The organism is Streptomyces chryseus, assembly GCF_014650755.1.
In the GTDB taxonomy this organism is placed as follows: Bacteria; Actinomycetota; Actinomycetes; order Streptomycetales; family Streptomycetaceae; genus Streptomyces; species Streptomyces chryseus.
Genome location: NZ_BMVO01000008.1, coordinates 110,189 through 166,409, shown reverse-complemented (window position 1 = coordinate 166,409; position 56,221 = coordinate 110,189). Strand labels below are relative to the sequence as shown.

Genomic DNA, 56,221 nt, shown 5'->3' with positions numbered 1-56,221 from the left:
CTCGGGAACCGACTCGTCCCAGCCTCTGCAGGAGCTGTACGCGGCGAGCACCTGACCGTATGTCACCCGCCGGCCCGAACACGCACGCGCCCCGTCACCACCGCCACCGGCGGTGGTGACGGGTCGGTGACGGTGGGGTTGCGGAACGGATGACGGGCGGTGCCGATGGCCGGGCGAAACGTTAAGCCGCGTATGGAAGCATTCGGCGACGACTCCGCCCCGGTGCATGGTGTCTCATGGCCGGGCGCGTACTGGCTGGACGTGCCGCCCCGCGCGGAAGGCGACTGTGTGTGGTGTGCCCAGCTGTGGCACGACGGCGCCCGAGATCCGCGAGGCGGCAGGGCCGATGAACCCGCCGCCTCGGGGGACGGCCATGCGCCCGGTGCCGTCATGCCGTCCATGGTGAACGCGTTGGCCCTGCAGGTGCGCCTGGTGATGCTGTCGGTGGCCGCGTGCGCGCTCGTTTCAGCGATGCTCGCGGTAGTCCTGGCGTGAGCCGGGGCCGATGAGACGCGGGGGTGAAGGCCCCGGCCATCACGGCCGGGGCCCTCGCCGGCAGGAGCCGGGCGGCGGTCGGGTGCCTAGTTCGTGAAGGTGAAGTACTTCCAGGTCCCGTGCGCCGTGCTGTTGACGTTGTCGCCGGACGAGTCGTTGAGGTACGACGAGCGCATCCGGGCGCGGATGCCGGCCTCGCCCGGCGCCTCCAGCCTGACCGCGGACTGGCCGTTCGTACCCAGCGCGAAGTACTCGGAACCGGAGGCGTGCCAGCTGCCCTGGTAGTACACCTCGAGCTCGAACCGGTGCTTACGGCCCGCGTAGTAGTTCATGGTCGTGGTGAACACCGGGTCGGTGTTCTTCCGGAAGTAGTAGTACGTGGTGGAGCCGATCTTGCCCGTCCTGTAGTGCTTGGAGACGCTGACCGACACCTTCGCCTTGGCGTACGCGGTCGACTTCACGGTTTTGGAGGCGTAGCGGGCGTCGCCGGCGAAGACGGCGGTGACGTCGGTGTCCCGCGTCATGTCCACGGTCGCCGACAGGTTGCCCTGCGAGTTGACCTTGGCCTTCTTCAGCAGCTTGTTCGGCTTGTCGGAGCCGTAGGGGTTGGCGTAGATCTCGACGACGCGGTTCTTGTACGTCGTACCGAGGTGCGCCGTGAAGGACACGTCGGCGCCGTACGCGTAGACGTTGCCGTTGCGGTTCAGTGTGAGCGAGGTGGCCTTGCGCGACACCTGCACCGTGTCGGAACCGGAGACGGGGGCGTGCGTGGCGTCGCCCGCGTACGCCACCTTGTAGGTGACCTTGCCGCCGGCGGGCGGTGTGTCGGCGAAGGAGAAGGTGCCGTCGGCCTTCGTCGTGGCGTTCGGCAGGGCCTTGCCGCTCGGGGACTCGACGTCCGTACGGGTCACCTTGACGGCCGTGCCCGCGGGGAACGCCGTCTTCGAGGTCAGCTTCCCGGTGACGGTCAGCTTCTTGGCGCGCTCGGCGCTCGCGGGAGCCGACACCTTCAGAGCGGCGAGCTCCTTCGTGGGGTCGGTCAGGGCCCGCAGGGTGAAGGTGCCGTACGTGTTCTCCGACACCGCGAACACCCGGCTGCGGTCGGGCGCCCAGGCCAGCGCGCCGGGGACCAGGACGTCGCCGCCACTGCTGTCGCCGGTGTTGGGGAACTCGTACTGCCGCGTCGGCTTCGGGTCGCCCGCCCGGTGAATGTGGACGTCGGGGGCGTACCAGGAGAAGGAGCCGCCCGCGATGGTGCCGTCGGGGGCGACAGCGATCGCGTTCGGGTACGCCTCGGTCGGGTAACTCGCCACCTCCTCCAGGTCGGTGGAGGAGTAGGCGGGGAAGCCGTAGCCGTTCCCGCTGCCGTCCCAGGAGGTGAGGACCTGCGCGCCGTCGGGCGTCAGGTCCAGCTGCTTCACGCCGGTGTCCATGGAGCCCTGGACGCGCAGCGCCGCGCCCTCGGCGGAGACGTCGTACACCGCGAGCCGGCCGCCGGCCCCCGCCACCAGGACGCCCGGCACGGCCGGGTCGGCACCGAGGAGTGGCGTGGCGCCGGAGAAATCGGCGCCCGCGTTCTGGTCGAGCTTCACGACGGGCTCGGCGCCGGATACGTCGAGGGACCCGATGCGCGACCCGTAACCGAACCACAGGCGGCCGTCCACGACCTCCAGGGTGGTCGGGGCAAGGGCGCCGGCCAGGTCGTAGCCGGCCGTCTGCGTGTACGTCACCGTGTCCACCGAGACGATCCGGCCGGTGTCCTTCACGGCCGCGTACACCTGGCCGGAGTCCGCGGACAGCGCGAGGCCGGTCACACCGGGCAGGCCGGTGAGGGTCGCCTTGACGGCGCCCGCGTAGTCGGTGACGACGATCCTGCCGCCGGTCGGGTCGGAGATGTAGACCCGCTGACGGTTCCCGTCCACGACCATGTCGCCGACCGATTTCACCGACAGGACCTTCGCCGAGTCGGCCGCCGCCGGACCCGTTGCGCCCGCGACGAGTGCCACGGAGCTGAAGAGGACCGCGAGCGCCGTCGCGGTCGAGATGCTGCGCCTGCGCACAGTGATGTGAACCCCCACAGAAGGAACCCGGCGTGCACCGGGTTGACGAGACAAGGCGGCGCCGTCCCCCCTCGCGCCGCCGATGGGCGCGTGGAGCGCTGCCGAGAGGGGTCAGCGTATGACATGCCAGTGACAGTTGAGATCTCAATTTCTTGCCCGGTCCGGCCCGGCGACGCATGTGAAGAGGCCGGGCGGGGCACTGGGTGGCTCGGTGGCCGTGCCGGAGCGACGCGCGGGGGCTGGGAGAATGGCGGGCATGGACATCGATCGCAGGAACAACGTCACGGTCATCGGCAACCCGCAAGGGCCGGCGGTGGTGCTGGCACACGGGTTCGGCTGCGATCAGAACATGTGGCGGCTGACCGTGCCCGCCCTGGTCGACGACTACCGCGTGGTGCTGTTCGACTACGTGGGTTCGGGCCGCTCCGATCTGGCCGCCTTCTCGGAGGACCGCTACGCCTCCCTGGACGGCTATGCCCGGGACGTGGTGGAGGTGTGCGAGGCGCTGGACCTGCGCGACGCGACGTTCGTGGGGCACTCGGTCAGCGCGATGATCGGGGTACTGGCCGCCGGCATGGCGCCCGAGCGGATCGGGGCGCTGGTGATGGTCGCTCCCTCGCCGCGGTACATCGACGACGACGGCTACCGGGGCGGGTTCAGCGCCGAGGACATCGACGAGCTGCTGGCCTCACTGGAGTCCAACTACCTCGGCTGGTCGGCGGCGATGGCGCCGATGATCATGGGGAACGAGGAGCGGTTCGAGCTCGGTGAGGAGCTGACGAACAGTTTCTGCGCCACCGATCCCGACATGGCCCGCGTCTTCGCCCGCACCACGTTCCTGTCCGACTCCAGGGACGATCTGAAGAGTGTGCGGGTGCCGACGCTGGTACTGGAGTGCACCCAGGACGTCATCGCCCCCCGGGAGGTCGGCGCCTTCGTCCACCGGGCGATCCCCGGCTCGACGCTGGTCACCCTCGACGCGACGGGCCACTGCCCGCACCTGTCCGCGCCCGAGGCCACCAACGAGGCCATCACCGGCTTCCTGGCGAGCCTGCGGTGATGCGCCGCGCCGGGCAGGACTCCGACCCGCACGACGCCGACGGCGAGGAGACATCCAGCGCGGCGTTCGCCGCGCTGCTGGAGGACAGCGCCGAGGAACTCTACGAGAGCGCGCCGTGCGGGTATCTGTCCACGCTCCTGGACGGCACCGTCGCGAAGATCAACACCACCCTGCGGCTGGCTCGGCCTGGAGCGGGAGGCGGTCGTCGGCCGCATGCGGTTCACCGACCTGCTGACCGTGGGCGGCAAGCTCTACCACGAGACACACTTCGCACCGCTGCTGCGCATGCAGGGCGAGATCAACGGCATAGCCCTGGAGATCAAGCAGGCAGGCGGTGACCGGCTGCCGGTGCTGATCTCCTCCGCGGTAAAGAACGGCAGCACCGGAGAACCGCTGCTGATCCGCACCACCGTCTTCGACGCCCGGGACCGCCGCGCCTACGAGGAGGAGCTCCTGCGCAGCCGGAAGGCGGCCGAGGAAGCGCGCAAAGAGGCGGAGGCCGACCGGGCGCGGCTGCAGGACGCCCTCGCCGTACTGCAGCAGTCGCTGCTGCCCGCCACCCTGCCGCCGGTACCCGGAGTGGAGACAGCCGCCCACTACCACACCGCGTCGCCCGACCGGCTCGGCGGCGACTTCTACGACGTCTTCCCCGTCGACGGCAAGCGCTTCGCCTTCTTCCTCGGCGACGTGTGCGGCAAGGGCCCCCAGGCCGCCGCGGTCACCTCGCTGACCCGCTACACCCTGCGCGCCGCCGCGCTGCACGACCCGGACCCCGTCTCCGCCCTGACCACACTGAACAAGGTCCTCCAGGAGCGCTACACCGGCGGCGACCCCCGCTACTGCACCGCCGTCTTCGGCGTCCTGGAACCCGCTTCCGCGACGGGCCAGGTCGCCGTCCGCCTCGCCGCGGGCGGCCACCCCCCGGCCCTGCGCGCCGACGGCACAGCCGACTTCCTGCCCACCCCCGGCGGCCTCCTGGTCGGCGTCCTGCCCGCACCGCACTTCGCCACCGCCACCACCACCCTCGGGGCCGGCGACACCCTGCTGCTCTACACCGACGGGCTGACCGAAGCGCGTACGGGCGAAGACCGCGCCACCCTGTACGGGGACGAGGCCCTGCGCGACTTCGTCGCCGGCCACGCCGGCAAGCCCCCACAGGCCCTCGTCCAGGCGCTGACCGGCCTGCTGGCAGACTTCGGCGACGGTCTCGACGACGACACCGCCCTGCTCGCCCTCGGCGTACCCGCCTCCGGCCCGACGACGAAGAACCCACTATGAGCCCGCTGAGAATCACCACCCGAGACACCGCGACCGGTCCCGTTCTGGAGATCACCGGCGAATTCGACTACACCAACGCCACCGAGCTGCGCGACCTGCTCGGCACGCTCACCCTCCGGCCCGGACGGCGCCTCGTCCTGGACCTGGCCGGCATGACGTTCTGCGACTCCAGCGGCATCACCGCCCTCATCGCCGCCCGCAACCATGTCCACGCCGCCCAGGCCGACATCGCGCTCGCGGCCGTACCTGCCAACACCCTGCGCATCCTGCGCATCGTCGGCCTCGACCAGATCTTCCCGCTCTACCCCGACACCGATGCCGCCACGCGTTCCTGATCCGCGCGAACGAGCTCGCGCCAGCGGGCGGGCCCAGAGCCGATCTGACCCATGAGGTGCGGCCAAGGCATGTCACTGCGTGATGACTGACATGATGGCCCCGTTACCCGGGCAGAGCCCGGGAGGCGGTTTCGTACGGGGCCGCAGAAGCCAGGGTTGTGCTGAGGAAGAGGAGTGGTGGGATGCCGGTGGAGAGGCTGGTGATCACACCGGCGGTGGTGGAGCGGGATGCCGTGCTGGCGTTGGCCGGTGAGCTGGACATGGGCTGTGAAGACCTGCTGGCCGAAGCGGTCGGGGAGATGCTCGGGGCCGGCTACCGGCGGGTGGTGCTGGACTGCGCGGAGATCTCGTTCTGTGACTCACGCGGATTCAGCGCGCTCCTCGTGACCCGGCAGACCATCCAGGACGCGGAGGGGGCTCTGGCCCTGGCCGCGGTTCCGGAGCGCCTTCAGAACCTGCTGACGCTGGTCGGCGCGGAGGAGATCTTCACCATCGCCTCCACCGTCGAGCAGGCGCGCCTGCTGCTCGCCGGTTCCCCCGACGGCCCCCGGGCCGAGCCGGCGTAACCCACCACCACCGGACCCGGCGCCGTACGGCAGCCGCGTTCGCATGCCGGAACCGTCGGGAGTGGACCATGGAGTTCGCCTCCGTCGTGCAGCCGCCCCGCACCCCACTTCGCCGGTGAGGGATACTGGAGCGGCAGACAGCACATGACCGAGGGGCGATGGCGTGGACAATCCAGGGGAGACGGATGCGTTCAGTGCGTCGTCGGCCCGGTCCACGGGCGCATTGCGCATGCACCCGTTGGCGGACCGGCCGGGCTGGCAGGCGGTGGGCGAGATCAGTCTGATCACGCGCCCTGCCTGGGAACAGACGCTGCACCAGCTTGCCCTGAGCGACGAAGAGGCGTGCCACTTGGAGCTTTCCGCGATCACCTTCGTCGACATGGCTGGTGTCTCTGCTCTGGCGGTGGCCGCCCAGGGCCTTCCGGAGGGGCGACGTATCGTGCTCGAAGAGCCGCCTGCCGCTTTGCGGCGCGTGCTGGACATGTTCTGGCCGGACCTGACCGCCGTCGAGGTGGTGGCGTGATGACTGCCGCGACCACCGAACCCTTTGTGCATCCCGCCCTGTTCTACAGAGGCGAGAAGGAGTACCTGCACGGCACGGTGCCTTTCATCCGCGACGGTCTGCGAGCCGGGGAGCCGGTGGCGGTCGCCGTGCCCGGGCCGAACCTGGGGCTCCTCAAGACGGCCCTGGGCGATGACGCCGCGGACGTGCGGTTCCTCGACATGACCGAGGTGGGGCGCAACCCGGGACGGATCATCCCCAAGGTGCTGCGCGCCTTCGCGGACGCCCACCGGGATGCGCGGGTGCGGATCATCGGTGAGCCGATCTGGGCGGGCCGCAGCAGTGTGGAGTACCCGGCGTGCGCCCAGCACGAGGCGCTGATCAACCCGGCGTTCCAGGGCCGGGAAGTCACCATTCTCTGTCCGTACGACGCCGAACGCCTCGACGAGCACGTCATCGCCGACGCCCACGCGACGCACCCCGTCGTCATCTCCGGCGGCCAGGAGGAGCGCAGTACCGCCTACGCACCCGAGCATGTCGTGGCGCGCTACAACCAGCCGTTGGCTCCCGCCGCAGCGACCGAGGAGTTCGCCTTCGACGCCGAAGGGCTGCCGAGCGCCCGGCACTTCGCGGTCGAGCGGGCCGAGCGGTTCGGCCTGTCCGGGATCGGGCTGGAGGACGTGGCCCTGATCGTGGCCGAGCTGACCACCAACAGCGTGGTGCACGGCGGAGGTTCGGGCACGATACGGGTGTGGCCCGACGGTGGCCAGGTGGTGTGCGAGGTCCGCGACCAGGGTCATCTGAGCGACCCGCTCGCCGGGCGCCGCCCGGCGACGCGGGACCAGCAGGGCGGCCGCGGACTGCTGCTGGTGCACTACCTGGCCGATCTCGTACGCATCCACACCGGCCCCGACGGTACGTCGATCCGCTGCTACATCAGCCGCTGACTCGCTGGGCGCCTCTGCCCGGTGGGCGGGGCCCAGGGCAACGGTGGGCCGCCGGACGGGCGGCCCACCGGTCGGCTCGCAGCGTGGGAGCCTGCTAGTCCCGGCGGCTCGTCGCCGCGTCGACTGCCTGCGGTTCGCGCAGGGCCCGCGGTTCGTCGGGCTTGGTACGCTCCAAGCCTTCCGTAGCGCCGCCCGGGTCGGTCGGCTTGCGCTGGCTCTCGGCGCCGGACAGGCAGAGCACCGCGCACATCAGGAGCGTCATACCGGTGACGACGACCGGATTCAGACGATCACCGAGCAGCACGACGCCGATGACCGCTGCGGTCAGCGGTTCGACGAGAGCGATGACGGAAGCGGTCGTCGCCTTCACCACGCTGAGCGCCGCGAAGAACAGGGTGTAGGCCAGCGCTGTCGGAATCAGACCGAGGTAGCCGATCGACGCCACTGTCCAGAACAGGTGCTCGGTGCTGGGCAGCCAGCCTTCCGCAAGCGCCAGGGGGAAGAGACATGCGGTGCCGATGGCGAAACCGAGCACCATCGCATCGAACGCGCTGCCCTCCTGCCTGCGGCCGGAAGCACGCCCCAGCACCGTGACACCGGCATAGCCGACAGCGGAGAGCACGGCGTATCCGAGGCCGAGCAACGGGTTGGGGCCGGTGCTCTGGTCGGTGCCGCCCACGAGCAGCCCCAACCCGAGTACGCCGCTCACCACAGCCAGCGCACCCGCCCTGCCGACGCGCTCGTCGAGCAGCAGCCTGGAGCCCACCGTCACGAGCACCGGTCCGGAGCCGAGCGTCACCATGGTGGCCACGGTCAGCCCGGCCTGCTGGACCGCGGCGAAGTAGGCCGTCTGGTACACCGCGAGTCCGAAGCCCGTGGCCACGACTCGGCCCTTGTTCCTGCGGAAGGACCGCGCGAGCGAGCCGCCCGGGGCCGAACGGCGTTGCCTCCACAGGGCCCGGAGCATCAGCAGCAGCCCCAGCCCTCCCAGGAACCGCCAGAACGACACCGCGCCGGGGCCGATGCCGCCCATGTCGTACAGCACCGCCGCCACGGCGCCACCGGTACCCCACGCGGTCGCCGCTGTCGCGACGTAGAACATGCCCTGTCGCAAGGACAGGGCGGTAGAAGATCGCACTGTTGTCTCCATCGGATCTGCGCATCACGAACAACGTCGTCGATGGGCAGCACACGCTGACCGCCCCAGGAGTGCTGAGGCGGTTCGGCGCAGTCGCCGCCGTCAGAGGACGGGCGGCGGAGGAGTCAACATCTGATGCATGCGGCCAACGTAGTCGCCGCACCCCGGTCCACGCATGTGCTTTCGGCTGAGAGCCCAGCCGTACCGTGGTGGGGGTAGTCGGGGGCCGGAACCACTCCGTCGTCTCGTACGTCCGACGTGAACAGCTGAGGGGAAGGCGCCCGCACGTCCGTACGACGGTGCGTTGTGGGTGCCGCAGAAGAACGTGGACGACGACACCGCCGAAGGGCGCGAGAGCGGGTCGGGGGCTGCCGGCCGGGCGTTGGAGTGCGAGGGCGGTATCCACACCGGCGGTGGGTCAGGGTCCTGGAGCGGGAGCGACGGCGGGGCCACACCGGAGGAAGGGCTGAAGGCATGCTTCGACATCGAACAGCCCGAAGTGCCGGAGTACGGCTACCGCGTGGAACGCCAGGAGCGGGACCGGGTGCTCTACTCGTTCGATGTGAAGGGCAGGACCAAGATCGCCGTTGTGGTGGCCAAGGACCGGCCGGGCCGCCCTGGTTGGGGACCGGAGACCAGTGCCTCCTGCGATCCGGCGGAGTTGCCGGCCGACTACACCGACACCAAGGACTACGAGGTCCGGAACGACGAGCAGGGCAACCGCGTACCTGTCTCCAAGGTGAGCAGTTCGGCGGCTCAGCCCATTGCGAGTGGCAGAAGGCCCACTTCGAGATCCCGAACTCCGCCGCCCGGGCCGTCCGCGCCGCAGGGGCTCTGGGCGCATCGATGGTGACCGTGCACAGCATGGGCGGCCGCGGGATCATGAACGCGGCGGTCACCGCGCCCGCGACTTCCCGCGACCGCGCGTGTTCGCACTGACCGTGGTCACCGGCATGACCGACACGGATCTCGCCGACATCGGCGTCACCGCCTCGACCACGGCCCAGGTCGGACGGCTGGCGCGACTGGCCATGGAATCCGGCTGCGACGGGGTGATCGCCTCGCCCCGGGAAGCAGCGCTGCTGCGGGGCCACCTCGGTCCCGATCCGTTGATCGTCACGCCGGGGGTGGTGCTTCCCGGGGAGTCGTCGGGCGAGCACGCCCGTCACGCCACGCCGCGGGCGGCTGTCGCCGGCGGCGTGTCGTACATCGTCCTGGGCCGCTCCATCACGCGAGCGGCGGACCCGGTGGCCGCGGTGCGACTCGTGCGCTCCGATGCGGCCGGCCAGAAGCGATCTCGTGAGGGATCAGCGTTCCCCGGGGGACAGCGTCCGCCCCGCCCCGGCGGCCCCCGGGGTGACGAGCGCCAGCGGGCGCCTGCGGTACTGCGGCACCGCGCCAGGGACGCGGTCGCAGCGTCCGGTGGGACGGGAGCGCCACGTAGGGATGATGACCTGGCCGGGGTTCGGCAGGTCACGTCGGAGCCGGTCGCGGCGGAGCGGCACGACAGCCCTGGCGCGTGCCGCGCGGAGCTTTCCTCGACTTGGGCTCCCCGGTGCGGCGTATTGTCCTCATATGGGCGAAACGTGCTGTGTGAGGCGCGGGGCCGGCCGCCCCGCGAGGCCGGGACGCAGCCGCAGGTACGGCGCTCCCGCGCGTCCTCAGGCCGTGAGGGCAGCGGGGCCCCGGCCGGAGGAGTGGGAGTTCCGCCGTACCGCTGCCACACGGTGTCGGTCGTCGTGGGTGACCGGCCGCGGTGCGCTTGCCGCACGCCGGGGCCTGGTCACCGACCGGTCAGGGGTGCCCGGTGCTCGGGCCCGCTGAGGAGTCGGACGGCACCGTCCTCCTGGACGAGGCGCTGGCCGACACGGTGCGCCGTACGGGAGCCTCCGCCGGGGGTGTCTACCTGCTCGACGAGGCCGAGCAGATGCTGAGCCTGGCGGTCCTGTGCGGCGTGCCGGCCGAGATCGCGTCGCCGTGGCGCCGGGTACCTGTGGCCGCCGTCGTCCCGGTCAGCGATGCCGTCCGGGAGGATCGCCTGGTGTGGGTGGGCTCCCAGGAGGACATGGCCCGCTTCTACCCGCGGGCCGCCGCCACCCTCCCGTACCGCTTCGCCCTGGCCGCCGCACCGCTGAACGGCGGAACCCGCCCCAGAGGTGCCCTGCTCCTGCTGTGGCCGGCCGGCCATCCGAGCCGCGCCACCCGCCGCCAGAGGGGCCACATCACCTCCAGCGCCCTGCGCCTCGCACGGGTGCTGGACAGCACCCGTGTCACAACCGCCCTGCCCGACCAGCCCCGCATCGTTCCCGTCGACGCCGCCACTCACCCGTACGTCACCCCGCCCGCGCAGGCCGCGGCCGACTTCGCCGAGCGGCTGCCCGGCGGCGCCCTGGCTCTGGACCTGGAGGGCCGGGTCACCTTCCTCACCGACTCGGCCGCATCCCTGCTCGGGCGCGGCGCCGACCAGCTCCTGGGCACACGGCCTTGGCAGTCACTGCCCTGGCTGGACGACCCGCTCTTCGAGGACCGCTACCGCACCGCGGTCATCAGCCGCGAGCCCGTCACCATCACCGCGGTCAACCCGCCGGGCACCTGGCTCGACTTTCGCCTCTACCCCGATTCCAGCGGCATCAGCATCCGCATCACGCCCAGCCGCACCCGGGGAGACGCCCGGCCGGAAGCCACCCCCGCGCCCGAACCGGCCGGCGCCTCCAGGCCGCCCGCACCGGCCGGCCGTCTCTACCAGCTGATCCACCTGGCGGCCGCACTCGCCGAGGCGGTCGGGGTCCGTGACGTGGTCGGACTCATCGCCGACCAGGTGCTCCCCGCCTTCGGGGCCGACGGCCTGGTGCTGTCCGCCGCCGACGCCGGCCGCCTGAAGATCACGGGCCACCACGGCTACGACCCCCGGGTCATCGAGCGCCTCGACGGACTCCCGCTGGACACCGGCCTCACTCCCGCGGGGCAGGCTCTCGCCAGCGGAGTCCCGTCCTTCTTCGCCAGCCCCGCCGCCCTGGCCGACCTCTACCCCGATGCGCCGCAGATCAGCGGCAAGCAGGCATGGGCCTTCCTGCCCCTGATCATCTCCGGCCGTCCCGTGGGGTGCTGCGTCCTCACGTACGACACCCCTCACACCTTCACCGCCGACGAGCGCGCCGTTCTCACCTCCCTGGCCGGTCTGATCGCCCAGGCCCTGGACCGCGCGCGCCTCTACGACGCCAAACACGACCTCGCGCACAGCCTCCAGCAAGCGCTCCTCCCGCACCGTCTCCCCTCCCTGGCGGGGCTGGAGGTCGCCGCGCGGTACCTGCCCGCCAGCCACGGCCTGGACGTCGGCGGTGACTTCTACGACTTGATCCGCCTCGGCGACAGCACCGCGGCGGCCGTCATCGGCGACGTGCAGGGCCACAACATCGCCGCCGCCGCCCTCATGGGGCAGGTCCGCACAGCCGTCCACTCCCACGCCACCGGCGGCGCCTCGCCCGGCGAGGTCCTCTCCCGTACCAACCGCGTCCTGGCCGACCTGGAACCCGACCTCCTCGTCTCCTGTCTCTATGCCCACCTCGATCTGGCCCGACAGCAGGTCACCCTGGCCAGCGCGGGGCACGTACCCCCTCTGCTGCACCACCCGGGACAGCGCGCCCGCGTACTGGACATCGAGCCGGGTCCGCTGCTCGGCATCGGGGTCGACCTGCCCTATCCGGTCACGCCCCTGCACCTGCCGACGGGATCAACCCTCGCCCTCTACACGGACGGTCTCGTCGAAGTCCCCGGCACCGACCTCGAAGAGACCACCGCCCAGCTCGCCCACCACCTCGCGGACGCCGGCAGCCAGAGCCTGGACCACCTCATCGACCGTCTCATCAGCCGCGCGTGGCCCACCGGCCGACACACCGACGACATCGCCGTACTCCTGCTGAAGGCCACAACCCGTCCTGCTCGATCGCCGGCCCCGCTGTGATCCACCCGCCGCCCGAACACGAGCGAGTGGTCGACAGCGGGAACGGCCCCGCAGCCGGTCTTCCTCCGGTGCGGACACTGTGCCGCTGCTCGACGACGACGTAAGCCCGGTGACCTCGGGCTCTCGGCCATCGGCAGGCTTGCGAGGGCCGAGCACGCGGCAGTGCCGACGCCTTCGAATCGTCGACATGGCCCTGGGTAGGATGGGCGCGACAGCACATCGTGAACCTCGACCAGGAGCTGACGTGAGCGAGCCGGCGTCCATCACCCTGCAGCAGGAGATTGCCCGGGAGCTGCAGGTCGCCGAGACCTTCGATGCCGAGCGGGAGATCGAACGGCGGGTGGCCTTCCTCGCCGAGCGGCTGACTTCCACCGGCCTGCGCTCCCTCGTGCTCGGCATCAGCGGCGGCGTCGACTCCACCACCGCCGGCCGCCTGTGCCAGCTCGCGGTGGAGCGCGCCAGGGCAGCCGGGCACGAAGCGCGGTTCTACGCGATGCGGCTGCCGTACGGGGTCCAGGCCGACGAGCACGACGCCCAGCTCGCGCTGTCCTTCATCCAGGCCGACCACGTCCTCACCGTGGACATCAAGCCCGCGAGCGACGCCGCGCTCGAGGCGGCACTGGTCGCCGGCGTGCGGTTCCGCGACGCCCACCACCAGGACTTCGTACAGGGCAACATCAAGGCGCGGCAGCGCATGATCGCCCAGTACGCGGTGGCCGGTGCGCACGACGGCCTGGTGGTCGGCACCGACCACGCCGCCGAGGCGGTCTCCGGCTTCTTCACCAAGTTCGGCGACGGCGCGGCCGACCTCGTTCCGCTGACCGGCCTGACCAAGCGCCGGGTGCGCGCCGTCGCGGACGTGCTCGGCGCCCCTTCCGAGTTGGTGTGGAAGGCCCCGACGGCCGACCTGGAGACTCTTGCCCCGGGCAAGACCGACGAGGACGCGCTCGGGGTCACGTACGACGACATCGACGACTTCCTCGAAGGCAAGCCGGTGGATGAGCGGGCCTTCGAAACCATCGTCAACCGCTACCGCCTCACCGACCACAAGCGCCAGCTGCCCATCGCCCCCTGAGCGTCGCTCTCAGCGCTGAGCGCGCGTGTGTTCAGCAGTCCCGGTCGGGGCTGACGCTCACTGCTCGGCGAGCGGCTTCATCCCGATGCCGGTCACCGTTGACACCGCATCAAGACGTACCCCTCGGCGGCGGAAGAGTGCAACGGACACCGGCTCCGCATGAAAGCGCGTGACACGGGAACACGTACGGCACTTGAGAGTGCCTGGGAGGGACTTGTGGTGGTGTTGAAGCCGGAGCCGCGCTATGTGAGGACCCTGCTTGCCCGGTACGCGAGCGCACGCATCGCGCTCGCGGAGAAGGCCGAGCCGGCGTGGCAACGAGAGCTGGCAGACGTTACCTACACGCTGTGTGTGGTGACCGGGACCCGCTCGATCACCGACGCGATCGCGGCTGCTGACGACATCCTGGCAGCAGCCAGGCAACCCGAGGAGCACCCTCAGTCATCGGGTGCAGCGGACACGGTCCTCGCGGCCTGACGTTCCCGCGCCGCCGCCGCCGGCTCGATCGGCGATCTGCTGCCGGCGCTGTGCGTCGACTGCACCGCAGTACCGAAGGCCCCGGCTCAACCCGGGTTCTCCTTTGGAACGGCAGTGGGTCCGGGCTCTCCCATACCCCCAGGGCACGGGAGAGCCCCTCGCTGTGCCGGTTCCGCGCCGGGCTTTACGACGCGCGGCGGCGGCGCATCGCGACGTAGAGGCTGCCGCCCGCCACCAGCGCCGCGGCCGCCGTGCCCGCGATGAGCAGGGCGCTGTCCGAGCCGGTGGCGGCCAGGTCGCCTTCGGCCGTCGAGGCGCCCGAGCCACCGCTGGACGAGGAGGAGCCGCCGACCGACGACGATTCGGAGCCGGAGCTGCCGCCGGACGAAGAGTCCGGACCGCCACCGGACGAGGAAGCGGAGCCGCCCGAGGACGCGGAGCCGGAGCCGCCGGTAGTGGAGCCGCCGGTAGTGGCGGAGCCGCCCGTGGAGGAGCCGCCCGTGGTGGAGGATCCGGAACCGCCGCTGCTGGTCCCCGACGCGGCGTTGAGAACGATCTCCGCCGTGTTGTTCGCCGGGTTGCTGTCGAAGGGCGTCTCAGCCTTGACGAACGACGCCGTGCCCGTCGCGCCGGGTACGACCTTGTCGATCTTCAAGCGGAAGCGGTAGGGCCACTTGCTCCATTCACTCACCCAGCCCATCTGGTTCACGCACGTGTACTCGCCCGCCGTCTCCTTCTCGCAGGAGCGCGGCGCCTCTGTCACCGTCGTACCGGCCGGAATCCGCACCTTGATCGTCAGTGTCGCGGTGCTCACCACCCGGTTCATGTCGACCCAGGCGGGGCCCTTGTTGGCGAACTGGAACGCGGCGCTGATCGTCTCTCCCGCCTTGCCCTTCAGCTCGCCACCGGTCAGCGAGAAGTCGGCCGTGTTGTCGGCGGTCACGAGCGCGCGCGTCGACGCACCGCTGTAATCCTCGTCGGAGCCCGGGACGGGCGTCTTCCGCTCGACCAGCTTGAGCGCCGGCCCAGTGCCCTGCACCTCATCGCCGGTTCCGTCGGGGTCCGACCAGCCCGGGTTCTCCAGGTGGACCGATACGCCCAACCTCTCGTACAGCGCCCTCTTCTGGACGTTGTACCGCGGAGCCTTCTCGGGCACGTACACCACACCGGGCTCCAGTGCCTGGTCCACGGCGCAGATGGCGTCGTACGCATCGGGCATCTCGTCGTAGCCGCCGGACTCCGCGTAGGTGCAGTTGGAGTGCTGCTTGGCGAAGTCCAGCCCCGCCGAGCCGTGGAGGTACAACCAGACACGCTCGGCCCGCTCAGTGCCCCTGTTCTTCAACGAGAGCGGTATCTCCGGGCTGCTGCCGGGCTTGACTCCAGTGATCGGAGCAAGCTTCCCTACGGCCATGTCCGGCCCGGCCGCGTCCGCTTGGGTGGGGGCGGCCGCGAGCGCGACCAGGGCAGCGGCACCGGCCGCGCCGAACCCTCCGCGCAGGGAGCGGCGACCGGCAGGGGCGAATGTCATGCGGGTCCCTCTGTGTGACATGTAGGCGAACAGCGAGAGTCCGCTTCGGAAAACAGTGCGAGAACTCAGACCGCCGACGAGACGGGAGGGTTGTACGGAAGGTCCCTCCGACTCGGCCGAGCGGGCAACTGCTGTCTGCGCGACGCCGATCCCGGGTGACCGACTTGGCGCGATGAACGCCTCATCCGGTGCCTGCGCCCGCCCGTACGGCTCGGCCGCGCCGCACTTGCGCGTCACCCCTGGCCTCTCTCCGCCGAGAGAGGCCAGGTTCGTGCGTTACTTCTGCAGGTTCTTACCAGCTTCGCCAGGGGCGTTCATGGTGCCAGAGGCGGTCGGCGCTGTTGGTGGCCCGGTACAGGCTGATCGTGCTCTCGTTGCCGCCGACCCTGTCGACTGCGGCGGCGAGCCTGGGAGCGGTGTCCGGACGCAGGGTCCACCAGCCGGTGGAGGTTCCGCCGGGCTGGCCGGTGGCGAGGTCGGTTTCCTCCTTCACGATGCGCCAGGACTGTGCGGGGTTGCCCTCCTCGCAGGTGCGCAGGACGACCGACACGCCGACGGCGGGGGCGCCGGCGGGTTGCAGGCAGAGGCTGCCGGCTTTCTCATTGCGGATCTGCCATGCGTCTTCCCCCTCTTGTTCTTGGAAGTGCCACTGGTTGGTCTCGCGTTGCTCGTACGCGGCATGGCGGGCGGTGGCGGCCAAGGCGCCCGTGGTCGTGCGGTCGTCCCAGGTCACCATGCGGGAGCCGTCGGCCCGGTTGACGATTTCCTGGTGAACGAACTCGGCGGGCTCAGCGGCTCTCGCAACCGTAGAGGTGGGGCCCGGGGTGGAGGCGTGTCCCGGGCTCAGGCCGGCACACAGAGTCATGAGTGCTGCGGCCGAGAGTGCGCCGTACAGCAGGCGTCGGGATCGAAACCCAGAGCGGATCTGCATCAGTGGTTCCCTTCCGTGGGGGTAAGCCGCGCTCAGCCACGAGCAGACGCGACGGCATCCAGCCGTCGATGTCGCTCTGCTCCCACACGGTCGTGGATCCCTCCCCGCCCGTGTGCCAACTCCATTGCCTGGCTGCGCTTCTGGAAACGGCTTGGGCCTAACAAACCATGACGAAACGGGAGCAAGGAAGCCTCAAAGCGCCAAACCACTCACACAGGTCCCCCGGAGGCACAAACATCGGCGACGCACTCCAGAGGGCGGGGGCGCGCACCGGCGCACTCGCCGGAGGACTCAGCAGCGCTCGCGGAGGTACGCGTCCAACTCGGCGGCACCGGTCAGCATCGCCCGCCCGCGGGCGGACAGCCGGCCGCGCCAGTCGCGCAGTGCGGCCTCCAGTGGTTCCAGCCCGCCGGCCGCACGCACCTGGGTGATCAGCGGGGCGATCTGCTCCAGCAGGTAACCGCCCCGCCTGAGCTGGTGGGCCAGCCGGGCGTCCCGTACGTCGGCCTCGTCGTAGACGCGGTACCCCGTCAGCGGGTCGCGGTGCGGACGCACGAGCCCGGCGCGTTCCCACTTGCGCAACGTGGCGGGCCGTACTCCGAGCTCCAGCGCCAGCGTCCCGACGAACATGCCGCCGGGCCGGGACACCGCCGCGTCGGGCCGGGGCGCCGGGGTGGGCGGCAGGTCGAGGAGGGCCCGCTCCACGGCCCGGAGTGTCCGCCGGTCGTCGAGCAGTTGGGCATGGCTCTCGTCGATGAGGCCGAACGCCTCGTCGACCGCACTCTGGTTCACCGCTCGCATGATCGACATCGCCGTCTGGTGGCCGTGGCCGGGCACCAGGGCGAGGAACGCACCCAGGGCCCGCGCGTGCAGCGGCGTGTAGGTCCGGTAGCCGTGCGGTGTGCGAGCGGCGGCCGGAAGGATGCCGGCCTCCTCGTAGTTCCTGACGGCCTGCGTGGACAGACCGTGCCCACGCGCGAGATCAATCGGCCGGAGGTGGTCGCGAGTTTGAAGGTTTCGTGCCACTCGTCGAGCATACACAGGGCTTTGCAGCTGCAAGTTTCAACCGAAGGTTCAACGATACCGTTGAAGGCATGGCTACTGACATCAAGGACACCGCCGATGCCGTCGACGCCGCCGCCGTGATGAAGCTCCTTCCGCACCAGCCGCGCCTGCTGGCCCTGGGAGAGCCCACCCACGGCGAGGACGCACTGCTCGACCTGCGCAACGACCTCTTCCGGCAGCTCGTCGAGCAGCAGGGCTACCGGACGATCGCGATCGAGAGCGACTGCATGATGGCCCTGGTCGTGGACGGCTACGTCACCTCGGGCAAGGGCACCCTCGACGAAGTCATGGAGCGCGGTTTCAGCCACGGGTTCGGCGCGTCCGCGGCCAACCGCGAACTCGTGCGCTGGACAAGGGCGTACAACGACGGAAGGCCCGCCTCCGAGCAGGTGCGCTTCGCCGGGTTCGACGGCCCGCTGGAGATCACCGGAGCCGCGAGCCCCCGGCAGGCCCTCACCGCACTCCACGACTACCTCGCGGCTCGGGTGAACGCGGACCTGCTTCCCTGCGCCGCGCAAACACTCGACCACCTGCTCGGCGCCGACGACCAGTGGACCGATCCCGCCGCGATGACGGACCCGTCCCGGTCCGCGGGGCAGTCGGCCGAGGCCAAGGAACTGAGGCTGCTCGCCGACGATCTGGTGACGCTGCTCGACGCGCAGACGCCCCACCTGATCACGGCGACCTCGCGGGACGCGTGGGACCGGGCGCGCCTGTACGGGCGCACCGCCACCGGCCTGCTGCGCTACCACTTCTGGATGGCCGACACGTCACCGGCCCGCATGGAGCGGCTGATCGGGCTGCGGGACTCCATGATGGCCGACAACCTCCTCGCCGTCGCCGAACGGAACCCGACCCTGGTGTACGCCCACAACAGCCATCTCCAGCGCGACAAGAGCACGATGCGGATGTGGGACCAGCCACCGCTGGAGTGGTGGAGCGCCGGCGCCCTCGTGAACGCCCGGATGGGGAAGGAGTACGCCTTCCTGGCCACGGCCCTCGGCACCATGCGGCACCAGGGAGTCGACACTCCGCCACGGGACACCGTCGAAGGACTGCTGTACGCGCTACCGGAGGGCCATTACGTCGTCGACGCCACCCGGCTCGCCACCGCCCTCGGCGACACACCACCCGCCGCGCGCGTGTCGCCCTGGTTCGGGTACTCCCCACTTGACCCGGCGCATCTGGCCGGAAGCGACGGCATCGTGTTCGTCAAAGACGTTCCGGGGAGCCCGGGGAGTTGAGGCCCGTCTTTCGGATGTCCTGCAGCCGGCGTTGGATGCTGGTCGTTGCTGTCCCCGTAGGGTGTCCGTTGTGGGCAGGCGCGCGGTCGGGGTGACGGCGATGCAGACATGGGAGGCGGCGCCGGAGGGATTGTGTGCTGTGCACGTCCCGGAGGACGAGTCCGCTGAACCACCGGACGACTGGGTGCGTCGGACGGACCCGATGAAGCTGGTGCCCGCAATGGGGAGCCCAGCGCGGTGGACGCGCATGGTGCATAAGGAGAATCCTGGTGTGCGCCGACTCGGTCATGTCTGCTCCTCGACCTCGCTCACGTCTGGTCCTCGACGCGTATCGCCTCCTGCAGATCCCGCTGCGCCGGGCCCGGCTCACCTTCCTGCAGTTCGATCAGAGCGGCGGCGATCGCGTCGAGCTTCCGCTGAATGGCGTGCTCGGCCCGTCGTTCGCTGTTCTTGAGGAGGGCCAGGAGCAGCAACGTCACCGCGGTCATCGACTCACCGGCGAGCATCATCCAGGCCATCGGAACCTTGGCCACATGTGCGCCGATGACGATGCCGACAAGGAGCAGGCACAGCCCGAAGAACGTGGGGCTGCTCGTGAAGTTCGAAGACTTCTCCGCGAGATGCGCGAAGCGCCCGCGCTTGTTTCCACCGCGCTCAGCGGGATGCTCAAGTGTCATGCCCTGGCCACTACCCCCGTTTCGAATCGGAGCACGTGCCAGATCGGCGGGAAACGGTGGGCGGCTGATTCACCGGACGGGAAGACATCACTCGCACCACCACCTGATGTGGAAGGCGGGCCGCACCACCCGGCACCATGCCGCAGTCGGAGCGCGGGGATACTGGGCGATCATGAAGATGATTCCTCGCGGGGGAAGGAGCCGGCCTCACCGGCGAAGCAGCTGCCCTCGCAGGCCCTCCTTCCTGACGCGGCTCACCCGGCGTCGGCGTTGCACGCACGGTGTGGGCACCCCCTGCGACCCGTCGCCATACCTATCTCGGCCACCACAGTTTTCCTTTGGTCTCTCGGGAAGCTAATCTATCTCCCCGAATGTCGGCCAGGCGCTGTGCCTGGCGTGCAGACGAGCCCGGCCGGCACGAGCGCCGGGGTCAAGTTCCCGGGTGATGAGGGTGGAAACGTGAGCGAGGTAACGAGGACTGCGGCTCGCGTGGAGGTCCTGCCCGACAGAAACGGCACGCGCGTCATCGTTTGTGCGGGAGAGTTCGACATCGACTCCGAGGGCCTGGCGCGCGCAGCACTGGACACCGCGCATCGTGACGGCATCGCGACGACCGTCGTCGATCTGGCCGGAGTTTCCTTCGCCGACTCGTCCATGCTCAACACGCTGATCATGGCCCACAACCGCCAGCACCTGGTCCTCGCCGGCCCACTTCATCCACAGGTGCTCAGGCTGCTGGAGATCAGCGGCACCGACCTCTTCTTCAACATCGCCGCCGACGTGACCGGCCCCGACGGCACCGGGCCCGCCGTCGAGCCGCAGTAGGCCGGGACCACGGCTCCGTCGTCGATGGGGTGGTGCTGCGGCTTCCCCGAGGAGTCCGGCCTCTGCCATCGAGCGAGGTTGACAGCGACGGACATCTGGCGCTTGCCGTCCGCCCGGGTCAGGGACAATGTTCCGGCCCTTCTACGCGGTCGCCGGCGAAGTCGGCCAGGAAGCCGCCGCGCGGATACTCGCACGCCGCATGCTGGCCGGCGAGCTGACGCCCCGGGGCTTCACCGGCCGCATCCATCAGCGCTACGGGCACGACCTGGCGCTGACCGAGAGAATCGCCGAGCTCGACGACGTGTCCTGCCCGGCGTGGCACCCCGGGACGCGAGCCATGGTCCGCTCGGCAGCCGCACCGGGTGCCGGCGCGCGATGGCTCATGGCCGCGAGAGTCGTCCCGTAAGACGATGGGACATGCAGGCGAGACGGAAGGCTATTCTGCGGCTCATTCGATCTCCCTAGAGTCGAGAGCACACAGCAGGACGGGCCGGACAGCGGCCCGACGACTCTCAGGGAGAAACCCCGTGCGCGCAGTAATCCAGAAGTCCTTCGGCGGCCCCGAGGTCCTCGAAACCGTGGACGCCGAGCGGCCGGTGCCGCTGACTGGCGAGGTCCTCGTCAAGGTCCACGCCGCTGCGGTCAACCCGGTCGATGTGGCCGTCCGGTCCGGAGCGCTGCCGCTGCTCGGCGAGCCGCCGTTCGGCGTGGGCTGGGACATATCCGGAGTCGTCGAGGAAGCCGGCCCCGGCGCCGGGTTCGAGGTGGGCGACGAGGTGTACGGCATGCCGCTCTTCCCGCGTGCCGCCAACGGCTACGCCGAGTACATCACCGCCCCGTCGAGCCACCTGGCCCGCAAGCCCGCCTCGCTCGACCACGTGCACGCCGCCGCCGTCCCCCTCGCGGCGCTCACCGCCTGGCAGGGGCTCGTGCGAGCGGCGAACGTCACGAAGGGTGACCGGGTGCTCATCCAGCGCGCCGCCGGCGGTGTCGGTCACTTCGCGGTGCAGATCGCGAAGGCGCGCGGCGCCCATGTGATCGCCGTCGCCGGCCCGGACCGTCGCGAGTTCCTCACCGGCCTGGGCGCCGACGAGATCATCGACTACCGGACCACCGACTTCACCACGGCCGTCAAGGACGCGGACGTGGTACTCGACTCCCTGGCCCAGGGAGACCTCTCGCTCGGCGTGGTGCGCCCGGGCGGTGTGCTCATCAGCATCCTGGAACACCATGACGCGGAGCTCGCCGCCCGGGTCGAGGCGGCCGGCCGGCGTTTCGCCGGCATCCTGGTCGAACCGGACGCGGAGGCGCTCGAAGCGATCGCCGAGCTGATCGACGCGGGCCGCGTCCGGCCGTACGTCGAGGAGACCTTCCCGCTGGAGGAGGCCGGAAAGGCGCACGAGCTGGTCGCCGCGGGACACGTACAGGGGAAGATTGTCCTGACGGTCTGACCACGACGGGCCGCACCAGGAAGGGCGAGGCCGGATGGACATTCTCACCGAGGCACTGGCCTCGATGCGCACCGGGCACCCGGCGTCCGTACGGACCAACGGCCGCGCCCCCTGGGGCCTGCGCCTGCCACCGGTCGCGGGCGCCGGGTTCCATGTGGTGCTGTACGGAACGTGCTGGCTCGTTCCTCTCGCCGACGCCTCACCGCACCTGAAGCCCATCCCGCTGAACCCCGGCGATGTGATCTTCCTGCGCGACGGGCGGGGCCACATCCTCGCCGACCACCCCTCCACACCCGCGGAGGAGTTCGAGGCCGAGCACTATCAAGGCGGTTCGCCGATCGGTGCGGTCACGATCGGCGGCCAGGGCGCCGAGACCAGCCTGCTGTGCGGCAACTACCACCTCGACCAGGGGCATCCGCACCCCCTCGTGCGTCAGTTGCCCGAGGTGATCCATCTGCCGACCCGGCACGGCCGGCACCCGGAGCTCAGCGCCGCGGTCCAGCTGCTGGGCACCGAGCTGGAGAATCCCCGCATCGGCTCGGACGGCATCGTGCCGACCTTGATCGACTCGCTGCTCCTCTACATCCTGCGCGCCTGGCTGGACGACCAGCCGCCGGCCGCCGCGCAGGGCTGGGCCGCGGCCCTGGGCGACTCGGCGGTGGCGCCCGCCCTGTCGGCCATCCACGCGGCCCCCTCGGCGCAGTGGACCGTCGAGTCGCTGGCCGGGCGGGCCGGGCTGTCGCGAGCCGCCTTCGCACGGCGCTTCGCCGCGCTGGTGGGCGAGCCGCCGATGGCGTACCTGACCCGCTGGCGCATGACGACCGCCGCCCGCCTGCTGCGCGAGACCGACGCGCCCCTGACGACGGTCGCGGCCCGCACGGGGTACGGCTCGGAGTTCGCCTTCGCCAAGGCCTTCAAGCGCGAGTACGGCCGGGCCCCGGGCGTCTACCGCCGGGAGGCCAGGGCGGCCTAGTTTCTGCCGTCAGATGTCAGGCCTACGCCCGTGGCAGCGGACAGCGACACACTTCACGGTCGAGGCATCGGGCATCGGGCATCGGGCATCGGGCGTCGAGCGAGTCGAGCAAGCGGGCGAGAACGGGAGTGTGGTGTGAGCCGGGCTGGTGGGGCAGGACGGGTCGTCCGTGTCCGAAGAGGAGTGGGAACGGTTCTTCCGTGAATCGGTGACGGGCACGGACGGGGCCCTCGTGGAGCCGACGGCGCCCGCTCGCGAGACCGACCCGCTGCTGATGTTCAGCTGCTTCCGGCCGGAGCACGCCCGGCCGGCCGGTGACGTGGTCAAGACGCGCGGTCGGCTCACGTACCGGGAAGGGAAACGAGGGGTGGTCGAGGTGACGGCGGACGTCACCTTCGTCTACCCGCTCGCCCCGGCGGGCGACGGCGGGCGGGACGCCGAAGTCGTCCGTACGATCGTGCGGCGCGAGGTGGTGACGAGCTGGGACGACCCGGCCGAGGTCATCACCGAACCGGGCACGATGTCCCTCGTCTCGTACGCGCTCGACATGACCAACGGCGGCTGCTCCGCCCCGACTGGCTACTTCGCGCCGCCCTTCGGCACGGCCGACAAGCAGCCCGCCGACGAGGGCCACCAGGTCGATCCGTACGACAGAAGCAAGCCGATCGACCCGAGCAACGGCACGACGCCCACGGGCAACGACTGCGCGACCGCCGCCCGCTCCTGAAAGCCGCTCAGGACGTGGCTCCCAGGCACTTCCTCGCCACCTGCTGAGCACTGGCGTGTCAACTGGCACCTGCACTGCGCCGAGTAGAGCGCGGCCGCTCGTCACCCGGAGGTGGCGACCGCGTTCGTCAGTGCTCTTCCGGCGTGAGAGCCTGCACGTGCGACAGGGTGATCCGACGCCGAGGAGGGTCGACGCTCGCGATCTTCACGGCGTGGGTGTCCCCGACCTGGACCACGTCCTCGGGGCGGTCCACGTGTCCTTCGGCCAGCTCTGTGAGGTGCGCGAAATCTTCGAAGCCGTCCTCTCGGTCTTCGATTCGGACGATGGCGCCGAACGGTACGAGCTTGGTCACGACGCCGTGCGTGATCTGGCCGACCTGTCGCAGGAGCTGCGGCACGGGGTCCTGTCGCATCGCTTTCAGTGACAGCGCAACGCGCTCCCTCACCAGGTCGACGTCGAGGACTGCCACCGAAACGCTCTCGCCGACATGGACGACGTCGGAGGCCGTCTGGTGGGCAACCCAGTGGCCCTTACGGACGATGATGTGCTTGCTCGTGCTCCTTTCGCGAACGGGCGGATGCGGCGGTGCCGGGGGCGGCAGTCCGGCGAGCCATCCCGTGGCGGCGGCCTGCGGAAATCCGGTTGGGCACTCGGTCAGGGAATGGCAGGGTGAGGCTCATGCCGTCGCCCAGAGTCGAACAACTACTCCGAGAACTGCACGCCTCGCTCACACTGCGCAAGCGGCCGGAGGATGTAGCCGGGCTTGTCCAGGAGCTGTACGCGGCTCAGGGCACCGATCTCGACTCAGCCACTGAGACGGCACTCGCCAAGGCCGCCGAGCACTCGCTGCGCAACCTGTGGCACGGCTACACCTCCATGCGGGAGGATTTCGCCCGCCCGGTCGGCGCGCAGCGCCAACTCGCCCGAGCGTCACGCCTGTTCGCGGACGTGCCGGAACTCCCGGACAGCGCGGGAGACGATCCGGACCAGATCGAGGCCGTGATCCGGCGTGCGGGTGAGTCCATAGGCCGCGCGTACGGGCAGAACGACTTCGGCACGGACCGTCTCGACCGGGCCGAGCGAGCCGCTGCCGGCCTCGGCGAGGTCTCCAAGCGCCAGTACAACAAGCGCTTCCGTCTTCTGCGCCGCATGGAGGCCAAACTGGCGCGGCTGATCCACGAGCAGCGCCGCCGCGAGGTGACCATGACGGGTAAGGGCGCCCTCGCCCACGCGTTGCCGTACGGTCTGTTCGCCGCCGACCCGGACACGGCCGCGTTCATCGCGTACGTCACGGCGCGGGGCTACATGCGCAGTGTCTTCACCAACGGGCGCCAGCGCCAGGTCTACGACGAGGTCGCCGAGGCACTGTTCGAGCGCCTGCGGGCGCGGCCCGAGCGAACCTGCTGGTACGCGGTCGCGCATGTGCATCCCACGTCGGAGGTGCTGGTCGCGGTGTCCGACGAGGACCTCACCCGACTGCTGGTCCGCTGGAACGGCTTCCTGCGCGAGGTGGCGGAACTGCTGGAGGCCGCCTGGAATCGGCACCCGCTGGAGCGCGACACGATGATCGTGCGCCGCGGCGACGACTCGTCGACGTGGAACCAGGCCGCCCAGGCGTGGAACGCGGCCCGAGCGCACTGGTTCGCGATCCTGTCCGAACTGGGCCAGGAGCACATACTGGACCGGGTCTGCCCGGGTAAGGTGCCCCGCCTGATGGCTGCCGATGTGGCGTACTGGCACCGCATGAGTGGCGGTGGATTGCACCCTGACACCTACATCTGGGCGGAGCTGCCGCTGCCCTGGGAAGTGCTCCGGGGAGAGAAGGAGTGCCCACGCTCGCTGGTCGAGGCGGTGTGCGCCCGGTACCGGGTGGACCCGGTCGCCGGCGCCTGGACCGCCCCCAGGCCGGCGGCTGAGGCTGTCGCCTTCCGCCGGACGCCCGAACTCGTACACGGTGTCGCCGTTGCGGACCCTCTCGTGGCCAGCGCCCTCCGGTCGGCAGGGGTCTTCTCCGGCCAGGGCAAACGTGCGGCGGCGAGCGAGTGGCTGTGACCGGGGCCCGGGGTCCCGGGTAACTCGGTTGCCCGGAACGACGGCTCCAGCCATGATCGACGTGGCGACGAGGAAGCTCTGCGGAGGAGCGCCCGGCTCTGATCCCGGGTGGACGTAGGTTCGAATCCTGCCCTCGTCGCCGCTCCACCTGCCGTCCACGGCCGACGCACGCCGCGCCCGGGGCCGACCCTGGACGACCGCGACGGCGACTGCGCGAGCTGGGGCCCGTACCTCAAGTGCGGGCCCCAGGTGTGTCACGTCATGTCGAACGTCGCGGTACGGCCCCCGAGCACCTCGTGGAAGCCCTCAGTGGTGAGGGCCGGAACCTGATTCAGAGTCCGAACTCCTGCGGAGACACGCCGAGCGCCGCGCACGCCTCCCGCAGGACCTGCTCCTCGGCCGGGGCGATGTAGCCGTCCGCGCCGGCGACGACGAAGCCGGTCTGCACGACGGCCTTGGCCTCCGTCGGCTTCTTCGCCGCCTTGGCGATCTCCTGCATGGCCTCGGTCTTGCCCTGCTGGAAGTTGTACGTCAACTGGTCGACGTGCTTGTTGAACCGCTGCCGCAGCTGGTCGGGCGGGAAGTTCTTCAGGACGTCGTTCTGCAGGATCAGCGACTCCACGTGCTGTCGCTCGGCGGGGTCCACCGACCCGTCGGCGGCCGCGACCAGGGCGCACATGGCCATGCTGGCGTCCCGGTAGGCGCCGCTCTTGAGCTCCGTCTTCAGGGAGGCGAGCTGGGACTTGAGCACGCCCACGAGCTGAGCCTTCGACCCCCCTCCGGACGCTGCACCGGGCCGTCCGTGGCCGCCGGAGCCTCGTGCGCCCTGCGACTGCTGCTGCAGACCCTTGGCCTGGTCCTTGATCCGGTCCCACATCGCCATCCGTGCCACCTCGGCTACCCGTTCGCTCGTCCGCGTGCGTTCCGCGCGTCTCCCTGTCAACGTCCCCCCGCCCCGCGAAGTTCCATGGTCGCCCGGTCCGGCCGGGCCAGAGCCGATGCGGGCCGGCCGCCGGGCGCGGGGGAGGGGCCGGCGGGGTGGTGGGGCGCGGGCAGCCGGCCCTGCGGCGAGGCCGGCGGCCTCGCCGACTCGTGTCGACGAGGGCCGTCGGGCGGTGCGGGGCGGTGGGTGCCGGTCACCACCGACAGTGCGCGGGCATGCTTATCGACAGCCCGATCAATGCCCGCGGCAACGATCACGAAGGGCCCCTCAGGGCCACGGCACCCGCGCAGCCGTCGGCCCTCCCGTGGGGAGGGGCGGGAGGGACGGCGTGGCCCCGCCCGCGTGGCAGCACGCGGGCGGGGCCAGGGTGGGGATCCCTGCCCGGGGGAGGAAGAGGATCACCGCGGTCACAGCATGGCACTGGTTTCAGCCAGAGGACAGAGGCGTGACTGAAAATGCATTGAGGGAAAACCGGCCGGAGCGATCGGCCCCTACCGGCGGCCGCGCATGAGCAGATGGAGGAAGTACGGCGTACCGATCACCGCGGTCATCAGTCCGGCGCCCAGCTGAGCCGGCGCGATCACGGTGCGGCCCACCAGGTCCGCGGTGCAGACGAGCACGGCGCCCAGGAGCATCGCGACGGGCACGACCCGGACGTGCTGACGGCCCACCAGGGCCCGCGCCGCGTGCGGTGCCACCAGACCCACGAAGCCGATCGTGCCCGCGGCGGCCACGGCGGTGGCGCTGAGCAGGACGCTCAGTACGAGGAAGCCCAGGCGTCCTCGTGACAGAGCGAGCCCCAGGAGCCTCGGGGTGTCCTCGTCGAGCGATACGAGGTCCAGCTCGGTGCGGCGCATTACCGCGACGAGCACGCCCACGGTGAGCACGGCCGCGAGCGGCGCCACGTCCGGCAGGGTCCTGCCGTACGTGGAACCCGACAGCCACGTGAGGGCCTTCGTCGCGTTGAACGGGTCGGTGAGGACGATGAGCAGGCTGATCAGTGCGGCGGCGCCGGTGGCGAAGCCGAACCCGACGAGGACGAGCCGGTTCTGCTGGAACCCGCCCCGCGCGGCCAGCCCGAAGACGACGACGGAGCTGATGCCGGCGCCCGCGAACGCGGCACCGGCCACGCTCCACGAGCCGGCCGCAGGCACCGACGTCACGAGGAGCACGGCGCCGAGCGCCGCCCCGCCGGAGACGCCCAGGACACCGGGCTCCGCGAGCGGGTTACGGGTCACGGCCTGCACGAGCGTCCCGGCCAGAGCGAGCGCCACGCCCGCGAGCAGCGCCGCCAGGACCCGGGGGACCCGGGTGTCGAGGACGAAGCCGACGGTCCGGCCCGCCCTGCCCTGGGCCCAGTTCACCACGTCCCCCAGCAGCAGCTTGCTGTCGCCCAGGAGCACGGCGGCGACGGTGACGCCGACGAGCACGGCGACCAGGACGGCCGTGGTGGTGAGGAAGACGGCTCTGCTCCTGACCGAAGCCGGTCGGACGCGGGGGCCTGCGAGTTGTCCCGTACCCGGGTGGCCATCACGACCAGGAACACGGCGCCGACGAGGCTGGTGGCCACGCCCGTCGGTACGGCGACCGCGATGTCCGCCGGCACGACGGCGCGCAGGAGCACGTCCGAGCCGAGTACCAGCCCGGCGCCGACCAGACCCGCGACCGGAAGGCCCGCGCGCGCCCGGGTGAACGCGCGGACCCTGCGGGCGAGGGGGCGCACGAGGGCGGGGGCGCACAGGCCGGTAGCCCGAGGTGACCGAGCGCAAGGCGATATCTCGCCACCTTCAGGAAGGCGAGATCCTTCGTGCCGTGGGTGACGTGACCTGAACCAGCTGCGCGACAGCGGCCGGCTATGCCAGTGGTTCGCTCAGTTCGACGGAGCGCAGCGCTGCCGCCAGGGCTGGTGCGTCACCGATGTCGAGGGCTGTGTCGGTCAGCTTGATGACGTGTTCGTCGCCGTGCGCCAGCGCTCGTTCGAAGACCTCTTCGGGGATGAGCGTGCTCGGTGGGGCGCAGGCGACCGGGGCGTCCGGAGCGTACATCGCGGTCACCGCCGCCGAAGCCGTCCAGGCGGCCCGCAGGCTGGGGACCCACAAGGCGTGCGGGAGCGCGGGCAGGGTGCGCAGGACCGCGTTGGGAGCAGTGGCCGCGTGGACCAGCATCGTCTCCTCGCCGTGGCCGTGGGTGGCGTACCGGTGGGTGGCCGCCCGCACGAGTTCGGTGAGGCGTCGGCGCGCCTCGTGCGGGTCGGTGACCGTGTCCGCCCACACCGGCAGGCGCCTGACGCGGCCGAGCCGGGCGGGGAAGCCGCCGTCCCGTGCGGCGATGGGCCTCACCGCGTCCAGGGCGGCCGCGGCGCTTTCCGCCCCGGGCAGGGGGGAGAGGTCCGCGACGGGGTGGTGCCGGGCGGCCCAGTAACCGAGGCCGTGGGCGAGTTCGGTCAGGCGTGGCCCGGTGTCCTCGCCGGTGAGAAGAGTGCGTACGGCATGGCCCACGCGGATCGCCGGGTGCGTCGATCCGCCGTACATGCCGGGCAGCAGACGGGGCCACCACTGCGCCAGTACGTCACGCCAGGGACGCTCGGCCGTCTCGCGGCGGAAGTAGTCGATCCAGTCGGCGGCTCGGCGCGGATCTCCCAGCGCGAGACGCCAGTTGGCAGCCGTGACGGGTTCGACGCCGGGCGGGAACTCCTCGAGCTTGCGTGTGTACAGATCGAGCCAGCGATGCACCGCCTGTGCCTGTCCGTGCCGGGCCAGGGCCTCGACCGCCATCGGCGCGTGATTGGTGAGCCGCCCGAGCCGCTCGGGCCCTGAGCCGTGCAGTCGGTGTAGCGCCTCGTCGAGGGTGCCCGTCGTATCCATGACGAGTGACCCTAGGCAGGACGCCGCGGCGACCGTAACCGGCTGAGGGCCTACGACCCGGCCTAGGTCCTGCCCTACGGGCCGAGCTCTAGCGCAGGTCCAGCTCCCCGACTGTCTGGTCCCCGCTGGTCTCACCCGTCGGACGGAACCCGAGCCCGAGGTAGAAGCCCTCGGGGCCGTCCGTGCCCGGGTGCCAGGTGGTGGTCAGGCGGGTACCGCCGCGACGGCGGATCTCGGCGGCGACGGACTCGACCGCGAAGCGACCGTATCCCCGGCCCTGTTCGCCCTCTGCGATGTTGAGCCGCCAGAGACCGGAACGGGTGTCGGTGCCTGTGCCGTCGCCCTTCCAGTCGATGTCGAAGAAGGCCATGAGGAATCCGACGGGACGGTCCTCGTCAAGGATGAGGCGGGGCCAAGCCGTGCCGGGGTAGACATATGCCTCGGCGAGAGACTTCACGACGGGCGCGACCAAGTGCTCCTGATCCGGACGAACCCGCAGACCGATCGCGGCGTCGAAGTTGGCCGGGGTGATCTCCCGCAGAGAGCGTGTGGTCGTCATGCAGGAACCCTAAGCCGCTGCTCAGGCTGCTACGCACCCGGCCCCAGCACGCGGCGGGAGCGCGTCGGCTCACTCCGGCGGCGGTGTCGGAGCCGCCGACGTGATGTGGCTGAGCACGCAGAGCCAGCGACTTCCCTCGTGTACGAAGACATCCGTCGTCCACTCGTCGGCGTCGAATCTCCGGCCCCCGTAATGGGCCGTGTTCGTCGCACGCGCGGTGAACACGGCCGTGTCACCGTGCACCCGGATCCTGGGCCGGCTGGTGAATTCCATGGCGGAGTGGGTCAGATCCCCGGACCGGACGAGTGAGAGGAACTGTTCCTTGGTGGTGATGCCCGACTCGGAGACGATGACCCACTCGTCAGCCATGAAGCGTGCGATCAGCGCGGCATCGTTGGAGACGATCGCAGCCGCCCACTCCTTCGCGGCATTGAGGAGCTGAGCGTGCACCACATTGTCTTCGGGGTACTTCGGGGAGGCGGAGCTGTCACCCATGCCCCGATCGTAGCCGGGCCCATAGGCGGTGGCCTGTTGTGCGGCACGGTGCCGAGACATCCCGGCGGGCGGTCGACGGGCTGTGTCGGACGGGGTTACCCGCCCAGCGGCGGGGGTGCGGAAGCGGACGCCTCCGAGGCCGTGTCGATCACTTCGTCGAGGACGTCGCGGGAGCGGATCAGGTCGGTGATCATTCGGTCGATGCGGTCCCGTTCCGTGGTGAGGTCGGCGACCAGCCGGTCGGTGGCGATCGCGGACGGGCCGCCGTCCGCGTCCCGCATGCAGGGGAGGAGCCGGGCGATCCTCCTGCTGTGCAGCCCGGCCGCGTAGAGCGCCTGGACGCGTACGACCCGGTCCACCGCCCATTCGCCGTAGTCGCGCCAGCCGCCCGGGGTGCGCTCGGCCGTCAGCAGACCCTGGGTCTCGTAGTAGCGCAGCGACCGTTCGCTCACGCCCGTGCGCCGGGCGAGTTCACCGATACGCACCTCGCACCTCACCGCCCGCCCTGAGGACTTGAACCTGACATTGATGTCAACTTCTACCGTACCGTCATGACGAACACACCGGAGAAGTCCCTCCTCTTCGAGCCCACCCGGCTCGGCGCACTGAGTCTGCCCCATCGCCTGGTCATGGCCCCGTTGACCCGCAACCGCGCCGACGCCGACGGTGTCCCGCAGCCGATCATGGCCACGTACTACGCACAACGGGCCTCCGCCGGGCTGATCATCGCCGAGGCGGCGACGCCCAACGCCGTCGGGCAGACCTACCCCGGCATCCCCGGCATCCACAACGACGCCCAGGTGGCCGGATGGCGGCTGGTCACCGACGCGGTGCGCGCCGCGGGCGGCCGGATGTTCCTGCAGCTCCAGCACGGTGGCAGGGTCGGCCACCCCGCCACCAGCGGACTGATGCCGGTCGCGCCGTCGCCGGTGCCGCTGCCGGAGACCATCCACACCCCGGGCGGGCGCAAGGACGCCGTCGTGCCGCAGGAGCTGTCCCTCGACGGCATCCGGTCCACCGTGGCCGATTTCGCCACCGCCGCACGCAACGCCGTCGACGCGGGTTTCGCCGGAGTGGAGGTGCATGGCGCCAACGGCCATCTCCTGCACCAGTTCATGGCGCAGGGAAGCAACCACCGCACCGACGCCTACGGCGGCCCGGTCGCCGGACGTATCCGGTTCGTCGTCGAGGTGGTCCAGGCGGTCGCCGCGGCCATCGGCCCCGAGCGGGTCGGCCTGCGCGTCTCTCCCGGGAACACCGTCAACGGCATCGACGAGGGCGACACCGAGGAGATCTACCCGGCGCTCCTCGAAGCCCTCGCGGACACCGGCCCGGCCTATCTGCACCTCGTACGGGCCGACCCCGGCACGCCCCTGTTCCAGGAGATCCGCCGCGGCTGGCGGGGAACCCTCATGGCCAACCCGGCGCTGAACTGGGCAGGGCCGCTGCCCGCCGACGGCGGCCGGCGGGCCGGTGAACGCCTGCTGGCCGAGGGTGCCGACCTGATCTCCCTGGGCCGCGCGTTCCTGGCCAACCCCGACCTGATCGAACGGCTGCGGACCGGAGCGCCGCTCAATCAGGTGCGCGACGAGCACATGATGTACGTGGGCGGCGAGACCGGGTACACCGACTACCCCACCCTCGCCGATGCGGCGAAGGCGGCCGAGCGGGTCGCGGCTTGACAGGGCTCGCCCCGGCGGCGTGCGAAGGCCGCCCGCGCCGTACACCGTGGCCGGAGGGAGCCGGGTACCGCGGCCCCGGCGCGAGCCCGTCAGCCGGCGTGTGTACGCACCTGTTCCCCCTCCGGCCGGCGGCTCAGGGCTCCGGGCCACCATGCCGCCGACCCGATGTCCCTGACCAGCGCCGGTACGAGCAGCGACCTGACGACGAGCGTGTCGAGGAGCACCCCGAAAGCGACGATGAACGCGATCTGGACGAGGAACGCCAGCGGGATGACACCGAGGGCCGCGAACGTGGCGGCGAGCACGACGCCGGCAGAGGTGATGACTCCGCCGGTCGCGGTGAGGCCGCGGAGCACCCCCTGGCGCGTGCCGTGCTTGAGGGACTCCTCGCGGACTCGTGAGATGAGGAAGATGTTGTAGTCGACGCCCAGGGCCACGAGGAAGACGAATCCGTAGAGCGGCACGGAGGCGTCGGTGCCGGAGAACCCGAGGACGTTCTGGAAGACGAGCGAGGAAACGCCCAGCGTGGCGAGGAAGTTCAGGGCCACGGTCGCCACGAGGAGAACCGGCATCAGCAGCGAGCGGAGCAGCCCGACGAGGATGACCAGGATGATCGCGAGTACGACGGGCACGATGAGCGTGCGGTCGCGACCGGCGGTCTGCTGGGTGTCGTACTGCTGGGCCGTGTAGCCCCCGACCAGGGCGTCCGAGCCGGGTACGGCGTGTACGGCCGCACGGAGCCGCGCGACGGTCTCCTTGGCGGCATCGCTGTCCGACGCGTCCTCGAGCGTCGCGTCGATCCGCACCTTGCCGTCGACCACCAGAGGTGCCTCGCCCCCCGGCCGCCCGGACGCGGTGACGGGCAGAGCCCGGGCGACCCCGTCGAGGCCGCCGGCCGCCGCGGTCACCTGCTCCGTCCGGTCGGCGTCGGCGATGATGACGGCAGGACTGCCCGAGCCTGCCGGGAAGTGCTCGCTCAGCGTCTGCTGCGCCGCCACGGACGGTGCGTCGTTGACGAAGAGTTCGTCGAGCGGCACACCCTTTGATGTGAGGGTCGGGGCGAACGCCGCGCACGCGATCAGGCCGGCCAGGGTGAGGGCCCAGACCTTGCGCGGCGCCCGGTCGACGAGGGCGGCGATCCGGGACCAGATGCCGCGGCTCCCGCTGCTGTCGCCGGCGGCGCCCGCCTGCTTCGGACGGGCCGGCCAGAACGCGCCGCGGCCGAGCAGCACCAGTACGGCCGGGAGGAAGGTGAGAGAGCTGAGCACGGCGCAGACGATGCCGATGGCGCCCACCGGCCCGAGAGCACGGTTGTTGGTGAGATCGCTGAGCAGCAGGGCGACGAGTCCCAGGGCCACGGTCGCGGCGCTGGCGACGACGGGGCCGGCCGACTCGCGCACCGCGGCCCGCATGGCGGCCGTTCGGTCGTCGTGACGCGCCAGTTCCTCGCGGAAGCGCGCGGTGAGAAGCAGGGCGTAGTCGGTCGCGGCGCCGATGACGAGGATGGACAGAATGCCCTGCACCTGCCCGTCGACGCGCACGACGTCGCGGTCCGCCAGCGCGTACACCACGCCGCACGCGAGGCCGAGCGCGAAGACCGCGCCGGTGATGATGACGAGCGGAAGCAGGACGCTGCGGTAGACCAGCAGCAGAATGACCAGAACCGTGATCAGGGCCACGCCGAGGAGCAGCCCGTCGATGCCCGCGAACGCGTCGCCCAAGTCGGCCTGCCGCGCCGCCGGCCCCGCGAGCTGAACGTTCGTACCCGGTACGCGCGCCGCCGCCCTGTCGACCTCCTCCATCGTTTCGGCGAGCCGCTCGCCCAGGTCCGGGCGCAGCTGGACGACGCCCTGCAGAGCCTGCCCGTCCTGCGACGCGACAGCCGGCGACGACCCCAGCACGCCGGCCGTGCCGTCGAGCGAGGCCAGCGCCCCCGTGGCCGCCGTCCGCTGTCCGTCGTTCACGTCGCCGCCGCCGGTCGCGGTCCAGACGACGATGGCCGGCAGCGTCTCCTCCTGCCGGAAGGCTTTCTGCGCGTCGATGACCTTGGTGGACTCGGCGTTCTGCGGCAGGAAGGCCGCCTGGTCGTTGGTCGCGACCTCGCCGAGCTTGCCGGCGTAGGGGCCGAGGGCGCCACCGACGCCCAGCCAGGCGACGAGGACGACTACGGGCACGAGCCATCGCGCCAGTCGTGCGGAGCTGGACATTGCACTCCTGAGTGAAGGGAAAAGCCTCTCAATGGCAAAGTATCTCAATTATCGAAGTACTTTGCGGCCGGGGTGTGGAACGGTCTTCAGTCGCTACTTCGTCCGACTCCCCCGATCCGGATGCGCGGGAGGAGAGGTGAGCTCAGCGTTCGGGGCGCAGGTGATCCAGTTCGTCGTTCAGCACGGCGAGGAAGCGCAGCGCCGTCGCCAGCTCGTCGCTGTCGAACTGCTGCTGGGCGCGGGCGGTCGCGGTGGCCAGCGGCATGAAATGACCGCGCGCCGCCGACCTGGCTTCGGGGAGGTAATGCAGGTGTACGACCCGGCGGTCGGCGCTCTCGCGTGCCCTGCGGACGTGCCCCGCCCGTTCCAGACGGTCCAGGCACGCGGTGACCGCCCCCGAGGTGAGGCCGAGGTGTTCCCGCAGACGCCCCGGGGTGAGCGGTGTCTCCGAATCCAGGATCGCGGCGAGCGCCTGGACATCGGTGGCGTGCAGGCCCTGGTCGGCCGCGAAGGCGTGCGAGAGCCGGTTGATCTGGCCGTTCATGCGGCGCAACTGCACCGCGAACGCGTGCAACGCGCGCCCGTCGGCCCGCTCGGGGGTGTCCGCCGCTTGCTCGTTCTCTGTGCTCGCCACCCGTCAAGCCTATAGAGACAGCCGTCCGGCAGGACCGCTCGGCGTCCCGGGGCGGCTCGTCGCGTCCGCCGAGCGGGGTTCGCCGCCGCATGTCCTCTCTCGCCTCGTCCAGGGCCAGGGCCGCGTAGCGGAAGACGTCCGCCTCCTCGGTGAAGCCCAGGCCGTACAACGCCCCCACGGACAGCGAGGCGTCACGGATCCAGGTGTACCGGTAGTCCCAGTTCCGCTCGCCGCCGATCTGCTCGGGCAGGCCCACCGTGGCGGCGGCGACCGGGGCGCCGGTCGGGGCGTACGTCAGCAGCTTGAGGGTGACGGCCGAACGGTTGACGGCCCCCTGCCAGCGGCCCCGGTACCGGGAACGCCCGATCCAGCGGTGCCAGAACTCCCACACGGCGGTGAACTCCGCCCGCGCGCCTCCCGCGGTGAAGGGCCGCGGCGCTTCCCCACCGGCCGCGCACACGGTGAGCGCCGTCGCCGCCAGCTCACCCTTTCTCAGCACGACCTCGGCGCGCACGTCGTCACCGTCGCGCCGCAGCGAGAGGGGTCCGGCGGTCTGCAGATGGACGTCGACGCCAGGGCCGTGGAAGCGGGCGGCGCCGTCGTCGAGCGTCGGCCGGTGGGGCGCGCGCCCGTGGTCGAACCGCGGCCGGCACTCCACGCCGAACCGCACGGTGCCGCGCACCACCCGCATCGCCCGTACGAGACGGTGCCGGTCGGTGGCTCGCTCCGGCTGGTCGACGGGCATGAAGTCGACGACCTCCCCGACGCCGTCGGGTGTCATGAACCGGGTGATCAGTACGGCCGTGTCCGCCAGGTACAGCTGCCGTACGGTCGTCCCCGGCACGTCCACCGTGATCGAGAAGTGACCGCCGCGATCGTGGTCGAGCAGCGAGGCGAAGATGCTGGGCGAGTCGAACCGTGGAGCGCGGAACCAGTCGACCACACCGTCGGACGACACCAGCGCGCAGGTCTGCAGATCGCCGATGAGCCCATGGTCCGCGATCGGCGGATAACGACGCATGGCGGCGGGTCCTTTCGCCGGAGCTACGGCCGGGGTGCGGAGAGGACCAGTCGAGGGGCGTCGTGCAGCCGGCGCGCGCCGGTCGCGGCAGACGGGCGACGCCGTCCGCGCACCGGGCCGGCCCGCGGGCGACACTCGGCGAGACCCGGATCCGCACCCCGCACCCCCCTTCAACCTGCGGAAATGCGCCTACCCGAAGGGCGATACCGGCCGTGGGCGCGCTGCTCGTAAGCTGACCCGCTATGAACACCAAGGAGGCCGGCAGACGGCTGATCGACGGCCGGTTCGAACTGCTCGCCAGACTGGGCAGCGGCGGCATGGGCACCGTGTGGCGGGCCCGGGACGTAGTGCTCCACCGCGAAGTGGCACTGAAGGAAGTACGGTCGCCCGACCCCGCGGCGGCGGAGGCGGACCCCGCCCGGGCGCGCGTGCTCAGTGAGCGCGTACTGCGGGAGGCACGGGCCCTCGCCCGGCTCGCCCATCCCCATGTGGTCACCATCCATCACATCGTGGACTCGTCCGACGGCCCCCACCCGTGGATCGTCATGGAACTGGTCCCGGGGCAGTCCCTGCACGAGCGCCTGGCCCAGGGCCCGTTGAGCGTCACGGAGGCACTGGTCGTGGGACGCGGGGTGCTGTCCGCCCTCCGCGCCGCCCACGGCGCGGGCATCCACCACCGGGACGTGAAGCCGGCCAACGTCCTTCTGCGGCCCGACGGCAGCCCCGTCCTCACCGACTTCGGCATCGCCGTACTGCGCGAGTCGACCAGCCTGACCGCCACCGGCGACCTCATCGGCTCGCCCGAGTACATCGCACCCGAGCGCATCCGCGGCGAGGAGGGCAACCCGGCCTCCGACCTGTGGTCCCTCGGCATGCTGCTCTACACCGCTGTGGAGGGATGGCACCCGCTGCGGCGCGAGACGAGCCTGTCGACCCTCGTCGCGGTCCTCGACGAGCCGGTCCCCGCGCCCGTGCGGTCCGGACCGCTCACCCCGGTGCTCACGGCCCTGCTCACACGGGACACCGCCGCACGGCCGGACGCGGCGCGGCTGGAGCGGATGTTCACCGACGCCGGACGCGGCGCGGACGCCTGCCACCCGACGGCCGCACCGCGGCCCCCACAGCCCGCCGTGCCCCAGGCCGACACCGTGCACGACGCCCCGGCGGCACACCCCGCACCACCGTGGCCGTCGAGCCCTCCGCCCTCGACCGCCCCGCCGTCCGGTTTCGGCCCTCCGCCGGTTCCGGGGACCGTCCCCGACCTGTCGTCGCACCACGGCTCGTCCCGGCCGCGACGCAACCGGTGGGCGGTACCGGCGCTGACCGCCGCGGTGCTGGTGGCGGCGCTGGCGACTCTGGTGAGCGCCCTGCCTCTCGACAGCGGTCTGTTCCGCGCGGACCGGAAGGAGAATCCCGCCTCGACGACGGGTGCCACCGGCGGCAAGGACACCGCGAAGACGACAGATCCGAAGGCCACCGAACAGCCGGCGCAGGCGTCATTGCCGCCGTCCAAGCAGACGAAGAACCTCCTGACGCCCAAGAGAGTGCGGGAGGCGATCACCGCACTCAAGGCCGAGACACGGACGACGAAGTTCTTCGAGTTCACGGTCTACGAGGAGTACGCGATCGCCAACGTCCCGGTCCCGGGCAGCCGGACGAAGTACGACCGCTTCGTGTACCGGAACGGATACGCGGCCAAGGAAGGCCCCGGCGGTACCGTCATCGGCGGGGACGAAGCCCCGATCGACATCAGCGAGGTCGACTGGGACAAGCTGCCGGCGCTCTTCCGGAAGGCCGACCAGGAACTCGGCATCCCCGAACCGACCATGCGTTACGTCGTCCTCCGCCGCCCCGTCTTCGAGAGCGTGCCCACGGTCAACATCTACTTCACCGACGAGTACAGCTCATCCGGCTACCTCGCCGCTGACTTCGACGGCGCGGTGCTGAACATCCACGCCGCCGACGGCTGACCCCCTCGGGGCAGTGCGAAGACCGGCGGAGCGGCACCAGCGGCACCAGGGGACGACCGCGGCGGCTCTGCCGCCCGCCACGATCGACGATCGCCCGCGCGGGAGGCACGGCACGCCGCCGGGCGCACCCCGCGCAGGTGCCGGTCCACCGGCGTGCTCCGCCCCGCAGAGCCCACATCCCGCTCTAAGCTGCGCGTACACCGGGAAAGGTGCCCAGCCGGAAAGCGCAGGATGCCATGCTTGCCGTCACTGTCATCGCGGGCATTCTGTTCGTCTGGGCCGTCCTCTCGCACCGGCTGGCGCGATGGAGTGTCACCGCCCCGATCGCCATGATGGCGGCCGGTATCGCCATGACCGGCGGTTCGGACCCCCCGCTGCGCTTCGAGTTCGACACGGCCGGCTTCGAACACGCGGTGGAAGTCGTACTGGCGCTGCTCCTCTTCGTCGACGCCACCGAAGTCCCCGGGGGCGTCATCCGCAGGGAGAGGGGGATCGTCGCGCGCCTGCTCGGCGGTGCGCTGCCCCTGACCCTGTGCCTCGCCTTCCTGACCGCGTACGCCTTCTTCCCCGAGCAGCCCGGGTGGGTCCTGGCCGTCCTGGCGACCGTCGTCGTCCCCCTGGACCTGGCCCCCACGGCGGCCGTCGTACGGGACAGGAGAATCCCGGCCCGGCTGCGCGACGTGCTCAACGTCGAAGGGGGCCTGAACGACGGGATCGTCTCGCCGGTGTTCCTCCTGTGCCTGGCCGCCGCGGTCGAGTCACGCACCAGGAGCGCTGATTACACGGAAGCACTGCTGAACGCGGTCGCGTCGGCGGGCTGGGCCGTCGCTGTCGGTTCCGTCGTCGGATACGTGGCCGGGTGGCTGCTGCGCAGGTCCTGGGCGAGCGGCTGGACGCAGCACGCGGCGACGAGGCTCGGCGTACTGACCGTCCCCGTGGCCGCCTACACGCTTTCCTCGGCACTCGGCGGCAACGGCTTCGTGGCGTCCTTCGTCGCGGGCGTCTGCATCGCGCCCGCCATGCGCCACCTTCCGGCGGACGCGGTGCGGATGACGGACGACCTGGTCGCTCTGATGTCCCTCGCGCTGTGGTTCGTGTTCGGGCAGATCGTGAACGAGGTGTTCTGGGACGGGTTCCACCTCTCCGTGATCCTGTACGCGCTCGTCTCCGTCGCCCTGGTGCGCGCGATCCCCGTGCTGCTCGTGCTCACGGGCACGGGGCTGCCCCCGCGCGACAAGCTGTTCCTGGGCTGGCTGGGCCCGAGAGGCGTGACATCGATCGTCTTCGGGCTCCTCGCGGCCGTCGAACTGCCCGCACGCAGCGCCGACTTCATCGCCCGGGTGATGGTGATGACCGTCATGCTCAGCATCCTGCTGCACGGGCTGAGCGCCGAACCGATCGGCCGCGCCTACGCCCGCCTCCCGGGCGTCCGGACGGACGATCCCGCCCGGCCCGGAACCTGACCGACAGCACCACCGCCCGGCCCCGCGCACGTCGGTGGCGAGTGCGGCCCGGTCTTCCTCGCTCGGGAGGGGCCCGAAGACCGCCGGTCGCTCACGGCCGCTCCCGGTCGCGGCGCCGAGCGGCGGGCAGGAACACCGGCGCGGCACCCGCCACCACGGTGTTGGAGACGGCGCCGATGCCCTCGACGGTGAGGGTGACGGTGTCCCCGGGCTTCAGCGGCGGCGGGTTCCGCTCGCCGCGCAGGCCCCACAGTTCGGCCAGGCAGCCGCCGTTGCCGCAGGTGCCGGAGCCGAGGACGTCGCCGGGCACGACGCGGGTGCCCCGGGAGGCGTAAGCGGTCATTTCTTCGAAGGTCCAGCTCATGTGGGACAGCAGGTCCTCGCCGACCGTCTCGCCGTTGACCTCGGCGGTCAGGGCGAGGCGCAGGAAACCGTCGGTGTCCCGGTACGGCTCCAGCTCGTCGGCGGTGACCAGACAGGGGCCGAGGGTCGTGGCGGTGTCCTTGCCCTTGCAGGGGCCGAGGCCGACCCTCATCTCCGCCGCCTGCAGGTCGCGCGCGGACCAGTCGTTGAAGACGGTGTAGCCGACGATGTGGTCGCGGGCCTGCTCGGGGGTGAGGTCGCGGCCCTCGCGGCCGACGACCGCACCGACCTCCAGCTCGAAGTCCAGGGCGGTGGAGCCGGGTGGCACGGGAATGTCGTCGTGGGGGCCGAAGACGGCGTGCGGGTTGGTGAAGTAGAAGGTCGGCGCCGCGTACCACTGCTCGGGGACACCGCCGGCGCCGTCCACCGACCGTCGTACGCCTTCCACGTGTTCCTCGAAGGTGACGAAGTCCCGCACCGAGGTCGGCTGGAGCGGGGGAGACAGTCGTACCTGTGAGACGTGGGGGCCGGGCGGCACGTCGAGCGCCGCCGCTCCGGCGGCGAGCAGGCCCGGCAGGCCGTCGGCCTCCGTGAGCAGAGCGGTGAGCGAGGTGACGCCGGGCAGGGGGAAGAGGGTGCCGTCCTCTTCCACGACGGCCACGCGCGGGCGGTGCCGGTGTTCGTAAGCGGCGAAACGCATGATGTGACTCCTGTGGGCGGGAGGCCGGCGGGCCGGGGGCGCGGTGGGCGGCCAGGGCGGTGACACCACTGCCGCGCCCCCGGGGTTCGGGATGCGGGACGGTCACACCGGCGGGGCGACGAAGACGCCGCGGTCGGGGTCGTTGAACGACTCCTTGGCGATGAGCTCGTTCATCGGGTTCGCCGTGCCCCACTGGTCGGTGACCTCGGGCTGCGAGAAGTCGTAGACGTGCGGGTGCCAGGTGTCCTCGTCCAGCTCCTCCAGTTCGGTGGTGTATTCGACGGTGTTGCCGTGCGGATCGAGGAAGTACGTGAAGGTGTTGTCGCCGGCCAGGTGGCGGCCCGGTCCCCAGATCTTGCGGTGGCCGGCGCGGATGACCCGGCCGGAGCCGCGCAGGTACTCGTCGAGGCCGCGCATCTCGAAGGAGATGTGGTGCAGGGCGGTGTGCGGGCCCTGCGCGATCGCCATGGAGTGGTGCTGGTTGCTGATGCGCATGAAGTGCATGACCTCGCCCATGTGCGGGGAGGACAGCGTGTCGGAGAGCCGGAAGCCGAGGTGCCGCTCGTACCAGGCGCGCGTGCGGTTGAGGTCGGGGGAGTTGAGGACCACGTGCGACAGCTTCACCGGGATGGCCTCCTTCTCCTCGACCTTGCGGTGCCGGCGCACCCCGACGTCCGCGGAGACCTCGATGGTGCGGCCGTCGACGTCGAAGAAACGGAAGCCGTAGCCGCCGCCCGGGGTGTCGACCTTGCCCGGCCGGGAGATCAACCGGACGCCGCCTGCGAGGAGTTCCTCCGCCAGGGTGTCGACGTCGGCGGGGGTGGCGGCGCCGTACGAGACGAGGTCGAGGCGCTTCTCGTCGGCCTTGCGGAGCCGTACGACGTACTGCTCCGGGGAGCCCTCGGCGGCGAGGAAGGAGATGCCGGAGTCCTCGGCGACCTGGGTGAGGCCCCAGACGCCCGCGTAGAAGTCGAGCTGTGTGTCGTAGTCGGGCACGGCGAGGTCGACGTGCCGCAGGTGGGTGAGCAGACGTGCGCTCATGGCGGGTTCCTCCTCAGACGAGGGCGAGGTTGAGCAGGGTGGAAGCGTTGCCGCCGCGTACGGCGTCGAAGTCGGCAGCGGAAAGACGCGCGGCGCGCAGGGCGGCCACCGGGTCCTCGGCGCCCATGTCGAACGGGAAGTCCGAGCCGAGCAGCACGCGGTCCGCCCCGGCGGCCCGGACCAGCTCCCGCAGGACGTGCGGGGCGTGCACCAGGGAGTCGAAGTACAGCCGCTTCAGGTAGCTGCTCGGTGGATGCGCGCAGCCGGCGCCCGCGTCGGAGCGGGCCGACCACGCGTGGTCGGAGCGGCCGATGTGGGTGGGCAGGTAGCCGCCGCCGTGCGCCGCGATCAGCCGCAGACCGGGGTGCCGGTCCAGCACCCCGGAGAAGATCAGGTGCGAGAGCGCGACGGCGTTCTCGGTGGGCTGGCCCACGGTGTTGGACAGGTACCACTGGTCCAGACGCTCGTCGAGCGTGCAGCCGAAGGGGTGCAGGAAGACGATCGCGCCCGTCTCCTCGGCCCGTGCCCAGAACGGCGCGTAGGCGGGGTCGGAGAGCTCGCGTCCCGGAGCGTGACTGGAGATCTCCACTCCGGAAAGACCCTGCGCCAGGGCGTGGTCGAGTGCGCGCACGGCCAGGTCCGGGTGCTGGAGGGGTACGATCCCCAGCCCGCGCAACCGGCCGGGTGCGGCCGAGCAGTGCGCGGCCGTCGCCTCGTTGGCGAGCCGGCACACCTTCTCGGCCGTCCCCTCGTCGGCCCAGTAGTGGTAGTGCGAGGGGGAGGGGCTGACCAGCTGGACGTCGACGCCCTGGGCGTCCATCGCGGCCAGACGCACGGCGGTGTCGGTCAGCGCGGGGAGGCGTTCGCGCACCATGGGGCCGCTGACGGCGAGGGCGGCGGGACCGTTGCGGCGGGCGTCCAGCGCCCTCGCCCCGGCGAGTCCCGGCAGGTCCGCCACCAGCGCGTCGACCTCGGGCAGCAGGACGTGTGCGTGCACGTCGACGGTCGGGGGCGTCACGGCAGTTCCCGCAGCATCGTCATCGTGCGGGCCATCAGGCCGGGCACGTCGGCGTCGCGGACGCCGTCGAGCTGCCACTGCCCGATCTGCACGGACGCCTCCACGACCGGACGGACGCGCGCGATCCGCCGCTCGTAGTACGCCTGGAGCAGCGCGTCGTCCCACGGCCCGGCCCCGGACAGCATCTGCGCGAGCACCCACGCGTCCTCCAGCGACAGGGCGGCGCCCTGGGCGAGGGTCGGCGGGCAGCAGTGGGCGGCGTCGCCGACGAGCACCACCCGGCCGCGGTGCCAGGAGCCCTCCACCAGCATGCGGTCGAACCAGGTGTAGTTGACCTCGGCCGGGTCGGTGATGTGCGCGGTGATCTCCGGCCAGAAGCCGCCGTACGCGCGGGCCAGGCGGCGCATCTCGTCCGCGTACGACGCCGGTGGGAGGCAGGCGCGGTCGCGGTTGGCCTCGACGACGTACGCGTAGAGGGTCGTGTCACTGGTCGGGCAGTAACCGGCGATGTAGGCGGGGCCGCCGTAGGCGAGGTCGGTGCGCACGACACCGGCCGGGCGTGGGACGGCGACGCGCCAGATCGCCATGCCGGTCGGTTCCGGCTTGTCGGTGATGCCGATCGCGGCGCGGGTGGCGGAGCCGAGGCCGTCGGCGGCGACGACGAGGTCGTAGCGGCCCCCGGTCCCGTCGCTGAACCGCACGCTCACGCCGTCGGAGTCCTGCTCCAGTGACTCGGCTCGGGTGCCCAGGCGCACGGTGGCGCCCGAGGCACGGACGGCGTCGATCAGTACGCGCTGGAGCCGGGGACGCCGCATCCCGACGGTGGCGGGCAGGTCCCCGCCGCCGGTGCGGATGTCGCGCTGCTCGTGCAGGACGGTGCCGTCGGGCGCCGTGATGCCCACCGACCCGAAAGCGAAGCCGGATTCCCTCACCCGGTCCCACACGCCGAGCTCGCGCAGGACGCGCAGGGCGTTGCCCTGGAGGGTGATGCCGGAACCGGCGGTGGCGTTCCAGTCGTCCTCGGCCTCGATCAGGTCCACGGCGACACCGGCCCGGCGCAGCAGGACCGCCACGGCGTTGCCGGCCGCGCCGCCACCGATCACCAGGACCGTACGGGGTGTGCTCATCGGGAACTCCTTCGTTCCGCTGGTTACTTGACGGCGATCGGGTTGACGGGTGAGCCGACGGCGCCGGTGATGGGCAGGGGTGCGGCGGTGAGCCAGAACGCGTGCACGCCGTCGGCCGCGCAGTCCCCGGCGAGCGCGTCGAGATCCCACATCTCACCGATCAGCAGGCCGATGTTCGGGATGGCGACCTGGTGCAGCGGCTGGAAGGCGCCCTCGAACTCGTTGGGCCGGACCTCGAAGCCCCAGGTGTCGGTGGCGATCGCGGCGATCTCGGTACGGTGCAGCCAGCCGGCCGTGGTGAACGACAGGCCGGGCGCCGGGCCGCCGGCGTAGTCGCCCCACCCCTGCCTGCGGGTCCGGGCGAGCTGCCCGGTGCGCACCAGCACGATGTCGCCCCGCCCCACGGTCACCCCGTGCGCCTCGGCGGTCCGCTCCAGGTGCTCCTCGGTGATCGCGAAACCGTCGGGCAGTTCGCCGTCGTCGCCGGTCACCCGGCCCACGTCGAGCAGGACGCCGCGTCCGGCGACGTACGGCGCCATGTGCTCGATGCCGGTCACCAGGTCGCCCTCGGACGTGACGACCTTCTCCGCCGCCCGCCCGTTCCACGCCCTGCCGTGGTCGAAGATGTGCCCGAGCCCGTCCCACTGGGTGGAGCACTGCAACGGCATGGCGATCACGTCGTCGGCGCCGCCGATGCCGTGCGGAAAGCCCTGGTGGCCGAGGGCCGCGTCGGTACCGGTGTCGAGCATGGTGTGCACCGGGTTCGTACGGCGCCTCCAGCCCTTCTGCGGCCCGTTCATGTCGAACCGCTGCGACAGCGAGAAGCTCACCCCGCGCCGGACCAGCGCCGCGCCCTCGACCCGCTTCGCCTCGTCCAGGAAGTTCAGCGTGCCGAGCACGTCGTCCGCGCCCCAGCGCCCCCAGTTGGAGTACGCCTTGGCTGCCTCGGCGATCGCGCCCTCCGGGTCCAGCCGGTCCAGGGTCATGACCGCTCCGCCACACAGTGGGTGCGCTGGGCGCCGAGACCGGTGATCGAGCCGTCCATGACGTCGCCGTCGCGCAGCAGCCGCCCCCAGTGCATGCCGTTGCCGGCGGGGGAGCCGGTCAGCACGAGGTCGCCGGGCAGGAGGCGGGCGGTCCGGGAGACGTACGCGACCAGACGCGCCACGTCGAAGATCATGTCCTTGGTGGACTCGTCCTGCATGGTCTCGCCGTTGAGCCTGAGCGTGATCCGCAGGTCGTCCGGTTCGGCCAGGGACTCGGCGGGCACGATCCAGGGGCCGAGCGGGGTGAAGCCGGGCGCGTTCTTGCCGCGCAGCCAGTCGGTGCCGATCCGCGGCATGTCGCGGCGGAAGACGGCCGCCCGGTCGGTGAGGTCGTTGGCGATGGTGTACCCGGCGACGTACGTCAGGGCCTCCCCGGCGGACACCCGGTGGGCCGGCCGGCCGATCACGACCGCCAACTCCAGCTCCCAGTCCGGCTTCTCGGCCCAGGCGGGAAGCACGACGTCGTCGTACGGACCCGTGACGGCACTCGGCAGACCGGTGAACACGTACGGCAGGCCCTCCGCCGCCCGCCGGTCCATGATCTCCGCCGCCTCGGCGCGCCGCTCCTCCTCGGAGCGCTCGTCGGCGGGGTCCCGGTGCGCGACGTGCAGGTCGATCACGTGCTGCCGGTAGTTCGCCCCCGACTGGAACACCTGCCGCGGCTCGACGGGCGCGTGCACCCGGAAGTCCGCCAGCGGCTTGCGTGCGAGGCCGCTGGTACCGGCCAGCGTCCGCAGGCGCGGCAGCGCCGTCTCCCAGCGGTCCAGCAGCCTTCGTGTCGTCAGCCGCTCCTCGGCGAAGGCGACACGCAGATCGAGCACCTGGCTGTCGGGGGTGACGAGGGCGGGGAAGGCCGGTCCGTCCGGGGTCGAGAGGGTGCCCAGAGCGAAGGGTCCGGCAAAGGCTGCGGACGGGGATCCAGAGTTCACGGCGATGTCCTCCTGATTGCGGTGTGACCAATCTGGACCCGACCCTTACGATCAGGGAAATCGATTCTGTGGATCGTTGTTATCCACGGCGCTTATTCCTCCTGCTCGGCGCCTTTCGACAAGGACATCCCGTGAACCTGGCCCGCCTCGATCTCAACCTCGTCGTCGCCCTGCGCGCCCTCCTGGAGGAACGCAACGTCACCCGCGCCGGGCAGCGCGTGGGGCTCAGCCAGCCGGCGATGAGCGCCGCCCTGGCCCGTCTGCGCCGCCACTTCGACGACGATCTGCTGGCGAGGGTCGGCGCCCACTACGAACTCACCGCCCTCGGGCAGGTCCTGCTCGACCGCACCACCACCGCCTATGACGTACTGGAACGCCTCTTCGCCAGCCAGGCGCACTTCGACCCGGCGGGCGAGAGCCGTGAGTTCAGGCTCGTGGCGTCCGACTACGCCGTCGCCGTCTTCGGCACCGAACTGGCCCGTGTGGTGCACGAGGAGGCCCCCGGCATCCGCCTGCGCTTCAGCCAGACACCGCCCACCGTGGTCGACGACACCGCGACGCTGCTGAGCGCCACCGACGGCCTGCTCATGCCGCACGGCGTCATCAGCGACTTCCCCGCCACCGACCTCTACGAGGACCGGTGGGTCTTCCTGGTCGCGGACGACCACCCGAGTGTCGACGAACGCCTCACCCGGCAGGACCTGGCCCGGCTGCCGTGGGTCACCTACCAGCGGACCTACGACGCCCCCGCCGTACGCCAGCTCGGCATGCTGGGCGTCGAGCCGCGCGTGGAGGTCTCCGTCGACAGCTTCCAGCTGCTGCCGCTGCTGGTCGCGGGCACCCGGCGCATCGCCCTGGTCCAGGCGCGTCTCGCCCGGCTCCTCGCACCGCTCGCCGCCGTCCGCGTGCTGGAGCCCCCGTACGAGGCCGTGCCCCTGCGCGAGGCGATGTGGTGGCATCCGGTGCACACCCACGACGCGGCGCACATCTGGCTGCGGGAGACGGCCGCGCGAGTGGGCGGGCGGCTGTCGGACGTACGGTCGCTCTGACGCTGATCGCCATGGGCGTGGCCGACAGCCTGCCGCTGCTGGTCGTCGGGGCGGTGACGAACCGCGTCGGTACGGGGCTGCTCCTGCCGTCGCTGCTGACGCTGGCGATGTCGTGGCTCGACTTCGCCGACCGGGGACGCGGCCCAGGGCTGTGGACGTCGGCGTTCTTCCTCACCCGCCGGACACCCACGGCGCTGCTCCGGCACGCTCTCGAAGCACCCTGACCACCTTCCGACGGCGATTCCGTCAACAAGGTGAGCCGCGCGGGCCATCGGAGCGCAAAGCGGGGGTCGGGGCGTGGGGTGAACGGGGCGGCGGGTACAGCCAGGTCGCGCGGCTGGTGGGCCGGCGCGATCGACGCGTGCACCGAAACCATGGGAGACCTGTGATGGACAGGAAAGTGCGTGAAGTGATGACCGCCGCGCCCGTGACGGTGGGACCGCAGACCTCTGTCGCTGAGGTGGCCCGCGTGATGCGCGACGAGGGGATCGGCGCGGTGCTGGTCGCCGAGGGCGACGAGCTGCGGGGCCTGGTCACCGACCGGGACCTGGCGGTGCGCATCGTGGCCCGGGAAGGCAACATCGGGGACTACAGCGCGGCCGACGCCTGCAGCGACGAGCTGATCACCGTCTCGCTCGACGACGACCTCGGCCGGGCGGTCTCCTTGATGCGCCGGCACGCCGTACGACGTCTGCCCGTGGTGGAGGACGGTCTGCCGGTCGGCATCGTGTCGCTGGGCGACCTGGCCGCCGTACACGACACCGATGCCGCCCTGGCAGACATCAGCGTCGCCGACCCCAACCAGTGACTGGCGAGTTCTGTGCGGAGCGGTAGCGGTACGACAGCCGTTGCCGGCCGGCCACAGGGAATCAGACAAGAGATTTGGCTGCCCCCGGTCCGCGCGGCATGCTGATCCGACACGCCCGGCCCCCGCGCGGGCCGGGCAACGGGGCGGGGGAGGATCGCGTTGATCGTCTGGGTGAACGGGGCGTTCGGGAGCGGGAAGAGCACACTGGTGGACGCGTTGCGTCCGCGCTGGCCCGAGGCACTGGTCTATGACCCGGAGATGGTCGGCTTCGTACTCCGGGAGATCGTGGAGGTCCCCACCGGCGACTTCCAGGACCTGCCACTGTGGCGGCGGCAGGTCGCCAACCTGGCGGTGGGGCTGATCGAGGAGTACGGCCGCCCGGTCCTGGTCCCCATGACCCTGGTCGACCCCGGATACGTCGGTGAGATCTTCGGCGCGTTGAAGGACGCGGGTGTCGACGTCCACCACTTCTTCCTCAAAGTCTCCCGCGAGGTCCTGGAGGAGCGTATCGACGGCCGGATTCACGCCCCGGACGATCCGGAACGGGAGCAGCGGATCCGGAGCTGGTGCAAGGACAGGATCGCACCGTGCATGGCGGCGGCCGACACTCTTCCCGGCGGCACGGTGTTCCTGGACGGCGAGCTGAGCCCTGAGGAGTTGGCCGATCTGGTACTGACGCGCATCGGCGCGGGTTCGGACCGATAGCGGGGAGGTGTGGCGGGGAGGCGGACATCTGCGGTGGTTGGTGCAGATCGGAGATGCCGCCGCCGTGCCCGTCCGGCGGCGGCGCGGCTGTGGCGGACCTTGTGTCCCCTCCCGATCGTCCGATGCGCCGGGGCCGCCCCCAGGAACGCTGTCTATCGCCGGGGCGGCACCGGGATCCGGGCAGTGTCCCGAGCATCCATGCGGGCGCCTTCGGCCGCCCAACGGGCGCGCAGGGATTGACCGCCGGCCAGACTTCGGTCGAGGAAGTCCGACAGGTCCCGGACCGCCTCCAGCACGTCGTGCAGTCGCTGCTGTTTGCGTCCCTGGGCAGTTTCCAGCGTGAAATGGATCAGGATGTCGAGCCATACCCGCCGTTCCGGGTCCATGAGTAGCTCGCAGAACTCGCGGTAGGTGCGCACCCGATTGCCCTCGTCGCACAGCACATCGTCACCGATGCTCGGCTGAACCGCGTAATAGACACCCCCCTCTCGGAGGAACGCCAACTGGACGCGCACGATGAGGGCGGCGAATCGGGTGTCGTCGCCCCCAGCCAGCCGCAAGTAGGGAAAGTCGTCCCGAACTCGCTTCAGCTGGGCGAACAAACCGGCGATGAGATAGGCAGCGGAGAGCAACGCGCACCCGTGCCCGTTGAACCAGGCAGGATCCTTTCCCTCGACCTGGCTCGGCCGATCGACAGCCAGAGCTGGCGCGTAACTGCCCGTCCGCTCCACCGCGGCACCGATGACGGCGAGCCGGTAGTGGACCTCAGCTGCCTGCCAACGAAGAGGGTTGAGATATCGGGCGTTCACCTGGTCGCGCTCGGAGCGGTCGGCGGCACGTCGCTGTTGGCGACCGGAGAACATCACGGTCAGGAAGGCCACCACCCCCGATGTCACAACGGTCACCACCGCTGTCACCGCAGCATTCATGCAACCCCCGCCCCCTCAGTGGCCAGGCTCATGGTTCGGAAGTTCTACCCCACCCGGCCCCCGCGCAGACCGGCCGGCTGAAGTGCACGCCTCGCTGAACGAAGCCGGTGGGGAGGTACGCGGTGCTGGACCGCCCCTGCAGTCGGCGGGCGATGACGCTGTTGGCCCCGGCCGGCGGGAACCGGGTGCCGGTCACCGCCCAGTTGTGGTGGCCGGCGAAGGCACGGTGCGCGACGGTGTGAGTTCGGCGGAGAGCGGAAGGCGGCGGCCGGCCCGGGAGCGGCTGCTTGCCGCTGCGGCCCGCCGCTTCTATGCCGACGGTGTGGCGGCGACCGGCATCGACACGATCACCGCCGAGGCCGGCGTGGCGAAGATGAGCCTCTACAACAACTTCTCCTCCAAGGCCGACCTGGTGCGGGCCTGCCTTGACGCCCGGCACGAGGAGTGGCTCAACCTGTACCGCGCGCGGCTGGAGCAGGCCCAGGGGCCGCGCGACGGCGCCCTGGCGGTCTTCGACGCCTACGCCGACCACGCGGCATTCGCGTACGAGCACGGTTTTCGCGGCTGCGGACTGCTCAACGCCGCCGCCGAGCTCCCGGCCGGAGACGAAGGCAGGGCTGTCGTCCGCGCCCGCAAGGAGCAAGTCGAGCGCCTGATCGCCGGCCACCTGGAACAACTGCTGCCCGAACGGTCCGAGGAAGCGCGCGCGACGGCCGAGCACCTCGCCTTCCTCCTGGAGGGTGCGATGGCCCGCGCCGGCCTGGAAGGCGACGGAGGCCGCCTTCAGCACGCCCGCTCGATGGCGACAACTGTGCTGGACCGACTGTGAAACGGTCCACCGGACACGTCCGGTCCGCAGGGGCAGGGCAGGGGCAGGGGCAGGGGCAGTGTGCGTGTTGGCGGCCTCCGTTCGGTGGGGTACGACGGGCACGGCCGCCACCCTGGCCCCGGACGTGGGCCCTCTCGCCATCGCCGCCGTCGCCATGGGCCTGGGCGGGCTGCCCGCCCCCTCGTGTCAGCGCTGATCGAGCGCGTGGTGGACCACCGAAGGCTCACGCGCCGCCGGACAGGGGCGGCCGCCCTCGGTCTGCTCGGCACGGTCCTGCTGTGCGTCGCCGAAGCCGCTCACGCCACTGACGACGGGGGACACGCATCCATTGCCTGAACGCTGCTCGGCGTAGGACTCGGCCTCGTCGCCGCCACGACCTGCGCCCTCTACTCCTGGGCCGCGCACCGGCTCATCGCCCGCCGGATCCCCTCCCGTGCGGCCATGGGCGCTGTCTTCGGGCTCGGCGGACTGTTCCTCCTGCCCGTCCTGCGGGCGACCGGCGCCCCGCTCGTCAGCTCTTGGTCCAACGCGGTCGTAGGCACCTACATGGCGCTCGTCCCCATGTTCGCCGGTTACGTCCTGTTCGGCTGGGGGCTCGCACGCGTGCCCGCCGGCACGGCCACCACGCTCTCCCTGCTCGAACCGGCGGTCGCGGCCGTACTCGCCGTCCTGGTCGTCGGCGAACGCCTCCCCGCCGCCGGCTGGACCGGCATCGCACTCGTCGTAGCCTGAGGTGACTTGGTGCGCCCCGAAGCAATCTGAAGCGCTCACCCGGGCCGACGGCAACGCTCACCCGGTGCCGATCCGGCGGGACCCACCGGTGCTGGCGGGGGAGGCACGATCCTGGCTGAGCAGTGCGGGCTCCGGTGGCGTTCAATGGCTCGTAGGGGGTACGCGCGCCCGCATGCGGCGGGGGAGCTCGGACAGCAAGGCGGACGGTATGGACCAGGCGGCCGAGGGGGAAGAGCAGCAGCAGGCGATGTTCTCGGCACTGCCGGAGTACAGCGCCGAGGACCTGTACGAGCATGCGCCGTGCGGGTACCTCTCCACCCTGCTGGACGGCACGATCGCGAAGATCAACACAACCCTGCTGGACTGGCTCGGCTACGCACGCGACGACCTCGTGGGCCGCAGGACGTTCTCCGACCTGCTCACCGTGGGCGGCCGCCTTTACCACGAGACCCACTTCGCCCCGCTCCTGCGCATGCAGGGCGAGATCAACGGCATCGCCTTCGAACTGAAGGCCGCCGACGGCAGCCGCCTGCCGGTCCTGGTGACCTCCACGGTCAAGGCGGGCAGCGACGGTCAGCCCCTGCTGATCCGCACGACCGTCTTCGACGCCCGCGACCGCCGTGCGTACGAAACCGAGCTGCTCCGCGCCCGCCAGGAATCGGAGGGGGAACGCGAACGACTCAAACGTCTGAACGCCACCCTGCAGAAGACGCTGCTGCCGCCCGCCCTGGCCAACGTGCCCGGCCTGGACGTCACCGCGCACTACCACATCGCCTCGACGGACGAGGTCGGCGGCGACTTCTACGACCTGTTCCCCCTCGCCTCCGGCACCTGGGGATTCTTCCTGGGCGACGTATGCGGCAAGGGAGCGGCCGCAGCCGCCGTCACCTCCCTGGCCCGCTACACACTGCGCGCCGCCGCCGTCTACGACCCGGACCCGGCCGCCGTCCTCACCAACCTCAACACGGTGATGAACCACGAGTACGCAGGCGACGACCCGCGGTTCTGCACCGTCATCTTCGGCCTGCTCACCCCCAACGGCGACGCGGGCGGCTTCCGCGTCACCCTGGCCAGCGGCGGCCACCCGCCGGCCCTGCTGATGCGTGCCGACGGCCAGGTCGACCACCTGTCCACCCCCGGGGGCCAGCTCATCGGCGTCCTGCCTGACGCCCACATCGCCACTACCACCGTCCGCCTCGCCCCGGGCGACACCCTGCTCCTGCACACCGACGGCCTCACCGAAGCCCACTCCGCCGGCGCCGGCGGCCGCTACGGCGACGAAGCGTTCCTGGAGTTCGCCCGATCGCTCGCTCCCACGACCGCAGACGGCGCTGTGGCCGCGATCCGCGATCTGCTCGACACCTTCGGCACCGGGGTGGACGACGACACCGCCGTCCTGGCCCTCGGCGTGCCCCGGCCCACCCGTGAAGCGCACGAGTGACCCGTCAGCTGACCGTCCACCTCCGCTTCCCCGCCTGCCCCACCGCGCGGGCGGCCGAGGCGGCCTGGACACCGTCCGTCCGCCGAGGTGGCGGTGGGTGGCCCCGGGGTGCGGACGATGCGACCGTACGAGCCAGCAGCGTCCAGGCAGCGCGCCGCACAGATCGTGGCCCGGCCGTCCGTGGCCCTCAAGGGGTGCAGGCCTCGGCAATGGACAGGCTGTTCTCGTAGAGGTGGTGCCGGGTGATTCGGCCGTTCTCGACGGTGAGGCGCAGTGCGAACGGGCCCTCGAAGGACTTCCCCGTCGCCCGTACGGTCCCCGACACGTGTCCCATCAGGACAGCGTCGGCGCCGTCGACGAGGAAGGTGTCGACGCGGGCGCGCGCCATCTCGGGCACGGTGTACTCCATCAACTCCGCGGACTGGGCGGCGCATTCGGCGGCTGTGGAGCGTGGGCGGATCCACGGGGCTGCCGGGTTCTCGGCGAGCAGCCAGTCGACCTCGTCGGCGAAGAGCGCGACCAGCCGCCCGGCGTCCCCGGCCATCCGGGCGGCCAGGAACTCCCGCACCACGGCCCGTGTGGCCTCGGCGACGGGCTTCGCGACGGTGGCTGAATTCGCCGTGCTGACTGCACTCGCCCTGGGTGTGGCGGACATGGCGCTCTCCTCGCAGCTGCGGCCGGATTCCGGCGGGGTTGGCGTCGATGTGCTCGATACTGCCGGGGGGAGGGCAGCCCGGTCGATTACCCCGGGGGTAATGAGCCGCACGCGCGGGACGGGCGGCTGAGGTGGTGATGCCCGCGTTCCTGGCGTCGGCCGGCGTGCGGGCCGGTCCTCGCGGACCGGCTGCGCGGACTGGTCCGCCGCACGCCCCCCTTTCCGCGCTCCGCCTCCCGCGCCGGTCAGGCCCTGCACGTATCAGCATCTCCGCAGCAGCCGACTGGCCCCGGTGGCGGTCGACTTGAGCCCACCCGCCCGAAACCCTCCCCCCGCGTCCCGCACACTGCAAGGGATTCCCCTCTTACTCCGCGGCCGGAGTGTCTGACATGTTGCGTCCACCCCCTACACGTTTCGTCCCCGGCGGCCCCATCGGCGTGCCGGGACTCGGAGGACGCATTGAGACGTCACATATTCAGCCGGCTCCAGGCCCCCGCGGTCGCCGCCGTCGCCCTCGGAGCCACCCTGGCCCTCGCGGCTCCCGCCGCGGCCGTCGCGGCGGAGCCGCAGGCCTCCGCCGCCTGGGCCGCCGGCACGCGCGCCCACCTGGTGATCACCGCCCCCGGGGACACCAGCGCCGTACGGACGGCCGTCGCGGGCAACGGCGGCTCGGTCTTCGCCTCGTACGACGCGATCGGCGTGATCGTCGCCCACTCGGCTTCGGCCGGTTTCGCCTCGGCCATGCGCAGCGTCGCCGGAGTGCAGCAGGTCGGCGCGACGCGCACCTCGGACGTTCCGGCCGACGCGTACAACCCAGCGCTCCCGGCGAACCCGACGCAGTCGTCCACCACACTCGCGGAGAGCCTGACCCGCTGGGACATGACCCAGATCAAGGCGGATCAGGCCTGGGCCGTGACGACCGGCTCCGCGTCGGTCAAGGTCGGCGTACTCGACACGGGCGTGGACGACCAGCACCAGGACATCGCCCCCAACTTCAACGCCGCCGACTCCGTCTCGTGCGCCTACGGCAAGGCGGACACCCGCGCCGGAGCCTGGCGTGACGTCGGTACGCACGGCACGCACGTCGCCGGCACGATCGCGGCCGCCAAGAACAGCAAGGGTGTCGTCGGGGTGGCGCCGGGGGTCAAGGTCTCCTCGGTCCGCATCGCCGAGCCGGGCAGCAGCCTGTTCTTCGCCGAGAACACGATCTGCGGCTTCATGTGGGCCGGTGACCACGGCTTCAAGGTCACCAACAACAGCTACTACACCGACCCGTGGCAGTTCAACTGCCCGGACAACGCCGACCAGGCCGCCATCATCGAGGGCGTCAAGCGCGCCCAGGAGTACGCGGAGCGCAAGGGTTCGCTCCAGGTCGCCGCGGCGGGCAACTCCAACCTCGACCTGGCGAACAAGACGGTCGACACGGAGAGCCCGAACGACTCCACGCCTGTCAGGCGGACCATCACCAACGCCTGCCTCGACATCCCGACCGAGCTGCCGGGCGTCGTGACCGTCGCCGCGATGGGCAAGGGCAACGTGAAGGCGTCGTACTCCAACTTCGGCAACGGCGTCATCGACATCGCCGCCCCGGGCGGTGACGGTACGTCAGGTGTCTACTCCACCCTGCCGGGCGGCAAGTACGGCAACATGAACGGTACGTCGATGGCCTCCCCGCACGTCGCGGGTGTCGCCGCACTCATGGCGAGCGTCGACCCCACCGCCACTCCGGCCGACCTCCGCTCCAAGCTGGGCGTCCAGGCGACCGACACCGCCTGCCCGTCGGACAGCCGGTGCACGGGTACGACCACCAGGAACGGCTTCTTCGGCGAGGGGCAGACCGACGCGCTGCAGGCCGTCGGAAGCACGCCGCCCACCCCGGGTTCGTACTTCGAGAACACCGCGGACGTCACGATCGCGGACAGCGCGACCGTCGACAGCCCCCTCACCGTCTCGGGAGTGACCGGCAACGCGCCGGCCACCCTCAAGGTGGGCGTGGACATCAAGCACACCTACCGCGGCGACCTGGTCGTCTCCCTCGTCGCGCCGGACGGGACCGTGTACCTCCTGGAGGACTTCGCCAACAGCGACAGTACGGACAACGTGGCCAAGACGTACACCGTCAACGCCTCCTCCGAAGCCGCCAACGGCACCTGGAAGCTCCGTGTCCGCGACATCGCGTCGCAGGACACCGGCAGGATCGACGCCTGGAACCTGACCTTCTGAGCCCACGCGCACACAGCGCCACGCACGCGCACCGTTGCGCGCCTCCCGCACACCGGGGGCGCGCAGCGGTGTTCCCAGGAGCGGTGGGGTGACAGGTGTCGTGCGGTGCCGGTCGAGACCCTGACGGTACGACGCCGAGCAGACGGGCGCCGGACATGCTTCCGGCCCCCTCGATGATCATCGAGGGGGCCGGAAGCAGTAGCGGGGACAGGATTTGAACCTGCGACCTCTGGGTTATGAGCCCAGCGAGCTACCGAGCTGCTCCACCCCGCGTCGGTGACACCCACTGTACGGCACGGGCCGTGCGCCTCCTCCCACGGCCGCGCCACCCGGGCGCGGAGCGGGACCGCGACTTTGGATGGGCGGTGGATCTACAGTGAGAAGCGCGGATACGCCTGTGCGGCGGCGCTGGGTGCTCCTCGCCGCACGCGAGGCGGCCGCGGCGGACCGGGGACCGCGTACGCACGTGCGGTCTCACGGACGGCTGCGCTCACGGGCGCAGTAAGCCTTGGCCTCCAAGCCCCGGCCTCGGTCTGTGCAGGGGGACCATGGCAGCCGAGTTCCCGCCCGAGCCGTGGCTGCTGCGGGGCGACATGTACGCATCCCTGTGGTGGCTGCCTGCGCGTTCCTTGCCCCGGTGGCCGCTGCCTCCCGAGGTGCGGCCTCTGGTGGTCGCGGGTCGCGGACGGCGGTCGCTGCGTGGGTCGACGACGAACAGTCCCTGGCCGGCGGACGGGCCCTTTGGGGCATTCCGAAAGAACTGGGATCGTTGACCGTCGCCGGTCCGGCGCAGCCCGCCGCGCGGGAAGCCGGTCAGGTCCGGCTCGGGCTCTCGACGGGCAGCCCTCGGCACGCCACCGTCGCGGCGCGTGGCGCCTACCGCGACCTGATGCGGCTGCGAGGCAGGATCCGGGGGCGTGGGCGGCTGGTCCAGCGGCATGACAGTGGCGAGACGCACCAGGTGCCCCTCCGCGTCACGGGGTCCCCAGCCCTGGGACGCGTCCGGCTGGCGGCGGACAGTACGGGGCCGTTGGCTGTCGTCAGCGGCCGCCGCCCGTTCCTCACCGTGTCGCTGCGCGATTTCCGTTTCGTCGTCGGCCGTACCGGCCAGGCCTGCGACAGAGCGGACACGTGAACGTCCCACCAGCGCTTCGCCCATGGCCCGGACTCGATCACGACCTCGCGGACGTCGTGGGCCTCCGAGTGGCCGGGCCCGGGCCGGGGGCGTCCTACGGGGCGGTGCGTGCCCGGAAGTCCTCCACCGGCGGGACGAAACCAGCGCGAAGGGTCCGGCACCTTGGTGGCGCCCCGCAGAGCGGCGAACGGCGCGTCCCTCACCGCGGCAGCGGCAGCGGCGACGGGGACGAGGGCGCCGACACGTAGAACGTCGAAAGCAGCGTGTCCATGACCGCGCGCTGGCG

The 56,221-nt window shown here is 71.3% G+C and carries 54 protein-coding genes, 2 tRNA genes and 5 pseudogenes (2 of these 61 cut by a window edge); 33 read left to right on the top strand and 28 right to left on the bottom strand.

Annotation, left to right across the window (positions count from 1 at the left end):
* Together IE185_RS15535 and IE185_RS15530 are read left to right on the top strand one after the other, a co-directional pair.
* On the top strand, positions 1-55 hold the 3' end of the coding sequence (locus IE185_RS15535; protein ID WP_189715343.1) for a bestrophin-like domain. The gene continues 704 nt to the left of window position 1, outside the view; the window shows 55 of its 759 coding nt (coding positions 705-759); the start codon falls outside the window, past its left edge; its stop codon occupies positions 53-55.
* 137 nt (positions 56-192) lie between these two features.
* The gene (locus tag IE185_RS15530; RefSeq protein ID WP_138898200.1) at positions 193-495 is read left to right on the top strand and encodes a hypothetical protein; all 303 of its coding nucleotides are present in this window, start codon (positions 193-195) and stop codon (positions 493-495) included.
* Positions 496-581: 86 nt separating this feature from the next.
* Here IE185_RS15530 and IE185_RS15525 read toward each other — a convergent pair whose 3' ends face one another.
* Positions 582-2,555 carry an Ig-like domain repeat protein gene (locus IE185_RS15525; RefSeq protein ID WP_138898199.1) on the bottom strand — a complete coding sequence of 658 codons (1,974 nt, stop codon included), beginning with the start codon at positions 2,553-2,555 and terminating at the stop codon, positions 582-584.
* Between the two features lie 256 nt (positions 2,556-2,811).
* On the opposite strand from IE185_RS15525, the gene IE185_RS15520 reads away from it, so the two are divergent.
* The 6 genes and pseudogenes from IE185_RS15520 (at position 2,812) to IE185_RS15495 (ending at position 7,243) form a co-directional block, all read left to right on the top strand.
* The gene (locus tag IE185_RS15520) at positions 2,812-3,615 is read left to right on the top strand and encodes an alpha/beta fold hydrolase (RefSeq protein WP_138898198.1); all 804 of its coding nucleotides are present in this window, start codon (positions 2,812-2,814) and stop codon (positions 3,613-3,615) included.
* A pseudogene (locus tag IE185_RS15515) lies at positions 3,615-4,893 on the top strand (PP2C family protein-serine/threonine phosphatase). The gene IE185_RS15520 and the pseudogene IE185_RS15515 overlap by 1 nt, the downstream one beginning before the upstream one ends.
* Positions 4,890-5,228, top strand: a complete 339-nt coding sequence (locus IE185_RS15510; RefSeq protein WP_138896052.1) for an STAS domain-containing protein — start codon at positions 4,890-4,892, stop codon at positions 5,226-5,228. Before IE185_RS15515 ends, IE185_RS15510 begins: the two are co-directional and overlap by 4 nt.
* A gap of 182 nt (positions 5,229-5,410) precedes the next feature.
* Positions 5,411-5,794 (top strand): STAS domain-containing protein, encoded by a 384-nt coding sequence (locus IE185_RS15505; protein ID WP_138896051.1) that lies wholly within the window; start codon positions 5,411-5,413, stop codon positions 5,792-5,794.
* 163 nt (positions 5,795-5,957) lie between these two features.
* The gene (locus IE185_RS15500; protein WP_308432768.1) at positions 5,958-6,317 is read left to right on the top strand and encodes an STAS domain-containing protein; all 360 of its coding nucleotides are present in this window, start codon (positions 5,958-5,960) and stop codon (positions 6,315-6,317) included.
* Positions 6,317-7,243, top strand: coding sequence for an anti-sigma factor RsbA family regulatory protein (locus IE185_RS15495; RefSeq protein ID WP_138896050.1), 927 nt, complete (start codon positions 6,317-6,319; stop codon positions 7,241-7,243). The genes IE185_RS15500 and IE185_RS15495 overlap by 1 nt, the downstream gene beginning before the upstream one ends.
* Before the next feature lie 94 nt (positions 7,244-7,337).
* On the opposite strand, the gene IE185_RS15490 is transcribed toward IE185_RS15495, so the two are convergent.
* Positions 7,338-8,381, bottom strand: coding sequence for a DMT family transporter (locus tag IE185_RS15490; protein ID WP_229843530.1), 1,044 nt, complete (start codon positions 8,379-8,381; stop codon positions 7,338-7,340).
* 310 nt (positions 8,382-8,691) lie between these two features.
* Here IE185_RS15490 and IE185_RS15485 point away from each other — a divergent pair, with 310 nt between their 5' ends.
* The 5 genes from IE185_RS15485 (at position 8,692) to IE185_RS15465 (ending at position 13,894) form a co-directional block, all read left to right on the top strand.
* The gene (locus IE185_RS15485; RefSeq protein ID WP_138896048.1) at positions 8,692-9,234 is read left to right on the top strand and encodes a hypothetical protein; all 543 of its coding nucleotides are present in this window, start codon (positions 8,692-8,694) and stop codon (positions 9,232-9,234) included.
* Positions 9,235-9,334: 100 nt separating this feature from the next.
* Positions 9,335-10,315 (top strand): orotidine 5'-phosphate decarboxylase / HUMPS family protein, encoded by a 981-nt coding sequence (locus IE185_RS33985; RefSeq protein WP_138896047.1) that lies wholly within the window; start codon positions 9,335-9,337, stop codon positions 10,313-10,315.
* Positions 10,309-12,342, top strand: a complete 2,034-nt coding sequence (locus tag IE185_RS15475; protein WP_138896055.1) for a SpoIIE family protein phosphatase — start codon at positions 10,309-10,311, stop codon at positions 12,340-12,342. Before IE185_RS33985 ends, IE185_RS15475 begins: the two co-directional genes overlap by 7 nt.
* A 244-nt stretch (positions 12,343-12,586) precedes the next feature.
* Complete coding sequence (gene nadE, locus IE185_RS15470) at positions 12,587-13,417, top strand: NAD(+) synthase (RefSeq protein ID WP_138896046.1); 831 nt, start codon at positions 12,587-12,589, stop codon at positions 13,415-13,417.
* Positions 13,418-13,633: 216 nt separating this feature from the next.
* On the top strand, positions 13,634-13,894 hold the full coding sequence (locus IE185_RS15465; RefSeq protein ID WP_308432767.1) for a DUF5133 domain-containing protein: 261 nt from the start codon (positions 13,634-13,636) through the stop codon (positions 13,892-13,894).
* A gap of 184 nt (positions 13,895-14,078) precedes the next feature.
* Here the strand turns inward: IE185_RS15465 and IE185_RS15460 are convergent, their stop codons facing one another.
* The 3 genes from IE185_RS15460 to IE185_RS15450 all read right to left on the bottom strand — a co-directional run bounded on the left by IE185_RS15460 (position 14,079) and on the right by IE185_RS15450 (position 17,379).
* A complete protein-coding gene (locus tag IE185_RS15460; RefSeq protein ID WP_138896045.1) occupies positions 14,079-15,422 on the bottom strand; it encodes an LAVTG motif-containing sortase-dependent surface protein in 1,344 nt (447 codons plus the stop codon).
* A 292-nt stretch (positions 15,423-15,714) separates the two neighbouring features.
* Positions 15,715-16,353 (bottom strand): RICIN domain-containing protein, encoded by a 639-nt coding sequence (locus IE185_RS15455; RefSeq protein ID WP_138896044.1) that lies wholly within the window; start codon positions 16,351-16,353, stop codon positions 15,715-15,717.
* A gap of 291 nt (positions 16,354-16,644) precedes the next feature.
* The gene (locus tag IE185_RS15450; RefSeq protein ID WP_138907141.1) at positions 16,645-17,379 is read right to left on the bottom strand and encodes a TioE family transcriptional regulator; all 735 of its coding nucleotides are present in this window, start codon (positions 17,377-17,379) and stop codon (positions 16,645-16,647) included.
* A 68-nt stretch (positions 17,380-17,447) separates the two neighbouring features.
* Here IE185_RS15450 and IE185_RS15445 point away from each other — a divergent pair, with 68 nt between their 5' ends.
* Entirely contained in the window at positions 17,448-18,662 is a 1,215-nt protein-coding gene (locus IE185_RS15445; protein WP_138896821.1) for an erythromycin esterase family protein, read from the top strand.
* Positions 18,663-18,970: 308 nt separating this feature from the next.
* Here IE185_RS15445 and IE185_RS15440 read toward each other — a convergent pair whose 3' ends face one another.
* Positions 18,971-19,339, bottom strand: a complete 369-nt coding sequence (locus IE185_RS15440) for a low affinity iron permease family protein (protein ID WP_138896822.1) — start codon at positions 19,337-19,339, stop codon at positions 18,971-18,973.
* Between the two features lie 459 nt (positions 19,340-19,798).
* Here IE185_RS15440 and IE185_RS33155 point away from each other — a divergent pair, with 459 nt between their 5' ends.
* Positions 19,799-20,164, top strand: a complete 366-nt coding sequence (locus tag IE185_RS33155) for an STAS domain-containing protein (protein WP_229843529.1) — start codon at positions 19,799-19,801, stop codon at positions 20,162-20,164.
* 17 nt (positions 20,165-20,181) lie between these two features.
* On the opposite strand, the pseudogene IE185_RS33150 reads toward IE185_RS33155, so the two are convergent.
* Positions 20,182-20,298, bottom strand: a pseudogene (locus IE185_RS33150) (hydrolase); the annotation flags it as partial.
* On the opposite strand from IE185_RS33150, the gene IE185_RS15430 reads away from it, so the two are divergent.
* From IE185_RS15430 to IE185_RS15415, 4 genes and pseudogenes are all read left to right on the top strand, one after another.
* Complete coding sequence (locus IE185_RS15430) at positions 20,292-20,570, top strand: hypothetical protein (protein WP_138896825.1); 279 nt, start codon at positions 20,292-20,294, stop codon at positions 20,568-20,570. The pseudogene IE185_RS33150 and the gene IE185_RS15430 sit on opposite strands and share 7 nt — an antisense overlap.
* Positions 20,571-20,691: 121 nt before the next feature.
* Positions 20,692-21,615, top strand: coding sequence for an NADP-dependent oxidoreductase (locus IE185_RS15425; RefSeq protein WP_138896826.1), 924 nt, complete (start codon positions 20,692-20,694; stop codon positions 21,613-21,615).
* Between the two features lie 34 nt (positions 21,616-21,649).
* A complete protein-coding gene (locus tag IE185_RS15420) occupies positions 21,650-22,588 on the top strand; it encodes an AraC family transcriptional regulator (RefSeq protein WP_138896827.1) in 939 nt (312 codons plus the stop codon).
* A 247-nt stretch (positions 22,589-22,835) separates the two neighbouring features.
* Positions 22,836-23,315: pseudogene (locus tag IE185_RS15415) on the top strand (hypothetical protein); the annotation flags it as partial.
* Positions 23,316-23,442: 127 nt separating this feature from the next.
* On the opposite strand, the gene IE185_RS15410 reads toward IE185_RS15415, so the two are convergent.
* Complete coding sequence (locus IE185_RS15410; protein ID WP_229843528.1) at positions 23,443-23,784, bottom strand: S1 RNA-binding domain-containing protein; 342 nt, start codon at positions 23,782-23,784, stop codon at positions 23,443-23,445.
* 209 nt (positions 23,785-23,993) lie between these two features.
* Between IE185_RS15410 and IE185_RS15405 the strand changes: the two genes are divergently transcribed.
* Positions 23,994-25,367 carry a hypothetical protein gene (locus tag IE185_RS15405; RefSeq protein WP_138896829.1) on the top strand — a complete coding sequence of 458 codons (1,374 nt, stop codon included), beginning with the start codon at positions 23,994-23,996 and terminating at the stop codon, positions 25,365-25,367.
* Positions 25,368-25,433: 66 nt separating this feature from the next.
* Positions 25,434-25,506 (top strand) — tRNA-Gln (locus IE185_RS15400).
* Positions 25,507-25,698: 192 nt separating this feature from the next.
* On the opposite strand, the gene IE185_RS15395 is transcribed toward IE185_RS15400, so the two are convergent.
* From IE185_RS15395 to IE185_RS15370, 6 genes and pseudogenes are all read right to left on the bottom strand, one after another.
* Positions 25,699-26,250 (bottom strand): tellurite resistance TerB family protein, encoded by a 552-nt coding sequence (locus tag IE185_RS15395; protein WP_138896830.1) that lies wholly within the window; start codon positions 26,248-26,250, stop codon positions 25,699-25,701.
* Between the two features lie 551 nt (positions 26,251-26,801).
* Positions 26,802-28,054, bottom strand: a pseudogene (locus tag IE185_RS15390) (iron chelate uptake ABC transporter family permease subunit); the annotation flags it as partial.
* Positions 28,055-28,163: 109 nt separating this feature from the next.
* Positions 28,164-29,174, bottom strand: coding sequence for a questin oxidase family protein (locus IE185_RS15385; RefSeq protein WP_138895993.1), 1,011 nt, complete (start codon positions 29,172-29,174; stop codon positions 28,164-28,166).
* 88 nt (positions 29,175-29,262) lie between these two features.
* On the bottom strand, positions 29,263-29,733 hold the full coding sequence (locus IE185_RS15380; protein WP_138895992.1) for a GNAT family N-acetyltransferase: 471 nt from the start codon (positions 29,731-29,733) through the stop codon (positions 29,263-29,265).
* A gap of 69 nt (positions 29,734-29,802) precedes the next feature.
* Complete coding sequence (locus IE185_RS15375) at positions 29,803-30,228, bottom strand: nuclear transport factor 2 family protein (RefSeq protein ID WP_138895991.1); 426 nt, start codon at positions 30,226-30,228, stop codon at positions 29,803-29,805.
* Positions 30,229-30,323: 95 nt separating this feature from the next.
* Positions 30,324-30,713 (bottom strand): MerR family transcriptional regulator, encoded by a 390-nt coding sequence (locus IE185_RS15370; protein ID WP_138895990.1) that lies wholly within the window; start codon positions 30,711-30,713, stop codon positions 30,324-30,326.
* Between the two features lie 66 nt (positions 30,714-30,779).
* Here IE185_RS15370 and IE185_RS15365 point away from each other — a divergent pair, with 66 nt between their 5' ends.
* Entirely contained in the window at positions 30,780-31,910 is a 1,131-nt protein-coding gene (locus IE185_RS15365) for an alkene reductase (RefSeq protein WP_138895989.1), read from the top strand.
* An 89-nt stretch (positions 31,911-31,999) separates the two neighbouring features.
* Here the strand turns inward: IE185_RS15365 and IE185_RS15360 are convergent, their stop codons facing one another.
* The 3 genes and pseudogenes from IE185_RS15360 to IE185_RS15350 all read right to left on the bottom strand — a co-directional run.
* A complete protein-coding gene (locus tag IE185_RS15360) occupies positions 32,000-34,117 on the bottom strand; it encodes an MMPL family transporter (protein WP_138895988.1) in 2,118 nt (705 codons plus the stop codon).
* A gap of 142 nt (positions 34,118-34,259) precedes the next feature.
* Entirely contained in the window at positions 34,260-34,751 is a 492-nt protein-coding gene (locus IE185_RS15355) for a MarR family winged helix-turn-helix transcriptional regulator (RefSeq protein WP_229843527.1), read from the bottom strand.
* A gap of 127 nt (positions 34,752-34,878) precedes the next feature.
* Positions 34,879-35,772: pseudogene (locus tag IE185_RS15350) on the bottom strand (glycoside hydrolase family 15 protein); the annotation flags it as partial.
* Between the two features lie 242 nt (positions 35,773-36,014).
* Here IE185_RS15350 and IE185_RS15345 point away from each other — a divergent pair.
* Both IE185_RS15345 and IE185_RS15340 read left to right on the top strand, forming a co-directional pair.
* Positions 36,015-37,742: a serine/threonine-protein kinase gene (locus IE185_RS15345; RefSeq protein ID WP_229843526.1), complete on the top strand. Its 1,728-nt coding sequence runs from the start codon at positions 36,015-36,017 to the stop codon at positions 37,740-37,742.
* A 236-nt stretch (positions 37,743-37,978) separates the two neighbouring features.
* Positions 37,979-39,205, top strand: a complete 1,227-nt coding sequence (locus tag IE185_RS15340; RefSeq protein WP_138895987.1) for a cation:proton antiporter — start codon at positions 37,979-37,981, stop codon at positions 39,203-39,205.
* Positions 39,206-39,296: 91 nt separating this feature from the next.
* Here IE185_RS15340 and IE185_RS15335 read toward each other — a convergent pair whose 3' ends face one another.
* The 6 genes from IE185_RS15335 to IE185_RS15310 form a co-directional block, all read right to left on the bottom strand.
* Complete coding sequence (locus IE185_RS15335) at positions 39,297-40,268, bottom strand: fumarylacetoacetate hydrolase family protein (protein WP_189715339.1); 972 nt, start codon at positions 40,266-40,268, stop codon at positions 39,297-39,299.
* Positions 40,269-40,370: 102 nt separating this feature from the next.
* Positions 40,371-41,309: a VOC family protein gene (locus IE185_RS15330; protein WP_138898839.1), complete on the bottom strand. Its 939-nt coding sequence runs from the start codon at positions 41,307-41,309 to the stop codon at positions 40,371-40,373.
* Positions 41,310-41,322: 13 nt separating this feature from the next.
* Complete coding sequence (locus IE185_RS15325) at positions 41,323-42,327, bottom strand: amidohydrolase family protein (protein ID WP_138898840.1); 1,005 nt, start codon at positions 42,325-42,327, stop codon at positions 41,323-41,325.
* On the bottom strand, positions 42,324-43,454 hold the full coding sequence (locus IE185_RS15320) for an FAD-dependent oxidoreductase (protein WP_138898841.1): 1,131 nt from the start codon (positions 43,452-43,454) through the stop codon (positions 42,324-42,326). The genes IE185_RS15325 and IE185_RS15320 overlap by 4 nt, the downstream gene beginning before the upstream one ends.
* A 23-nt stretch (positions 43,455-43,477) precedes the next feature.
* Positions 43,478-44,440 carry a cyclase family protein gene (locus IE185_RS15315; protein ID WP_189715337.1) on the bottom strand — a complete coding sequence of 321 codons (963 nt, stop codon included), beginning with the start codon at positions 44,438-44,440 and terminating at the stop codon, positions 43,478-43,480.
* On the bottom strand, positions 44,437-45,429 hold the full coding sequence (locus IE185_RS15310) for a fumarylacetoacetate hydrolase family protein (protein WP_373303727.1): 993 nt from the start codon (positions 45,427-45,429) through the stop codon (positions 44,437-44,439). Before IE185_RS15310 ends, IE185_RS15315 begins: the two co-directional genes overlap by 4 nt.
* Before the next feature lie 131 nt (positions 45,430-45,560).
* Here IE185_RS15310 and IE185_RS15305 point away from each other — a divergent pair, with 131 nt between their 5' ends.
* From IE185_RS15305 to IE185_RS15290, 4 genes are all read left to right on the top strand, one after another.
* The gene (locus tag IE185_RS15305) at positions 45,561-46,478 is read left to right on the top strand and encodes a LysR family transcriptional regulator (protein ID WP_138899000.1); all 918 of its coding nucleotides are present in this window, start codon (positions 45,561-45,563) and stop codon (positions 46,476-46,478) included.
* A gap of 11 nt (positions 46,479-46,489) precedes the next feature.
* Entirely contained in the window at positions 46,490-46,702 is a 213-nt protein-coding gene (locus tag IE185_RS15300) for a hypothetical protein (protein ID WP_373303726.1), read from the top strand.
* Positions 46,703-46,866: 164 nt separating this feature from the next.
* Positions 46,867-47,286: a CBS domain-containing protein gene (locus IE185_RS15295; protein ID WP_138899278.1), complete on the top strand. Its 420-nt coding sequence runs from the start codon at positions 46,867-46,869 to the stop codon at positions 47,284-47,286.
* Between the two features lie 159 nt (positions 47,287-47,445).
* Positions 47,446-47,991: an AAA family ATPase gene (locus IE185_RS15290; RefSeq protein ID WP_138899277.1), complete on the top strand. Its 546-nt coding sequence runs from the start codon at positions 47,446-47,448 to the stop codon at positions 47,989-47,991.
* A gap of 152 nt (positions 47,992-48,143) precedes the next feature.
* Here IE185_RS15290 and IE185_RS15285 read toward each other — a convergent pair whose 3' ends face one another.
* Positions 48,144-48,920: a hypothetical protein gene (locus IE185_RS15285; RefSeq protein ID WP_189715335.1), complete on the bottom strand. Its 777-nt coding sequence runs from the start codon at positions 48,918-48,920 to the stop codon at positions 48,144-48,146.
* A 238-nt stretch (positions 48,921-49,158) separates the two neighbouring features.
* Between IE185_RS15285 and IE185_RS15280 the strand changes: the two genes are divergently transcribed.
* Positions 49,159-49,749, top strand: coding sequence for a TetR/AcrR family transcriptional regulator (locus IE185_RS15280; protein WP_189715333.1), 591 nt, complete (start codon positions 49,159-49,161; stop codon positions 49,747-49,749).
* 186 nt (positions 49,750-49,935) lie between these two features.
* Here IE185_RS15280 and IE185_RS33695 read toward each other — a convergent pair whose 3' ends face one another.
* Positions 49,936-50,070 carry a hypothetical protein gene (locus tag IE185_RS33695; protein ID WP_268246667.1) on the bottom strand — a complete coding sequence of 45 codons (135 nt, stop codon included), beginning with the start codon at positions 50,068-50,070 and terminating at the stop codon, positions 49,936-49,938.
* Positions 50,071-50,088: 18 nt separating this feature from the next.
* Here IE185_RS33695 and IE185_RS33145 point away from each other — a divergent pair, with 18 nt between their 5' ends.
* Complete coding sequence (locus IE185_RS33145) at positions 50,089-50,481, top strand: EamA family transporter (protein WP_229843538.1); 393 nt, start codon at positions 50,089-50,091, stop codon at positions 50,479-50,481.
* A gap of 208 nt (positions 50,482-50,689) precedes the next feature.
* On the top strand, positions 50,690-51,922 hold the full coding sequence (locus tag IE185_RS15270; protein ID WP_138898708.1) for a PP2C family protein-serine/threonine phosphatase: 1,233 nt from the start codon (positions 50,690-50,692) through the stop codon (positions 51,920-51,922).
* A 187-nt stretch (positions 51,923-52,109) separates the two neighbouring features.
* Here IE185_RS15270 and IE185_RS15265 read toward each other — a convergent pair whose 3' ends face one another.
* On the bottom strand, positions 52,110-52,577 hold the full coding sequence (locus IE185_RS15265; RefSeq protein WP_138898707.1) for a nuclear transport factor 2 family protein: 468 nt from the start codon (positions 52,575-52,577) through the stop codon (positions 52,110-52,112).
* A gap of 459 nt (positions 52,578-53,036) precedes the next feature.
* On the opposite strand from IE185_RS15265, the gene IE185_RS15260 reads away from it, so the two are divergent.
* Positions 53,037-54,800 carry a S8 family peptidase gene (locus IE185_RS15260; RefSeq protein ID WP_138898801.1) on the top strand — a complete coding sequence of 588 codons (1,764 nt, stop codon included), beginning with the start codon at positions 53,037-53,039 and terminating at the stop codon, positions 54,798-54,800.
* Positions 54,801-54,999: 199 nt separating this feature from the next.
* Here the strand turns inward: IE185_RS15260 and IE185_RS15255 are convergent.
* Positions 55,000-55,073, bottom strand: a tRNA-Met gene (locus IE185_RS15255).
* A gap of 262 nt (positions 55,074-55,335) precedes the next feature.
* Here IE185_RS15255 and IE185_RS15250 point away from each other — a divergent pair.
* Positions 55,336-55,935, top strand: coding sequence for an acetoacetate decarboxylase family protein (locus IE185_RS15250; protein ID WP_308432770.1), 600 nt, complete (start codon positions 55,336-55,338; stop codon positions 55,933-55,935).
* A gap of 199 nt (positions 55,936-56,134) precedes the next feature.
* Here the strand turns inward: IE185_RS15250 and IE185_RS15245 are convergent, their stop codons facing one another.
* Positions 56,135-56,221: the final stretch of a serine/threonine kinase C-terminal domain-containing protein gene (locus IE185_RS15245; RefSeq protein WP_189715331.1), read on the bottom strand. Its footprint extends 525 nt past the window's final position; 87 of the gene's 612 nt are visible here — the last part of the coding sequence; its start codon lies beyond the right edge, outside the window; it ends in the stop codon at positions 56,135-56,137.

Bases quoted from the DNA above. Each gene is read 5' to 3' on its own strand.
- IE185_RS15510 (WP_138896052.1), top strand. From the start codon at position 4,890: ATGAGCCCGCTGAGAATCACCACCCGAGACACCGCGACCGGTCCCGTT.
- IE185_RS15315 (WP_189715337.1), bottom strand. From the start codon at position 44,440: ATGACCCTGGACCGGCTGGACCCGGAGGGCGCGATCGCCGAGGCAGCC.
- IE185_RS15530 (WP_138898200.1), top strand. From the start codon at position 193: ATGGAAGCATTCGGCGACGACTCCGCCCCGGTGCATGGTGTCTCATGG.
- IE185_RS15300 (WP_373303726.1), top strand. From the start codon at position 46,490: ATGGGCGTGGCCGACAGCCTGCCGCTGCTGGTCGTCGGGGCGGTGACG.
- IE185_RS15440 (WP_138896822.1), bottom strand. From the start codon at position 19,339: ATGACACTTGAGCATCCCGCTGAGCGCGGTGGAAACAAGCGCGGGCGC.
- IE185_RS15475 (WP_138896055.1), top strand. From the start codon at position 10,309: ATGCTGAGCCTGGCGGTCCTGTGCGGCGTGCCGGCCGAGATCGCGTCG.
- IE185_RS15270 (WP_138898708.1), top strand. From the start codon at position 50,690: ATGGACCAGGCGGCCGAGGGGGAAGAGCAGCAGCAGGCGATGTTCTCG.
- IE185_RS15505 (WP_138896051.1), top strand. From the start codon at position 5,411: ATGCCGGTGGAGAGGCTGGTGATCACACCGGCGGTGGTGGAGCGGGAT.
- IE185_RS15445 (WP_138896821.1), top strand. From the start codon at position 17,448: ATGGCTACTGACATCAAGGACACCGCCGATGCCGTCGACGCCGCCGCC.
- IE185_RS15380 (WP_138895992.1), bottom strand. From the start codon at position 29,733: ATGACGACCACACGCTCTCTGCGGGAGATCACCCCGGCCAACTTCGAC.
- IE185_RS15405 (WP_138896829.1), top strand. From the start codon at position 23,994: ATGCCGTCGCCCAGAGTCGAACAACTACTCCGAGAACTGCACGCCTCG.
- IE185_RS15420 (WP_138896827.1), top strand. From the start codon at position 21,650: ATGGACATTCTCACCGAGGCACTGGCCTCGATGCGCACCGGGCACCCG.
- IE185_RS15320 (WP_138898841.1), bottom strand. From the start codon at position 43,454: ATGAGCACACCCCGTACGGTCCTGGTGATCGGTGGCGGCGCGGCCGGC.
- IE185_RS15295 (WP_138899278.1), top strand. From the start codon at position 46,867: ATGGACAGGAAAGTGCGTGAAGTGATGACCGCCGCGCCCGTGACGGTG.
- IE185_RS33985 (WP_138896047.1), top strand. From the start codon at position 9,335: ATGACCGACACGGATCTCGCCGACATCGGCGTCACCGCCTCGACCACG.
- IE185_RS15365 (WP_138895989.1), top strand. From the start codon at position 30,780: ATGACGAACACACCGGAGAAGTCCCTCCTCTTCGAGCCCACCCGGCTC.
- IE185_RS15345 (WP_229843526.1), top strand. From the start codon at position 36,015: ATGAACACCAAGGAGGCCGGCAGACGGCTGATCGACGGCCGGTTCGAA.
- IE185_RS15455 (WP_138896044.1), bottom strand. From the start codon at position 16,353: ATGCAGATCCGCTCTGGGTTTCGATCCCGACGCCTGCTGTACGGCGCA.
- IE185_RS15430 (WP_138896825.1), top strand. From the start codon at position 20,292: ATGTTCCGGCCCTTCTACGCGGTCGCCGGCGAAGTCGGCCAGGAAGCC.
- IE185_RS15385 (WP_138895993.1), bottom strand. From the start codon at position 29,174: ATGGATACGACGGGCACCCTCGACGAGGCGCTACACCGACTGCACGGC.
- IE185_RS15335 (WP_189715339.1), bottom strand. From the start codon at position 40,268: ATGCGTTTCGCCGCTTACGAACACCGGCACCGCCCGCGCGTGGCCGTC.
- IE185_RS15285 (WP_189715335.1), bottom strand. From the start codon at position 48,920: ATGAATGCTGCGGTGACAGCGGTGGTGACCGTTGTGACATCGGGGGTG.
- IE185_RS15460 (WP_138896045.1), bottom strand. From the start codon at position 15,422: ATGACATTCGCCCCTGCCGGTCGCCGCTCCCTGCGCGGAGGGTTCGGC.
- IE185_RS15520 (WP_138898198.1), top strand. From the start codon at position 2,812: ATGGACATCGATCGCAGGAACAACGTCACGGTCATCGGCAACCCGCAA.
- IE185_RS15395 (WP_138896830.1), bottom strand. From the start codon at position 26,250: ATGGCGATGTGGGACCGGATCAAGGACCAGGCCAAGGGTCTGCAGCAG.
- IE185_RS15265 (WP_138898707.1), bottom strand. From the start codon at position 52,577: ATGTCCGCCACACCCAGGGCGAGTGCAGTCAGCACGGCGAATTCAGCC.
- IE185_RS15340 (WP_138895987.1), top strand. From the start codon at position 37,979: ATGCTTGCCGTCACTGTCATCGCGGGCATTCTGTTCGTCTGGGCCGTC.
- IE185_RS15375 (WP_138895991.1), bottom strand. From the start codon at position 30,228: ATGGGTGACAGCTCCGCCTCCCCGAAGTACCCCGAAGACAATGTGGTG.
- IE185_RS15495 (WP_138896050.1), top strand. From the start codon at position 6,317: ATGACTGCCGCGACCACCGAACCCTTTGTGCATCCCGCCCTGTTCTAC.
- IE185_RS15360 (WP_138895988.1), bottom strand. From the start codon at position 34,117: ATGTCCAGCTCCGCACGACTGGCGCGATGGCTCGTGCCCGTAGTCGTC.
- IE185_RS15330 (WP_138898839.1), bottom strand. From the start codon at position 41,309: ATGAGCGCACGTCTGCTCACCCACCTGCGGCACGTCGACCTCGCCGTG.